This window comes from Butyricicoccus sp. OF27-2pH9A (assembly GCF_027693185.1).
In the GTDB taxonomy this organism is placed as follows: Bacteria; Bacillota; Clostridia; order Oscillospirales; family Butyricicoccaceae; genus Agathobaculum; species Agathobaculum butyriciproducens.
Genome location: NZ_JAQEXK010000004.1, coordinates 245 through 57,573, shown reverse-complemented (window position 1 = coordinate 57,573; position 57,329 = coordinate 245). Strand labels below are relative to the sequence as shown.

Here is a 57,329-nt window from a genome sequence, read left to right as displayed (position 1 = left end):
AAAAGTATTGAATGTTTTGTAAAAAACTTCGGATTTTTCTAATTTTTTTGCAGTCAGCCTTACCGTGTCCTTCCAGATCATCCCTGCGAATGGTACGGTAAACGGGATTTCCGGCCGCTCGACCGCGGTTTCCGCCTTGGGAATGATGCGCAGAACGTCATATTCACGTCTTGCGAAACAGCCGTTCGGCAAATCGGTTTCCGCAGACGGAGACGCGGTTTCCAGCAGATGCTCGAGCGCTGAAATATGCTTTGCGGTTACGTCTTTGAGCGGCATATCCGCGTTTTCGAGCAGCAGACGCAATGCTCGGCTGCGAACCGCCGATGCGGCCTCCCGCAGAGGCTGAATCTTCCATGCGCCGTTCCCGACTGCACAAAGTTGTACACAGGTCTGTGCATAACTCTGCAGGCAAGTCTCGTCCTGCCGAAGCTGACGCGAAAGCCGTGCTGCCGCCTGCACCGCCTGCGGATTCAATTCCCGCAGAATGGGAACGACCTCTTGACGGAGGCGGTTGCGCGTATAAGCCGTGTCCGCATTGGTGCCGTCCGTGACGAAATCCTGTCCGCGCTCGCGCAGAAAGGCTTCGATCTCCCGCCGTTCAACCTCGATGAGAGGCCGAATGATGCGTCCGCGCACCGGCGGAATGCCCGTGAGACCTTTCGCACCTGTGCCGCGCACCAAATGGAACAGCATGGTCTCCAGATTGTCGTCCGCATTGTGCGCCACCGCGATTTTGGCTCCGTGCGCGGCATGCTCCAGCCGTGCATAGCGAATACGCCGCGCGGTCTCCTCCACCGCGGAATCGCCTGCGGCTGCGGCTATGTCCACGCGCTCGACCGTCAGTTCCACGCCGAGCTCCTCACACAGCCTGCGGCAGAAGGCTTCGTCCCGGTCGGACTCTGCACCGCGCAGACAGTGGTTGAGGTGAAATGCCCGCACCGGATACCCCAGCTCGCGCAGACTCAGCAGAAGCGCTGTGGAATCCGCACCGCCAGACAGGGCAACCAGCACATTTTCGCCGGTTTCAAGCATCATATAGTCAGAAATCGTCCGTTTTACCGTATCCAGCATGGCTTACTCCTCGTGAATGCGGTCCGGATTGGAGAACGTGGTATACTGACCGACCCACTGCAGCTCAATGGTGCCGGTCGCACCGTGACGGTTTTTCGCAATGATAATTTCTGCGATATTTTTATTTTCGCTTTCATCATCGTAGTAATCGTCGCGGTAGATAAACATAACGATGTCGGCGTCCTGCTCGATCGCGCCGGACTCTCGCAGGTCGGACAGCATCGGGCGCTTATCCGAGCGCTGCTCGGACGCACGCGACAGCTGCGACAGACACACGACCGGAACATTGAGTTCCTTCGCCATAATTTTCAGCGAACGTGAAATCTCTGCGACCTCCTGCACACGATTATCCATGTGACGGCCGCCGACGTGCATCAGCTGCAGATAGTCGATGACGATCAGACCGAGTTCGTCACCCAGTCTGCGGCATTTCGCCTTGATCTCCGCAACCGTGATGGCCGGATTGTCGTCCACATAGATATTCAGTCCTGCCAGTACGCCGGACGCACGCGCGATCTTTACCCAGTCGTCACCGTCCAGATTGCCGGTTTTCAGCTTCTGCGACTCAATGAGCGCCTCACTTGACAGGAAACGGCTGGCCAGCTGTTCCTTGCCCATCTCAAGCTGGAACACGCACACGCCGGTGCCCTTTTTGTCACCGCGCTCCTTATTCTTGACACTTGCCTTAGCCGCATTGAGCGCCACGTTGAGCGCAAATGCGGTCTTGCCCATGCCGGGTCGTGCCGCAATGAGAATCAGGTCGGATTTATTGAGACCGGTCAGCGCCGTGTCCAGCGCGTGGAAGCCGGTGGACATGCCGGGAATTTCACTGTCCGACCGGGCACGCTCGTCCAGTTCGGTATACAGATCCGCGATAACCTCAGAAAGCCGTGACAGGCCCTTAATTTCACGTCCCTGTCGGATGCTGTAAATGCGCTGCTCCGCCAGCTCGGCAATGCCGGAGGCTTCGCCGTGGGCTTCGAGGGCGTTCTGCTGAATCTCGCTGCCCGCGTCCGCCAACTGGCGCAGCAGGCTCTTGTCACGCACGATGCGGACGTATTCGTTGACGTTCCGCGCACCCGGCGTGACCTCCATCAGCTGAAAGAGATACGCGCGGCCGCCGGCCTCGTCGTAGTAACCCATGCGCGTGAGCATATCCAGAACGGTTACCGGGTCAATGCGCTGTGCGCCGTTGAACATCGAGTAGATGGTCTCGAAGATGCGCTTGTTTTCTTCCGCGTAAAAATCATCGGCGCGCACCTGCTCGATGACCTCGGGAATGCAGTTCGGATCGACCAGCATCGCGCCTAAAAGCGACTGCTCCGCAGTCAGATCCTGCGGTACCTGCCGCATTAAAAGTTCGTCGGGCACTTACTTACCTCCCTCCGCTAAAAATAAAAATGGAGAATTGAGAATGAAGAACGAAAAATGACAACGCAGGCATAGCCTGCGTCAATCAAATCCCGCTTTGCTTGCAAAGCGCAACCACATGACAGGTTTTCCAAACGGAAAACCGAGTCATTGACCCGCCGCAGCGACCGTGCGTTTCACGCACGGCATGAAATAGGACACGGCAATACCGTGTCCGTAAAAAGTCAGGACATGCGCCTGACTTTTTACACCCCGACCCAGCGCCCTTGGAGCGCGTCCGGGGGTATCGCCGGTCGGTTTCTCCGGAACCGACCGGCGTATATAGGGGGTATTGGATACCCCCTATAGATGCAGGTTAGGCCTCGACTACCTGCACCAGAATCTCGCCTGCGATATCCTGATACAGCTTTGCCTTTACACGGTGTACACCGAAGGTCTTGATCGGCTCCTCGAGCACGATCTTCTGCTTCGGTACGTTCAGACCGTACTGCTTGTTCAGCTCCTCAGCGATTTCCTTGGAGGTAACAGCGCCGAACAGGCGGCCGCCCGTGCCGCCCTTGGCCGGAACCTTTACCGGGCTCTCCTTGAGTTTCTCGGCTGCCTCGCGGGCCGCCTGCTGCTCAAGTGCGATCTTGCGTGCGTGTGCCTCATCCTGCGCCTTCTTGACGTTCAGGTTATCCGCGGTTGCCGGCTCTGCCAGACCGCGCGGCATCAGGAAGTTGCGGCCGTAGCCCTCGCTGACCTCGATCAGCTCGCCCTTTTTGCCCTTGCCCTTAACGTCGGCCTTGAGAATTACTTTCATGGTGATTACTCCTTTTGTGTTTGCTATATCGAATGCGGCGAACAGCTTCGCCTGCTTTTCGGTTTTATTTATTATCGTCCTGCTTTTCGGTCCGCTGATCGTCGAAGTAGCCGCGAATGGCATCCGTGATCAGCTTGTCGGCCTCCTCCGGCGTGGTATTCTTCAGCTGTGCACCGGCCGCCGAATGGTTGCCACCGCCGCCGAGTCTCTCCATCAGCAGCTGCACATTGACGTGGCCTGCCGCACGAGCGGAAACCGCCATATCATTGCCGCTGCGGAACGCAACAACGCTTGCATGTGTGCCGATGATGGACAGCAGCTCGTCTGCTGCCTGTGCGGCCGCAATACGGTCTACCTCCTCGCCGGTGATAGCGAAGATAACGCCCTGACCGCAGTTGCGCGCGGACGAGATCAGCTTCTGACGCTCCATATACTGGTCAAAGCTGGACTGGAACAGGCGCTTGACATCGCTCGACTCCGCACCTGCGCGGCGCAGATACGCTGCCGCCTCAAATGTGCGGACACCGGTGCGCGTTGCAAAGCCCTTGGTATCCAGATAAATACCTGCCAGCATGGCTTCCGCCTCGCAGGTGAGGATGCCGCTGGTCGGCACAAGATACTGCAGCAACTCGCTGACCAGCTCAGATGCGGACGACGCATACGGCTCGTGCAGGGATACGACTGCATTCTCGATATAATCCGCCGCACGGCGGTGATGGTCAATGACTGCGATCTTGTTGATGGATTCGAGCAGCGCCGCGCTCTCCACATAGCCGGGACGGTTTACGTCCACCACGATAAGCAGCGTGTTGAAATCGCACGCGATCATCGCATCCTCGGCGCTGATGAACACGCCCTTGTACTCAGACTGGGTTTCCAGCCGTTCGATCAGGTCATTTGCCATGGTGTGCTGACGGTCCACAACAATGTGCACCGGTCTGCCCTTGACACGCGCGGCACAGACCATACCGGCAGCAGCGCCGATGGCGTCCATATCGCTGTTCTTGTGGCCCATGACCAGCACCTGAGACGAGTCGCGGATCAGCTGGCTGAGTGCGTTTGCAACCACGCGGCTCTTGACCTTGGTGCGCTTCTCGACTTCCTCGCTCAATCCGCCGAAGAAGGCAAAGTTAAATTTATTCTTGATAACCGCCTGGTCGCCGCCGCGGGACAGCGCCATGTCGACAGCGAGTCCGGCAAACTGATAGCTTTCCGCAAGCGTTTCGCCGTCGCGTCCGATACCGATGGACAGGGTAGCTACAACGCCCTCGTGGTTCTCAATTTCGCGCACCTCCTGCAGAACGGAGAACTTGCGCGCGACCAGCTTGTCCAGCTCGGCGTTTTCGATCACGAAGATATACTTGTCGCGGTCGTACTTGCGCAGTACAGCGCTCGAGTCCTTCACCCAGGCAAACAGACGTTTATCAATGCCCGCCAGAATGTTGGATTTTTCCGAGTCGGTGGTGTTCTTGACCAGCTCCTCGTAGTTGTCGATCGCGATAACCGCGATAGCCGGACGGGTAGTCTCAGCCGCATCCCGCAGACGGACAAACTCGGTGCAGTCGATGAAATGCAGCATCATCAGCTGTCCCGCACCGCTCTGCACCATACTGCCGAATACATGGTACTGCCGCTTGCCGATGCCAAGCTCTCCCGGGAACGCGGTCTGCCCCTTGATGAGCCAGCCGGTCTCAAACGTCGGTGCGATCTCGCCCATGCGAACGCCGCTTACCGCAGTCCCCCGACCGCTGATTTCCGCAAATGCGTCATTCGCCCATACGATCTCGCCCGTGGTAGCCAGCGCAACAGCTGTCGGCAGCGGCGAGCGTGTCACCGCCGGACGGATCTCTCCGCCATCTACCTCGATGTTGTTCATCAGCTCCTGCACCTGCCGCCGCCGTGCCGCATTCATGCGCAGCGAAACAATCCGCAGGATGATACACACCACAATACCCGCCGCACCGTACACGCGAGAGAAATAAAGTCCCACGACCGCAAACAGGAAAAACAGCACATAAAACATTACGCTGTTGGGAGCCAGCATCTTCTGTAATCTCTTTTTCAAACCCCTGCCTCCTTTTTGGGACGCAAATATTCAACCTAATTATAGCAAGCCATCGCCAGAATTTCAACACTAAATGCAAACCGGTTTTGTATCTTTTCGCCGTCCGCTTGCAATTTTCACAGCTTCATGGTACAGTAACCGTAGATTCGCAATCAGGAGGATATCATTATGCAATTTTCGTTTGCACACAACAACTTCAACGTCCGCGATCTGGACCGTTCGCTTTCTTTTTATAAGGAGTCTCTCGGTCTGACCGAATCCAGCCGCATCAACGCACCGGACGGCAGCTTCATTATTGTATACCTGACCGATGGCGTAACGCCGCATCTGCTCGAGCTGACGTGGCTGCGCGACTGGGACAAGCCGTACAACCTCGGTGACAACGAGTTCCACCTGGCCTTCCGCGTGGATGATTTCGATGCCGCACACGCAAAGCACAAGGAAATGGACTGCATCTGCTTCGAAAATCCGGCAATGGGCATCTATTTTATCTCCGACCCGGACGGCTACTGGCTGGAAGTCATTCCCGCAAAGTAAACAGAAAACGCTTGGAGCTGCTGCTTTGAGCGTTTTTTTCATTCTCTGAACAGGATTATTCTGTTCATTTTTCGACAACGGGTGTATACTATTGAAGTTATCTCCTGACGAAAGGACTGTATCATTTGAATCCTTACCTTGATCTATACCTCACATGTGCACGGATTGGCGTATGCACGTTCGGCGGCGGCTATGCCATGCTGCCGATTCTGCAGCGCGAGGTCGTTGAAAACCGCCACTGGGCGACTGAGGACGAGCTGATGGACTACTACGCCATCGGTCAGTGCACCCCGGGCGTTATCGCGGTGAACACCGCCACGTTCATCGGCTACAAAACGCACGGCATTCTCGGCGGCATTGCCGCCACGGCGGGCATGATCACGCCATCGCTGATTATTATCACGATTATCGCCGCATTTATCCAGCAGTTTGCGCATCTCGCTGTCGTGCAGCACGCGTTTGCCGGAATCCGCATCGCGGTCTGCGCGCTCGTGCTGCAGTCCGTGTGGAAAATGGCGAAAAAGGGCGTTGTTGACGTGCCGACCAGCGTTATCCTGCTCGTTACGTTCGCGGCTGTCGCCTTCTTCGGCGTATCGCCGGTTGTGATGGTCATTGTGGCCGCCATTGCCGGTATCGCTATCGGCATGATCAGGAGGAGACGCGCATGATCTTCCTTCAGCTGTTTTACGAATTTTTCAAGGCGGGTCTGTTCGCCATCGGCGGCGGACTGGCGACCCTGCCCTTCCTCAAGCAGATTTCGCTGCGGTATCCGTGGTTCACGCCGAACGATCTGATGGACATGATCGCAGTCTCCGAATCCACACCCGGTCCGATGGGTGTCAACTCGGCAACGTACGCCGGCTTCCACGCGGCCGGCATTCCCGGTGCCCTCATGGCGACCTGCTCGCTTGTGCTGCCGTCGGTCATCATCATCATTCTGGTGTCGCGTGCGCTTGATAAGTTTCGTGACTCTCCACTGGTCCAGAACGGCTTTTACGGCCTGCGTCCGGCGTCCGCGGGTCTGATCTTCGGCGCAATGCTCGAGGTGTTTGTCGCAGCGCTGCTGCATACGGAAAACTGGTCAGGCATCGCAAGTCTCGGCTCGGTCATCAATGTTCCGGCGATCATTATTTTTCTCGTGCTGTCGCTCGGTATCTGGAAGCTCAAAAAGCTGCACCCGATCTTTTTTATTTTGATTGGCGCGGTGTGCGGTGTGGTGTTTAACCTGTAAGTTTTGATTTGTTATCGTGCAGATTCTCTGTGGAACGGCGGGATGGGGCATCCCGCCGCTGCCCTCCGAATTGCACAAAAAAATCCCTTTCTCAGTCGAGAAAGGGATTCAGCTTGTCGAAAAAGCAATATTCGATTTTTATGCTTCGTGCGGCAGCACGCATTCAATCGAATTTGCTTTACAAATTCATAAATTCCGGGAGCATGTATCTCGGAATTTATACAAGGGAAGAAAAAATGTGTCCGCAGGACGCGGTTTTTCTTCGAGATTCGCTCGAAAGCGTGGTTTCGAGCGAGAGGCTGTTCGGAAAACGAAGTTTTTCGACAGCCTCAATCCCTTTCTCAGTCGAGAAAGGGATTTTCTTTTTATTTCGTGAGGTATTCCTCAATCAGCTCACACGCATCCTCAATGCAGCCCGGACAGGAGCGCCGTACATTGCCGTCGGCTACGCCCTTGAGGTCGCGGCACAGATACGCGCCGTTCTTCTGCTCAAACTTCTCCTTGAGCATTTTCGTGACCTTATAGGTCTGACCCTTGGTCGTGCCCGGCTGATCCGCTCCTGCGCTGTTCTTCATGCCCGCGAGCATGAACGCACCGCTCAGCGCGCCGCACATCTCCATGCAGCCCATGCCGAAGCCGAAGCCTTCCGACATTTTATAGGCGGTCTCCTTATCCAGACCAACCAGATCGCAGTACGCGCAGACCACCGCCTGTGCGCAGTTGTAGCCCTGATCGTGAAAATCCTGTGCCAGTTTTGCCCGTTCTGTCATAACAAATATCTCCTTTTTCAAAGCAAACCGCGCCGTAAACGACGCGGTCAACTTATTTAATACTGTACCTGCGTGAAATAATACAGGATCGCATTGCGCTGTGCACGCGCCTGCTTCTGCCAGTCCTCCTCACTGTCGATGAACTTCTGGTCCTCCTCGTTATCAATGAAGCAGAATTCACTCGTCAGCGCCGGAATATTCAGCGCCGCCGCTGCACGGTTGGTGTAATAATAATCGCCGTGGCTGCCCTCGCGGAACACGATCTGGCGAATCGGAACCCCCAGCTTTTCGTACTCGTCGAGCAGCGCCTGCGCCAGAATTTTGGTCGGGCCGCCGTTCTTGTCCGCAATCTGCGCCAGAATTTCCGCTCCGCGTGCAGTGGTGTTGGCTGCATTGTGGTGGATACTAAAGAACAGGTCCGCCGAGGACGCATACTGTTTCATAACAGCGCCGCGCAGCGTCAGCTCGCTGCCTTCCTCAAGGGTATCGCGCACCATGATAACCTTTGCACCGGCTGCCTCAAGATACTGCTTGAGGTACTGCGCCACATACAGGTTGACATGCTTCTCATCGAGCGAACCGCCGTTGTTCCCGCCGACATCGCTGCCGCCGTGACCTGGGTCGATAATGACCGTCATCACGCCATCAATGTGCGAGGTGCGCGGCGGCTGTATCGGATCGTTATCCTCGTCGCCGCTGACGTAGTCGCGCACGCGCGTCAGGTAAGCCGCACTGCAGTAGCGGCCGCTGCCCGAAGCGTTATCCATAATATGTGCCCAGCCGTTGCTGATGCTGTCAACCGCGATTTCCGCGCCGTTTTTCAGCACGCCGACCAGCGTGCCGGAGGTGCTCGGGATCGAGCGAACAGACAGCTCGGAGTCCACGGTTACACGGTACACGCCGCTTGTGAACGTCTCGGCGGGCGTATCCGGCGTTGTCGGCTCAGTCGGCGTCGTCGGCTCGTCAGGAGTCGCCGGTGTACTCGGCGTCGAAGGTGCGCTCGGCTTGGAGATAGTCGGCTCGGTCTGCTTATCGACCGCCGCATTGTAATCCCTTACGCGCACCAGATAGTCCGCGCTGCAGTAACGGCCGCTGCCGCCTGCGCTGTCCAGCAGATGTGCCCAGCCGTTCGACAGCTTGTCCACGATAACCAGCGCATCCTTGGCGTACTCACCGACTTCGGAATAGGTTTTGCCCGGACCGCTGCGCACGGTCAGCGCCGAATGGACGTTAACGCGGTACACACCGGTCGTGAACGAAGCCGGAATCGGTGCAGGTGTCGGTGTTTTAAGCGAAACCGTGCGGCTGGGTACGTCGTAATCCGCCGTAAAACCGAGTGCAGCCGCCATATCGGCAATCTTGTAGTAGTTGTTTCCGTTGATGATGTAACCGTCAAACGAAACCTTTTTGCCGTTCACCTTGACGATAGCCGTGGTGGGTTTGCCTGCCGCACTGGACAGTGCTGCCGTATTCAGCTCTCCGCCGACCGCGGTGTAATTTTTGCCGGTCGTCAGGGTGATGACGTTGGTGGATTTCTCCCAGCCCACCTCAAACTCTGCGGTGCTGTTGCGCAGCAGATAGGCTACATCGCGCAGCTTGAAATAATTATACTTGTTAATTAAGTACGCCTGCGGATTGGTCACCGCCTTGCCGTTGAGCTGAAACGCGTGCGTGGTCTTTGCCGCGCTGACGACCGCTCTCGCCTGCGGCAGATCCTGTGTCAGATCCCGCTCGGCGGCAGTCTCGGTCGTGACGGCTGTGGTTTCTGCCTCCACAGCATCCTGCGGCAATTCTGCGGCCGCCGCACCCGCTGTCATATATATCGCCGCACTCAGAAATACCGCGATCATTCGTTTGAAACGCATTCTTGAACCTCCATGCTGTTTCGCCGGTGGGTTGCTTTCCTGCATGCCCGCCGTGGGCATTCTTGATGGTATTTTACCACAAAACATGGCACATTTCAACGAAATATGACGAAACCGGGGCATTTGTAATATTACAAATGCCCCGATTATTCCATATAAGTACAATATTTCGTTAAGGCAATACCGCATAATTGAACAAGAGTGATTTGCGAGTAAATTTTGCGTACTGACGAGGCACAGTTTTGCGGTAATACTTGATGTATTACCGTGAAACTGCAACAAAGTCAGGACACAAAATTTCCGCAAAGCACCGCCGCTTTAATTGTGCGGTGTTGCCTTAAATCTCTTCCATCTGCCTGTTGATGGAATCCTCGCAGGAACACATGGCATCCAGCGTTTGCTGCCACAGCTCCTCGAGCGTCAGTCCGCACAGCTCTGCGCCGCGCTCGATGACCTCACGCGAGCAGCCTGCCGCGAACTTTTTATCCTTGTATTTTTTCTTCAGGCTCTTGAGCTCCATGCCCTGCACGCTTTGGGACGGGCGCATGAGCGCCGCCGCACCGATCAAGCCGGTCAGCTCATCGGCTGCATACAGCAGCTTTTCCATCTCGTGCTCCGGCTTGATGTCCACGCAAATCGCCCATCCGTGGCTGCATACCGCATGAATAATGCTCTCGTCTGCACCGCCTTCGCGCAGCAGCTCAGATGCCTTGACACAGTGCTGCTCCGGCCACTGCTCGAAATCAATGTCATGCAGCAGACCGACAATGCCCCAGAATTCCGGGTCATAACCGCGCTGCTCCGCAAAACAGCGCATGACGCCCTCAACCGTCAGCGCATGCCGTAAATGGAACGGCTCCGCGTTGTACCTGCGAAGAAGCTCCCATGCTTGTTGTCTGGTCATTTTGTAAAATCCCTTCTGTCATTTTCAATGTATGCGCAGGGCGGGATGCCCATATCAGTTTTGCAGCCAGCTTGGCTTTTCTCGCATTCTGACGCCTGCAGCGATGCCGAGCGCGGCGAACATGGTAACGATCGACGTACCGCCGTAGGAGAAGAACGGCAGCGTCAGGCCCATGACAGGCAGCAGACCGACATTCATAAAGATATTCATAAAGGTCTGGAACAGCAGCATGCCGCCTACACCGACCGCAATCAGCGCCGAAAACGGCGTGGAGGCGCGGTACGCCACATAAAACAGGCGGATGATCAGCGCCATCAGCAGGATGATGATGAGCAGACAGCCGAGGAAGCCCAGTTCCTCGCCGGCTACCGAGAAAATATAGTCGGTCTGGTTCTCCGGCACATACTGCATCTGGGTCATCGTGCCGTTGGTCCAGCCTTGACCGGTAAACTGCCCCGAGCCGATGGCGATCTTGCCGTAGGTCGCCTGTCGGGACTGTTCCACGTCAATGGACGGGTCAAACAGCACGAGGATTCGCGTTTTCTGGTAATCCTTGAGCACATAATTCCACAGGATCGGCACGCTTGCGATACCGACTCCGGCAGCAATGCCCAGCCACTTGAGCGGCAGACCGGCCGAGAACAGCATGATAACCGCGATCATCAGGTACTGGATCGCCATGCCGGTGTCGCCCGACGAGAGCACGACCGCCCCCATCATTACCAACGTATGCAGACCGACCGAAACCAGTCCGCGCCATTCGGTGATATGATCCTGTATTTCGGTCATGTGCGCGGCAATCGTGAAGATGAAGATCAGCTTGCCAAGCTCACCCGGCTGCAGGCTTGTCACGCCCAGATTGAGCCATGCACGCTGGCCGTTGACCTCGGTGCCGAGCGGCGTAAACAGCAGAAACTGCAGCAGAATATTGCCGATCACGAATATTTTCCATAGGTCGCCCAGATTTTCCAAGTCGATCAGACTGAGCGCGACAAACGCCGCCAGACCGAGAATGATCGCAGCACCCTGTACATACAGGTTTTTCGTCGAGCCGTCCAGCGCCGTCACCGGGTTGAGTGTTGCCGAGTAAATGAGAAGCATGCCGTAGATCGAGCAGACCAGTCCCAGCAGCATCAGATACAGGTCCGTGTTTTTGATATAATGCGTAACAGAGTGTACAATGGAACGAGCAGTGTCCATCAAACCCCTCCCTTTCAAAATGGAAATTGAGAATTGAGAATCGGAAATCAAGGTATCGCCGCAAAGCGGCGGAATTAAATTGCAGTGCTTTGCACTGCCACATTCATTTTCATTATTCATTTTCCATTCTCAATTACATTTCTATATGATACCACAACACACCCCTCTTTGCGAGTAACAATTTCGGCAAATTTTTCGCGTGCTTGTATGGAAAACCGGACGAAGTATTGATATAATGAATATATTATGTTACCCGCTGCAAAATAGAGGAGGAATTTCATGTTATCCGATATTGAAATCGCACAGGGCTGTCAGATGCGCCCGATCACCGAGGTTGCCGCTGCTGCCGGTCTGGATGCCGATGATCTGGAACTGTACGGCAAGTACAAGGCAAAGCTGTCCGCAGACGTGTGGACCAAGGTGAAGGAAAAGGAAAACGGCAAGCTGGTCCTCGTTACCGCCATCAACCCGACGCCTGCCGGCGAGGGCAAGACCACGACCTCGGTCGGTCTGGGGCAGGCACTGTGCAAACAGGGCAAAAACGCGATTATCGCACTGCGTGAGCCGTCTCTCGGTCCGGTATTCGGCATCAAGGGCGGCGCGGCAGGCGGCGGCTACGCGCAGGTTGTGCCGATGGAGGACATCAACCTGCACTTTACCGGCGATATGCACGCCATCACGGCAGCAAACAACCTGCTGTGCGCCATGCTGGACAATCACATGCAGCAGGGCAATCTGCTGAACATTGACCCGCGCCGTATTGTGTTCACCCGCGTAATGGACATGAACGACCGTGCTCTCCGCAACATCACCATCGGTCTGGGCGGCAAGGTGAACGGTGTGCCGCGCGAGGATCACTTCATGATCACCGTAGCGTCCGAGGTTATGGCTATCCTGTGTCTGGCCGCTGATCTGGACGACCTGAAAAAGCGTTTCGGTGATATTCTGGTGGCATACAGCTACGCCGGCAAGCCGATCTACGCCCGCGACCTGCATGCAGAGGGCGCCATGACGGCACTGATGAAGGATGCCATCAAGCCCAACCTGATTCAGACGCTCGAGGGCACGCCCTGTCTGATGCACGGCGGTCCGTTCGCCAATATCGCACACGGCTGCAACAGCGTGCAGGCAACCAAGCTGGCACTCAAGCTGGGTGATATTGCCATCACAGAGGCAGGCTTCGGCGCTGACCTCGGCGCAGAGAAATTCATGGACATCAAGTGCCGCAAGGCCGGTCTGGCTCCGGACTGCATCGTACTGGTTGCAACCGTCCGCGCGCTCAAGTACAACGGCGGTGTAGCCAAGGCTGATCTCAATCAGCCGAACATGGATGCGCTGAAGCACGGTATCTGCAATCTGGATGCACATCTGGATAACATGAAGAAGTTCGGCGTACCGGTCGTTGTTGCCGTCAACGCATTCCCGACCGACACTGACGAGGAGATGGATTTCATCCGCGAGCACTGTGCCGAGCGCGGTGTGCGCGTAGCACTCTCCGAGGTATTTGCCAAGGGCGGCGAAGGCGGTCAGGCGCTGGCCAACGAGGTTCTGGCTGTGCTTGATGAGGGCAAGGCCGACTTCCACATGCTGTACGAGGATTCGCTCCCGCTCGAGGACAAAATCCGCAAGATCGCCAAGGAGATTTACGGTGCACTCGGCGTGACCATCGCGCCTGCCGCAAAGAAGGAGCTGGCAAACATCACCGAGATGGGCTACGGCAACCTGCCGGTCTGCGTTGCAAAGACGCAGTATTCGCTCTCCGATGACGCATCGCTGCTCGGCCGCCCGACCGAGTTTGTTGTCAACGTGCGCACCGCTCGTCTGGCTGCCGGTGCAGGCTTTGTTGTTGTAGAGACCGGCTCGATCATGACCATGCCCGGTCTGCCCAAGGTTCCGGCTGCAGAGAAGATCGACGTAGACAGCAACGGTAAGATCACCGGTCTGTTCTAAATACAATTCAAATGAAGAGTGGAGAGAACACCGGCTGCGGTATGCTCTCCACTTTTCCCTCTTCTTTTTTGCTGTGAAAGTGATATTATGCAAATCAGTCTTATTTTAGCGCAGCAGATTGCCGAGCTGTTTCTCATTCTTCTGATCGGCTGCGTGCTCGTCAAGGTCCGGCTGCTCAAAAGTGCGGACAGCCGCGTGCTGTCGGTCGTGATGGTGTATGCGGTCATGCCGTGCGTCATCATCAACGCCTTTCAGGTGGATTACTCTCCTGCCGTTGTTACCGGATTGCTGTACGCCTTTGCGCTGGCGATTGCGCTGCACGCGCTGCTTCTTCTACTGGCGCGGCTGCTGCGCCGTCCGCTGCGGCTGGATGTGATTGAGCGCACCTGCATCATCTACACGAATGCGGGCATTCTGGTCATTCCGCTGGTGCGGGCACTGCTTGGCGGGGATTATGTGATCTATTCCTGTGCGTTCCTCGTCGTACAGCAGGTTCTCCTGTGGACGCACTGCCGCAGTCTGCTCTGCGGTACGCGCGGCTTTGCGTGGAAAAAGATCATCGGCAATGTCAATATCATCGCCATTTTGATCGGCGGTGCACTGTTCATCCTGCGGCTGCCGCTGCCCGGTCTGGTGAACGATTTGTTTGCTCAGCTCGGCGCGATGGTCGGCCCAATCGGCATGCTGCTGGCCGGTATCGTCATTGCGGACACGCCGCTCCGCCAGCTGTTTATGCGCCGTCGGCATTATGTTCCTGTGCTGCTGCGGCTGATTATCTGCCCGATTATCACGGTACTGCTGCTTCGCGTCATCGGTGCGGCAAGCTGGATTCCGGATGGACACAGCATTCTGCTGACCGTGTATCTCGCGTGCATCACGCCTGCGTGCGCTACCGTTACTTCGATGGCGCAGCTTTACGACCGCGATGCTGAGTATTCCAGTGCACTATATGTGCTCACAACGCTGTTCTCCATTCTCACCATGCCGCTGATGGTATGGGTGTTTGAGGTGCTCATTTAACAAAAAACCGTGTATTTCGAATGAAATACACGGTTTTCTTTTTGTCAGAAGCCCAGTTTTTCGCCGATGAGCACGACCTCACAGCTTTCAAATCCGCTCGGCACGCCCATATGGATGACCATGGCGCGGCAGATACGCTCCGGGCTTTTACAGTTGTGACATCTGCCGTCAACCGCACACGGTGTTTTTTTATTCAGCCGCTTGGCATTGAGCGGAGCGGCAATATTTCTTGCCCGCTCGATGGCGCTCTGCAGGTCGGGACGCAGCTTGTTCACGCCGCACACGAAAATGCAGCGCTTCGGTCCGAACAGCGTGGCCGCCACGCGGTTGCACTTGCCGTCGATGTTGACGATCTCGCCAGTCTCGCTCAGTCCGTTCGCTGAAGACAGGTAAACGTCCGGCGTCTGGCAGTACACGCCCTTGTCGATCCAATGCCAGTGCGCGTCCGTGCTGTCCGCAAAGTTCTCCGGAAAACCAAGCTGCTTCATCGTCATTGAGCCGCCCATCGACACGGATTTGCCTGCACAGGTGTCTCTCAGGTAGGAAACCGCCTCGTCTTTCGTTTCAAAGTAGTGGAAACCGAAGCCGTAGCCGGTCAGAGCCTTCTCCGCCTTGCTCACATCGGGCACGCCGTACGCGAACAGCGGCAGCAGATCGCTCGGCTCATATGCAAGCGCGTCCGCACCGGATGCACGCAGTTCCTCCGCCGAGCGAAATCCCCAGGCAACACCGATGGCGGTCAGTCCTGCGTTTACTGCGGTCTGCATATCGGTCGCGCTGTCGCCGATGTAGAGGGTCGTTTCCTTGTCGCCGCCCAGCTCGTCCAGCAGCTGCAGCACGCTTGTCGGATCCGGCTTGCGCGGGATATTCGGGCGTTCGCCATAGGTAATGCACACCAGATCGCCGAAATAGTGCTCAATCAGCGCTTTCGCGGCGGAATCGTACTTGTTCGACAGCACACCGACCGTCACGCCGTTCTCCTTGAGCGTTTCGAGCACCGAAACAATGCCCTCATACGGATGCGTGCGGTTCATCATGTGCTCGCCGTAGAACGCGCGGAAATCCGCCAGACAGGTGTCGATCATCTCGTCCGTGCGGCTCTCCTCGGGAATGCTGCGCTCGACTAGCTTGCGTACGCCGTTGCCGATGCGGATGCGCGTCTGCTCCATGCTCACCGGCGGAAAGCCATGCTTCTCGACGGCATAGGTCACGCTGTCGCACAGATCACCGAGCGTGTTGAGCAGCGTACCGTCCAAATCAAAAATGGCCGTTGTAATTTTCATACATATTCGTCCTTTTCTTGTCCGTGAAAATAGAATACCGCACCACAGAATCCCGTGATGCGGTATCATTATAGCACATTTTCTTACCCGCGCATATACGTCTTGGTAATTTCACCGAGCATGGACGAAACCGTCGGGTTGAGCGCTTCCGCGCGCACGCGCCAGCGCCAGTTCTTGCCGCCGATAGTGGCAGGCGTATTCATGCGGGAATCCGCACCGAGCGAGAGCAGATCCTGCAGGGTCGTCATAGCGATGTTCGCCGAGGACGCCCATACGCACTTGATGGCACTCCAGCCCATGGCCTCGGCGTGCGAGGTACGCAGATAGCGGTATGCAAACTGCTTTTCCGGCTCGGAGCAGATGTCCATGATCTGCTCGCACACGGTCTGCGAGTCATGGGTCGAGGTGTAGACGATGCTGTTCGGCTTATAGTTGTGCGGCAGATGCTCGTTGTCGTAATCCGGCGTAAAGCCGAAAATCAGCACGCGCATGCCCGGGAAACCGCTTTCTTCGAGCAGCTTCTTGACCTCATCGGTCTGCACGCCGAGGTCCTCCGCGATGAGCGGCACCGGACCGAGTGCCTTCTCGATGGCGTTAAACAGTTCCATGCCCGGACCCTTGCGCCACTTTCCGTTGATGGCGGTCTCCTCGTCCGCGCCGACCTCCCAGTAAGCGGCAAAACCGCGGAAATGGTCGAGACGCACCACGTCGAACAGCGCCATGTTGCTCTTCATGCGCCAGATCCACCACGCGTAGTTTTCCGCCTTGTGCGCCGTCCAGTTGTACACAGGGTTGCCCCACAGCTGACCGGTTGCAGAATAGTAATCAGGCGGTACGCCTGCTACCAGCTTGGGGCTGCGGTCAGGCTTTAACTTGAACAGCTTGGGGTGCGTCCATACATCGGACGAGTCGGCGGAAACGTAAATCGGGATGTCACCGATGATCTGAATGCCCTTTTCGTTGGCATACTCGCGCAGTGCCGTCCACTGCTTGAAGAAGATATACTGCAGAAAAATCCGGAAATCCACCTCGTCACGCAGCTCTGCGGTCACTTTTTCGAGTGCTGCAGGCTTGCGGTCGCGCACATCCTTGTCCGGCCACATGTAGACCGGCATGTGATGGTATTTCTCCTCCTTGAGCGCCATAAACAGCGCGTAATCCGGCAGCCATTCACTGTTCTTCTCAGTGAAGACGGCAATTTTCTCACGCATTTCCGGTGTCACGCGACTGTATGCCTTGCGGAACAGCGGCCAGCGGGTATCGGCCAGCTGCTCGAAATCCGCGGTATCCGCCGAAGCGTTGAAGTCGCCCTGACGAACCTCATCCGCGGTGAGCAGACCGTCCTCAACGAGCAGATCCATGTCGATCAGATACGGATTGCCTGCCGCTGCCGAAAAGCACTGGTACGGCGAATCGCCAAAGCCGGTATGACCGAGCGGAAGCACCTGCCAGTAAGTTTGATGCGCCGCTGCCAGAAAATCTACAAAATCACGGGCGGTTTTGCCCATGGTGCCCACGCCGTGCGGCGAAGGCAGTGAAGTGACGTGCGCAAGCACGCCGCTGGAACGCTTAAACATATCCTTCTCTCCCTCTGTCAGTGGATCTGTTGTTATTATAGCACAAATGTAGTATTTAACCAAGAACTATCTGCAAATTTGCATATTTTTTGTGAAAATTGTGGTCTTTCTGTAAATTTAGCTGAGATAACGGTTGTGCCCGGCTATCTCTCTGTGGTATAATATTATGTCTATTATTGCAGAAGATGTGCCACAGACCGGAGTATTCTGCGGCAGCTTACTCTTTTTTCGTCCTGTTTGAGGACAGTTTTCCGTACTATAACACTGATGTAAGGGGTTTATCACGCATGAGAATGCGCAAAAAGAAAAACTTGGACGTTCGATTTGCCGCCTGTGCGGACGTTATGGCGTTCGAGCCGAAGGAAAAACGCGGCAAGTGGCGCGCCCTGTTCGGCAACGACAATCCGATCCATCTGGAGATCGGCTGCGGCAAGGGCCGTTTTGCCATCGGCATGGCTGAGCAGCACCCGGATGTAAACTTTATCGCGGTCGAGCGCGAGGAAGGCGCGCTCATTATGGCGGCCGAGCGCTGCCAGCAGCAGCCGCTGCCCAATCTGCGGTTCGTATCCTTTGACGCGGCCGAGCTGCGCGAGGTGTTCGCGCCCGGTGAGGTGGACCGCATTTACCTGAATTTCTCCGATCCATGGCCGCCCAACCGTCAGCGCAAGCGCCGGCTGACCTGGCGTGCGTACCTGGAAGTATACGATGAAATCCTCCGTCAGCAGGGTGATCTGTGCTTTAAGACGGATAATCAGCGCTTTTTCGAGTGGAGTCTGCAGGAGATCTGCCAGTTTGGCTGGCTGATTCAGAATATCTCGCTCGATCTGCATAACTCGGACTTTGAGGGCAATGTCATGACCGAGTATGAGGAGAAGTTCTCCGCGGAGGGCTACCGGATTTATCGTCTGGAGGCGCGCCGCCGTCTGCCGGAATTTCTGAAAAAATAAACGAAAGAGGAAGGTTTTTACCTTCCTCTTTTGCTTTTTCAAAGTTTCGGTTATCAGTATTGTTTGTTAGTCTCTGCCAGACGGTGGTTGAGCGCTTGCGAAGCGAACGAAATCTTGCCTGCCCGGCAGGGGCACAAGAGGGTAGACACCAAGGTTTCCACCCTCTTGTGAATCACCCCTTTCCTAAGATAGTCTGGCGCAGACCAGAGACCGGCGACCGCTTCGAAAATGGGGAACGGCAGAGGATTTTTTCTTCCGTAGGGGCGCACAGAGTGCGCCCATTTCTCTACCTATTCGCAGTGTCAGATTCCATACTGCTACACATACCATTTCATCTCTGCAAGCGCGACACAAGGTGAATTGCCCGAAGGGCGAGAGAAACCATCGCGTTCATTTTCCATTCTCAATTTTCAATTTTCCATTCTATACGCATAAAAAAGAGGAAAGCACACGCTTTCCTCTTGCCTGTTACAGCTTATTGTACCCTCTCGGGGTGACGATTGCATCCAGTGGAGTGCCTGCGGCACAGTCCGGGCAGGCTTTGCCGCGCACAAAGTTCTGGTAATGCGGAAAATCCGCGCCGGAGAACAGGCTGACAACCTTTTTGCCGCTCAGCTCGCTGATATTGGAGAACAGCGCCGCAAAGCCGGAGACGCGGCCGCCGTAATACTCGACGCACTCCTTCGCCTGCGAGAAGGTCTGACCGGTGGATGCGGAATTGACCAGCACAAGCACATTGCGGTGCTCGATCATATGGCGCAGGTTATCCGAGAACACAAACTGACCGTTGACATTGCTGTCCGGCTCAACAAGATAAATATCCTTGCCGCTGTTGACATTGCCCATGCCCACGCTCGACAGCTCACCGGCGAGATACGCGCCGATGTACTCCGTGCCTTCCATGCACAGCAGTGTATCAATGCTAGTGGACGAGAACTGGTATGCAATGCTGCGCGCGGCTTCTCTGGACATTGCCATGCGGTGTTTGATCTCGGACATATCAATATAGTAGTTGATGTGCGAATGATTCGTGGCAAAATGCCCCGGTATCGCGTCCGCGTAAAGCCGTTTGTTCACACGGGAGGTAATGCGGATCGACTGCTTCATACAAAAACCACCTTTCTTACAGCGCACCCCTATCGGGGAATATCTGAGAATCTATCTATATTATACCTCAGTCTGGTTCTCGTGGCAAGAAAAAAGGCGCGGCAGCAGCTTTTCAAATTGCACGCCATGCATAGGGTCGGTATGCTGCGCGGCGGTGTAGGCGATGCAGTCCTTGACAAACTCGCCGGCGAGCGCGCAGGCATCGGCAAGCGCCCTGCCGTTCAGCAGTGCGCCGAGCACGACCGCCGCAAACAGGTCTCCGGTGCCGGGATAATACTGCGCGATTCTCTCGTGCAGACTGATGATGCCGCCATCCGCAGACAGACAGCCGGAGCCGACCTTCCCAGGCTCGTAATCCAGGCCGGTCAGCACAACCTGTGCGCCGTAGCGGCTGTGAAGTGTATGCAGCCACTCCTGCGCTTCCGTTTCGTTCTGCGGTGCGGAGGCCGGGTCGCGGTCGAGCAGGATCGCCGCTTCGGTCGTATTCGGCGTGATGATGTCCGCAATTTCGCACAACTCGCGCATACGCGTGCACATTTCGGGTGTATAGGTGGCGTAGACCTCACCGTTATCGCCCATCACCGGGTCGATGAACGCCGTGCCGTTTTCGGATTTCAGCCGCAGTACAGCATCCCGCACGCAGTCGATCTGATCTGCCGAGCCGAGAAAGCCCGCGTACACCGACTCAAACCGTAACCCTAACCGGTCGTACTGGTCGATAACACGCGGCATAACGCCGGTCAGATCGACCGTTTCCCAGCCGGGAATGGCCATATGCGTGGAAAAATATGCGGTCGGCAGCGGCACGCACTGGTGTCCTGCCGCCGAAATCGCTGCAATGATCGGCACAAGCGACGAACGTCCAAAACCCGACAGATCGTGCAGCGCTAAAACCTTTTTCTGCATGGATTTGCTCTCCTTCTTACTCTATGGCAACACCGTACAATTAAAGCAGCGGCGTCTTGCGCAGGCTCCGGTCGCGCTGCCGCGGCTTCTTGCGCAGGCTCCGGTCGCGCTGCCGCGGCACTTTGCGAAAATTTTGTGTTCTGATTTTGGCTTCGGTTCCTTGCGCGAGTTCCGTCCGCGCTGCCGAGATTTCTTGCAATACGGCAAGTATTGCAAGAAACCGCGTCTTGTCAGTACGCAAAATTTACTCACAAATCGCTCTTGTTCAATTATTCGGTATTGCCCTGTCTGTATTTCAGCATACAATGAAAAACCTTTTCTGTCAACGCACCTGTCTGCCAGAATTCACATTATGTACTTAAATTTCCCGATCAGTTGTGGTATAATATAGGGTAACAAATTGGCGAAGTTGCTTTCACAAGCAGGGTATGCAATGGTTATGAAAGCAGCTTCCAGATAAAAGGAGCTTCTTCATGCTGAAAAAACGCATTCTATCCATCGTGCTGGTACTGACCATGCTGATGGTACCGGGCGCTTACGCCGCTCAGCCCGCAAAGGACAATATGCGCGGTGTCTGGGTCGCGTCCGTACATAATATTGATTTTCCCTCCGAGCAGGGCATGACCGCCGACCAGCTCAAGGCCGAGGCCGATACCGAGCTGGACAATATTGCCGCAATGGGCCTGAACACGGTATTCCTTCAGGTTCGGCCTTCCGCAGATGCGCTGTATCCGTCCGAGCTGTTCCCGTGGAGCCGCTACGTCAGCGGCACGGCCGGTCAGGCACCGAACGGCAGCTTTGACGTCCTCGGCTACTGGGTAACCGCAGCGCACGAGCGCGGTCTGCAGCTGCACGCGTGGATCAACCCATACCGCATTACGATTGACGGCGAGGACGAATGGAACGCAATCCCGGATTCCAGTCCGGCCAAGCAGCACCCGGAGTGGGTAGTCAAGTACAACGATAACTACTACTTCGATCCCGGTATTCCGGCGGTGCAGCAGCTTGTCGTAGACGGTGCGGCTGAGATCGTCAAGAATTACGACGTAGACGGCATTCATTTGGATGACTATTTCTATCCGGGTACGGATTTTGCCGATGAGGCGACTTACGAGCGCTACGGTCAGGATTTCAGCAAGATCGGCGACTGGAGACGCGACAACGTCAACACACTCATCGCTGCTCTGAATGAGACACTGCATACGCTGGATAAGAACCTCTCGTTCGGTGTCAGTCCCGCCGGTATCTGGGAAAACAAGAGCGCAAACTCCAAGGGCAGCAACACGCAGGGGCAGTCCTCGTTCAGCGAACTGTACTGCGATTCCCTGCAGTGGATCAACGCCGGCACAGTAGACTATATCTGTCCGCAGCTGTACTGGTCGATCGGCTTTGAGCCTGCTGACTTCCAGACGCTCGTCAAGTGGTGGCAGAAGGCGGTTTCCACCAGCGATGTGGCGCTGTACATCGGCATCGGCGCATACCGCTCGGCGGAAGCGCAGCCCGGTGATACCTGGTACGGCACGGATGAAATCGAGCGTCAGCTTACGCTGCTCGATGACAGCATAGATATTCAGGGCGAGGTATTTTTCAGCTATGCCTCCCTTGAGTCCATCGACGGCTGTCCGGCCTTCCTGACCGCGCACTACGCGGAGGATAAGCCGGTCACCAAGCCGGATGCCGACAATTCCGGCACCATCACCCAGGAGGAAGCACAGCGGCAGGCTACCCTGCTGGATATGCTTTCCCGCTTTATCGTTTCCCTGTTCCGCTAACCGCACATTTTTCGGAGGTGCATTCCCATGGTCGATCTACTCACCCGTGAATATGAGGTGAATTACAGCCACATTGACAACCGCGGCATTGCCAGGCCGTCCTTCCTGTGGAATATCATGCAGGACGCGGCGACCGTCCACGCAGAAGCGCTGCACATCGGTCCGCTCGATCTGCGGATCGTGTGGGTGCTCTCGCGCATGAAAGCGCGGCTGACACGTCCGCTGCTGCCGTATGAGCGGCTGCGGTGCGAAACGTGGTGTCCGGGCATCAAGGGTGCAAGCTGGTACCGCAGTTTCTCGTTCTTTGTGGATAACAAGCCGGTCGGCGACGCACAGTCCATGTGGGTAACGCTCGACCCGGAGACCCGCCGTATTGTGCGTCCGGGCGCATTTCCCGAAGCCGAGCAGTACCTGCACACCTCCCGCGGAGAGCTGTTCGCGCCGCTGCCCAAGCTGTCGTGCGACAATGTACGCCTGCATCATGTTCACGAGGTCCGTTATTCGGATCTGGATGTCAACAATCATGTCAACAACGTGCGTGCGGTCGAGCTGATCTCGGATGCGCTCGACCTGTACAAGCAGCCGGGTTTTGTCTCCGAGCTGCAGGTCAACTACACCGCCGAAACCGCCTGCGGCGAATCGCTTTCGCTGCTGACCGGCACGGCGGACAGCGCACGTTACATTCGCGGTGAAGCCGATGGCAGAACCCGCTTTGAGGCGCTTGCCACGCTTTCGCCGCTGCCCGACCCGAAGGAGGGATTGGTATGACGCAAGCGATCGAGCAGGCTGTATGCGACATTTTGGGCGCGTGCCAGCCGGTCAAAATCATCCTGTATGCGGAAAAGCGTACGATGGCAACCGACAAGCTCAAGGCGTTCAGCCTTTGCGTTATCGTGCCGGAAAGCGCCAACTGCCGCACACTGCGCACACACCTGCACCTGGCGATTACGGTTTCCGTACCCGTCAGTCTGAGCGTTTACACCACCGAGGAATGGGCGGAGCTTTGCACGGACAGTACCTCGTATGCCGCATGGATCGCCCGGAAAGGCAAGGTGATTTATGACCAGGCGACGTAAAGGTGCATCCGACAGCTGTTTTTACTACAAATGGCTGGACAAGGCGCTGTGCGACCTGCAGGCCGCACGTCTGCTGCTGACCTACGGCGGCGACCATTACAACATCGCGTTCCACTGCCAGCAGGCGATTGAAAAGGCACTGAAAGGCTATCTGCTGTTCCGCACCGGACGGCATTTTGACGGACACAACCTGACGTACCTGTGCCGTCAGGCGATCCAGCTGGACTCGAAGGTGTTCTCCGAATATCTGGACGAGAGTGCGGCGCTCAACGATTTATATATTGAGACGCGGTATCCAACCGACCTGCCGTTTGAGATTGATGAGCTGGAGGTCCGCCGGTATCTGGATATGGCAGAGCGGATGTTTGCCGCGATTCGGCAACAGCTGTATGAGGGCGGGAGACCGCATGAGATTGTGCAGCACAGATAATTTTTATTTGCGCTGTTTGCCTAACGAATTAGGAATAGGTGCTAACCCTTAGCTGGGGTTCCAAAAGGATAGACACCAAGGTTTTTATCCTCTTGGGACTCCAGTTTCCTTTTGTTTGTTAGTCTGGCGCATACCAGAGACCGGCGACCGCTTCGAAAAGGGGAACGGCAGTCGGGTTACTCTTGCGTTTGTTTCGTAAAATATTCGCAGTTCACAGATACCTTACTGCTACACATATCGGCTACTCTCCGCAGGCGCGACACAGGGTGAATTGCCCGAAGGGCAAGAGAAGATCCCCTTGGTGATACCCGTGTCGCGCAACTCGTTTGTCGGGTGCTCATTGTGCATCTCGTCGAATTTTACGTTCATTTTCCATTCTCCAGTCTCAATTTTCAATTTGGTACTCTTCACTCTCAACTCTCCACTCTTCACTCTCTACGAAACTCCTACCTCCTCACTCCTAACTCCTACCTTGCATAATCTCTCCCATCTTGACACTTGCATACTCCGTCAACTTTTGCTATCATATAAGGATGTAAGGAGTGACTAACCATGAACGCTGCGGAACGACGCACTAAAATCACCCACCTGCTTGCACAGGCGAACGGGCCGTTATCGGCGACCGCGCTGGCCGCGCAATGCGGTGTCAGCCGCCAGATTATTGTAGGCGATGTTGCGCTGCTACGTGCAGGCGGATTGGCCGTGCTCGCTACGCCGCGCGGATATATTCTGGAGAACACCTCGGCGCCGGCCTGTGCGGAGCGACACATTGTCAGCCACCACGACAACAGCCGCATGCTTGAGGAGCTATACACGGTCGTCGATCTCGGCGGAGCCGTGATTGATGTGACGGTCGAGCACGCTGTATACGGTCAGATCTGTGCACCGCTGCATATTTTCTCGCGGTATGACGCCGACGCGTTTAACGAGAAGATTCAGCAGTCCGGCTCCCGGCCGCTGTCCAACCTGACCGGCGGCATCCACCTGCACACCATCCGCGCTACGGATGAGAAAACGCTCGAACGCGTAATTCAGGGGCTCAAGGACAAAGGCTTTCTGCTGCTCGAGGATAACTAAAAACCACCCGAACGACAGGTTTCGTTCGGGTGGTTTTCTTTTACTCGTTATCCGCCTGCTGTTCCTTATACATGGCGATCTGCTCCGCGTCCCAGACCTCCAGATCACGCACACCGGCTCGTCCTTCAACGTGGTGGCGGAATTCATGCCGCAGGACTTTTCGCATTTCTTCGGTCAGCTCGTCCTCATCCAAATGGCGGTACGCCCGCTTGAACGAGCCGTAGTACATTACAATATACTTGCCCATCGCCGGATCAATGCGGTACTGCCCCATCACATACAGCGTGCCGCTGCGGTCCTCCGGGTGCAGAAGATACCCGGGTTCCACGACGATACCACCATTCAGTTCCTCGTAAAACGACTGCGGAATCTCCTCCGCAAGATCGGATAAAATTTCTTCAAATCGGTCAATCGAGATCATGCCTGTCTTCCTTTCTGACCTTGCTGCTTATCTGCCCTTACTATAGCATAACCTGTTTTTACAGGCAACCAAACTTTTTGTGAACAAGGTGTCTTGACAGGTGTTGTTTTATGTTGTATACTTCTATCTGTTCACAACTCAAATATTGGAAAGGACCTGTTCCCATGGTTAAGAGTAAAAGTTTGTATCATTTGGCGCTGGCCGGCGTACTGTGTGCGATCGGCATCATCATCCCGATTTTTTCTCCTGTAAAGATTCGACTCGACCCGATGAGCTTCACGCTGGCAAGCCACGTTGCTATTTTTCTGGCGATGTTCATTTCTCCGGCTGTCGGCGTGGCCGTTTCAGTCGGCACGACGCTTGGCTTTCTGGTCGGCGGCTTCACCATGCCGGTCGTCCTGCGTGCGCTGACCCACGTTGTCTGGGTTGCGCTCGGTGCATACTATCTGCAGAAGCACCCGGAGCTGATTGACTTCCGTCAGCAGGTTGAAAACCGCAACGCAAAGCTGTTTGGTCTTGGTGCGGTACTCAGCATCATCCACGCGGCACTGGAAACCCTAGTCTGCGTACCGGTTTACTTCGGTCAGGGCCTGTCCGGCGTGGAAACCGTTCGCATTCTGCTCGGTCTGGTGCTGCTCGGCTCGTTCATTCATTCGATGATCGACTATGCGCTGTCTCTGCTGATCTGGCGTCCGGCCAGCGGCACGATGCGCACTAGCAGAGTTTCGTAAACTGCAAAAACACCCGTCAATGACGGGTGTTTTTCTTTTCTTATTTCACCTCGCAGCCGCCCCATTCCACAACGGTGAAGCCGTCTCTCGCAAACGACGTGAATGTCTGCGGCTCAATGCTCTGTGCCCTGTGCAGCGGCTTCCACGCCATGAATACGCGGAGAACGCTGTCCGGTGTCGGGTCAATGTCCAGCTTGGCGGCATCTGTGTACGCCTCGGACTGGAACGAAATAAGGTTGTACGGGTTATCCTGCATTTTCGGCAGCCAGTACACGATGAACTCGTTGTACTCGCGCGGGGTAAGTCCGATCTCGGCCAGTTTTTCGCGGAAAAAGTCCGCTGTGTCCGCTCCTGCTACGCAGAAGCCGGTGGAGAAGTCGTAGTCGGTCTTGTCCTCGCCCTCCCAGAACAGGTAGGAGTATTCATTTCCGGCCTCGTCATACAGCGTGCCGTCCGGTTCGGCGGTTACGTGCCAGCCGTTCTCATACGCCGGATAGGTTGCGGTCAGCGTGCCCGCGTAGTCCAACGATACGGAAACCGCTGTCTTCTGTTCGGGATATAGGTAGATGACCGGCTTTTCAGCACATTCCTCCTGCTGTCCGCAGCCGATCAGACCAAGCGCCAGAGCCGCCGTAAGTGTTCCTGAAAGCAATCTCTTCATAGCAATTCCTCCTTTGTCCGGTTAGACGAAATCGGGGGCGATTGGGTTCCCTGTTCTGCGGAAATTTACGGTCGTACCCACTCACCGGTCAGCTCATTCTTCTGCAGAACCAGATGGAAGCCGTCGGCATCATTAAAATAAACCGCCTTATCCATATCCTCAATCGGCAGGACAACGGTATATCCCGCACTCATCGTGTTTGCACTGCCGAATGCGTTGTAAAACGTGAGATAATGTTCGCCGTTCTTCGGCTCGTCCTTATAATCCCGGATATCCTCAATCGGCGGAAAGACAGCTGCATGGAGTGTCAGCGTTTTCCCATCCTCGGAAACCGTATAATCGCGCAGTGTGACATTCTGCTGCTCGGTCAATCCCGATCCCACACGAAATAGCAGAAACGGTACAAAAACCGCTGCGAATACAGCAATAATTCTTCGTATTTTCATCGTTTTTCTCCTATCCTTTTATCTGTAAAAATGCGAAAGGCCGTCCGCAAGGGACGACCTTTCCGCACTCTCTCTTTTCTCTTTTCCCTATACAGCAGTTACTTCTTCAGGCGATTGATGTACTCCAGAATAATATCGGTGGAATATTCAACGCCCAGACGGCCTGCGTTAATGCAGAGGTCGTAATGGTCGCACTTGCCCCATACCTTGCCGGTATAGTAATTGTAATAGGTAGAACGCTGCTTATCCATCTTTTCGAGAGCAGCCTCGGGCGTCTTGCCCTCGATGACGTAATCACCGCAGGTCTGAACGCGCTTTACACGGTCCTCAATCGAGCCATGGATGAAGAAATCGAACTTATTCGGGAAGTCACGCAGTACATGGTCTGCACAGCGGCCAACGATAACACACGAGGAATCCTCTGCCATCTCGCGGATGATATTGGACTGAGCCAGATACAGCTGATCGGTCAGGCTCATGCCGTTCAGACCAACCGAACCGAACATCGTCAGCGAGTACAGGAAGCTGTTGGTGGCACGCTTGTCGAGCTGCTCAAACAGTTTTTCGTCAAATCCGGTCTTTTTAGCCGCACGGGTAATAAGTTCCCGGTCATAGAACGGAACGCCCAGACGGAGCGCCAGCTTCTGACCGATCTCACGACCACCGGTACCATATTCACGACCAATAGTAATAATCAAGTTGTTATTCATAACGCACCCTCCTTACCAACCGGAATTATACAAATTGTACAATTCTCTATATCTGTAGTATGAACCATTTATGCGTTTTTGTCAAGTAGGATTCAAAATTTTTTTCATTCTGTAAATCGGGTTGGAATTGCTGCCTGTAGGCGGCGGGAACGTCGCCGCACCCACGGCGGTGGGCACAAGGATGGACACCAAGGTTTCCACCCTTGTGAATCCCGTTTCCTTTATTTCTTAGCCTGACGCAGACCAGAGACCGGCAACCGCTCCGAAAAGGAGAACGACAGTCGGGTTACTCTTACGTTTGTTTCGTGAAATATTCGCAGTTCATAGACAGCTTACTGCTACACATATCGGTTACTCTCCGCAGGCGCGACACATCTGTGTCGCGCAACTCGTTTGCACATTGTTACGCATGGCACCTGCGAATTTCACCATCTATATTGTAGGGCGGGTTGCCTTCACCCCGTCGTCTATCTGATTTGCAACATTGCCAATGGACAAATGAAAAATAAAACCGTCACGTCAATTCTCCATTTTCCATTTTCAATTCTCAATTTGGCAAAAGAAAACCCGCTCGAAAGCGGGTTTTCTCGTTATCTCTTTACTTATTCTTGATCAGCATCGGTCCGACTTCATTGATATTGCCGGCGCCCATGGTGAGCACCAGATCATTCGGGCCTGCCTCCTTACGGAGATAATCCGCAATCTCGTCAAAGCTGTCAAACGATACCGCGCCCGGCACCTCCCTGGCGATATCCGAGGAATAAATGCCGATGGTATTCTTCTCGCGGGCGGCATAGATCGGAGCAAGAACCGCCTGATCGCACAGCTTGAGCGCGTCCACAAACTCGTGGAACAGCGCCTTGGTGCGGGTATAGGTGTGCGGCTGGAATGCGCACAGGATACGGTCGAAGTGCATTTCCTTCGCGGTGTTCAGCGTGGCCTTCATCTCGCTCGGATGATGCGCGTAATCGTCTACGACGGTTGCGCCGTTCGGCATTTTGCCGACCAGCTGGAAACGGCGGGACGAACCGGTGAACTTGTTCAGACCGCACTCGGCAGCGTCACCCGGCACACCGAGAAACTCGGCAGCGGCGCAGCACGCCAGAGCATTCAGCATGTTATGACGGCCCGGAACGGACAGCGCCACCTTAGCGTACTCCTTCCCCTCTACCATAACGGTAAAGCGGTAGTAGCCGTTCTCATCGCGCACGTCGGTCGGATAAACGTCCGAGGTTGCGCTCGTGCCGAAGGTACGGACCTTGCGGTTGATGCCTGCCACACTGCGCATTGCATGCGGGTCATCGCCGTTGACGACAACAAGGCCGTTCATCGGGGTCAGCTCGGCAAACTCGTGGAACGAGTGGATGATATCGTTGATATCCTTGAAGAAGTCGAGATGATCCTCCTCCACATTGAGGATAACCGCAACGGTCGGTGCAAAGCGCAGGAACGAATTGCAGTATTCGCAGCTTTCAGCCACAAAACAGCCCTTGCCGCCGATACGGAGCGTACCGCCGATGGCAGGCAGGTTGCTGCCGACCATAACGGTCGGGTCCATCTGCGCTTCCATGGTCATGAGCGTCATCATCGAGGTGGAAGTTGTCTTGCCGTGCGTGCCTGCCAGACAAACCACGTTGTCATAATCGCGCATGAGGTGTCCCCATGCCTCGGCACGCTCCATGACCGGAATGCCCAGCTCATGGGCGCGGACAATCTCCGGATTGTCATCATGCACAGCAGCGGTACGCACGATGAGCGACGCACCCTCGACGTTCTCCGGCTTGTGCTCGTAGGTAATCTTTGCACCCAGAGCCTCCAGCCGTGCGGTAACATCCGTACGCAGACGGTCAGAGCCGGAAATCGGCACACCGCGGCTGAGCAGCAGCTCGCCAAGTGAATTCATGGATACGCCGCCGATGCCGATCAGGTGGATGCGTTCCTTATTTTCAATGTAGGGCTTAATAGACAGAGCCATTTCCCTAAGCCTCCTGTATTTTTGTTTATCAGATTTATTATAGTACAAAATCGCCCGGAATAAAATAGCTAACCGAGAAAAACTCCTGCCGGACCTGAAAAAAAGGAATATATGATACCGGAAATACCGCTGCATATCGCTTATCCGCATACATTTAACTAAAGTGTAGTTTGATTTTTTCACATGTTTACGATAAAATATCTTTAGGCGTGCTGACCAGTCCGGTCAGCACAAACGCCGCAATATAAGGAGAGGCATTGTATGAGAGTACTGATTTTATCCGTCACCGCCGGATTCGGCCACCATGCCACCGCAAAGGCCATCGGCGACATGCTGGAATCCAAGGGCGCGGAAGTTCACACACTGGATGTTTACGCCTATATCAGCAACCTGATCAAAACCACCATCGACAAGGGCTATCTGTTCTCCTCCAAACACATGCAGACGCTGTATCGTCTGGTCTACCAACTGGCCGAGAACAACGGCGCAAGCTATTTTAACTCTGCGCCGAGCATTATCAATATCATCAACGCACTCGGTGCGTCCAAGTTTGCCAAGGTCATTGCAAACCATGTGCCCGATGTTATCATCTGTACGCACGTTTTTGCGGCGCAGATGGTCGATGAACTGAAAAAACGCAAAAAACTCGCCGATATTGAGACCATCGGCATTGTTACCGACTACACGCTCCACCCGTACTGGGAGGATGTGCCGCGCGTGCAGTACATCGTCACTGCGAGTGAACTGCTCACCTACCGCTGTGTGCAGCGCGGCATTCCGGAGGACCGCATCCTGCCGTTCGGCATTCCGGTGCACCCGAAATTCAACGAAAAGCTGTCCCGCGAGGACGCGGCGGCACAGCTCGGCATTGACCCGAATAAGAAAACCATCCTGCTGATGGGCGGCAGCATGGGCCACGCCGACCATGTGAAGAACATCGAAAGCCTGTCGCAGATCGGTACGCCGTTCCAGTTTCTTGTGGTATGCGGCAACAACAAAAAGATGCTCTACCATGTAGAGCAGTTTGCCTCACACTATCAGGGCAGCTGCAGGATCTATCCCTACGGCTTTGTACACAACGTAGAGGTGATGATGAGCGCGTCCGACTGTATTGTATCCAAGCCGGGCGGTCTTACCGTGTCCGAGGCTCTGGCGAAAAACCTGCCGATGCTGCTGTTCGATCCGATCCCCGGTCACGAGGAGCGCAATGTTGATTTTCTGGTCAACAACGGCATGGCGGCGCTCATTACCAAGCACTTCCCGATCGACGAGGCGGTGTACGAGCTGTTCCGCAATCCGGTGCGGCTGGAGACCGTGCGGAGAACCATGAGCGAGATTGCCCATCCGGATGCCACCGAACGGCTGGCTGAATTTGTCCTGCGTAAACGATAATACAGTGAAAGGGAGTACCCGCCTGCGGGTACTCCCTGAGGCTGTCGAAAAACTCCGTTTTTCGAGCAGCCTCTCGATTGAAACCACGCTTTCAATCGAATCTTGACGAAAAGCCGCGCCCTGCGGGCACAATTTTTCGTCCCTTGTATAATTCCCGAGGTACACGCCCCCGGGAATTATGAATTTGCTATGCAAATTCTATTTTATGCGTGCTGCCGCACGAAAAGTAAAAACGATAGATTGACTTTATCGACAGACTGAGGGAGTACCCGCCTGCGGGTACTCCCTTTCGTGCCGTTAAATTCCTACTGATTTACTCAGTTCTGCGCTGCATCTGACTGCGGCACCAGCGGTGTCAGCGGTGTCAGCAGCTTAGTGATCAGGCTGACCATCTCGGTCTTCGGGATGGGCTGCGACTCAGTGATCCACTTTTCGGTCATGCCGATGACACCGGTCGCAAGGAAGCGTGCAGCATACGCATCCTCGACACTGCGGTACGGCAGCAGCTCCATGCGGCATTCCTCGATAACGCCGATCATCTTTTTGCCGAAACCATCCGGTGCATTGACCTTGATGAGTGCGGTGACGATCTCACGATTCTCCTCCAGATAATCCATCAGACGGCTGAGCACCAGCTTGAGCGTTACCGTCTCACTCGGACGGATGGCTGCGATCATCCCGCGGAAATCCTCGATCATCCCTGTCTCGATCTTATCGCGCAGGTCATACACGTCCCGATAATGCGCATAAAATGTGCCGCGGTTGATATCCGCTTCGCGCACTACGTCGGTCACGGTGATGCTCTGGAAGTCCTTCTGCTGCATCAGCCGCGTCAGTGCCTGCCGCAGCAGCTTTTTCGTTCGTCGGATGCGCTTATCCTCCACTTCTGCCATGGTATCCCACTCCATTCATATTGTTTTTTCCGTTCCATTTCCGTAATTTGCATTTTAACGAACACATATAATATTTATGTGCATTATCATTCACTCTTATCATATTTGATTATTGCGTTCGTTATCCTTATGTACTATACTATAACACGAAAAGAAATCCTACACAATATCTATTTCTGAGAAAGATGGTGTTTTCTTTGTGAAACTTAAAGGACATAGCCCTGTTGACCTGATCATTAACAATCGAAAACTGATTGAAAAGATCTATATCGTACTGATCATCTTCAGTTTGATCTGTGTGCCGATGGTTGGGATCAACTACGATTTAACAAAATACCTGCCGGATTCGTCTCCGTCCGCACAGGCGCTGGACATCATGGAGGACGAATTTACCTATCCCGGCATGGGACGCGTCATGCTGGAGGATGTGACGCTGTACGAAGCCAAAAATATAAAGGACCGTATCGCGGACGTTGACGGCGTGGATATGGTCATATGGTGCGATATGGCCACCAATATCTACGGCTCGAGCGAATTCATCAACTACGACAATATCGACGACTACTACAAGGATAACACTGCCTATATGGATGTTATCTTCACCGACAAGGACTCGTCCAACCAGACCCACAAGGCGGTGCATGAGATTGAAAACATCGTCGGAGACAAAGGTCTGGTAGCAGGCTCCGCTGTATCGGATACCAACCTCGGCCCGACCATTAACAAAGAGGTCGCCCGTGTTATGGCACTGGCCGTCGTCATTATTTACATCATTCTAACAATCACGACCACCTCGTGGTTTGAGCCGGTGCTGTTCCTGTCCGTGCTCGGCATTGCAATCCTCATCAACATGGGCACGAACATCATCTTCGGCGAGATTTCATTCCTGTCCAACGCCGTTGGTGCGGTGCTGCAGCTGGCCTGCTCGATGGACTACTCCATCTTCCTGCTGCACGCCTTCACGCAGGAGCGCGCAACCGGTGCAGAACCCGAACAGGCGATGGCGAACGCCTGGCGAACCGCCTTTTCATCCATCGGTGCTTCCGGCATGACGACCATCGTCGGCTTTGCCGCCATGGCACTGATGAACTTCGGCATCGGCCCGGATATGGGCTTCGTATTGGCCAAGGGCATCGCGCTCAGTCTGCTGACCGTGCTGCTGCTCATGCCGGCGCTCATCCTGCGTTCGCAGAACATCATTGCCAAGACGCAGCACCGTCCGTTTATCCCCAAACAGGGCCGCGGCATCGGTGAATTTGCGTACAAAATCCGTCATATCGTATTTCTCGTGGTTCTTATCATCATCATTCCGTGCTACATTGCACAGGGTATGGCGAATTTCTCTTACGGCAACGAGGCCGTTGCAAACTCACCCGGTACACCGGTTTACGAGGCCGAGCAGCAGATGAATGCCAAGTTCGGCAAAAGCAACATGATGATCGCGCTTGTCCCGCCCGACAGCAACATCACCGAGAAAAAGATGACCGAGGAGATCAACGACCTGTCCTACGTCAAGTACGCGCTCAGCCTGTCGTCCGTTCTGCCGGAAGGCATTCCCGAGGATTTCCTGCCGGAGAACATCACCAGCCTGATGCACTCGAAAAACTGGGCACGCGTGATCATCAACGTGCGTTCCGCCGGTGAAAGTGACGATGCCTTCAAATTCTCGGACAACATCCGCGCGATCATTGACAAGTATTACCCGAACGAAACGACCTACCTTGTCGGCGTAACGCCGTCCACGCAGGATATTAAGGATATTATTGTACCGGACTACAACCGCGTCAACATCGTTTCCCTGCTGGGTGTAGCACTCGTTATCGCGATCACCTACAAGGCACTGATCCTGCCGATCGTCGTGCTCATCCCGATCGAGTGCGCGATCTTCATCAACACCGCTCTGCCGTACATTTACGGTCAGCGAACCATGTACCTTGGCTTTATCATCGTCGGCTGTATCCAGCTGGGTGCTACGGTTGACTATTCAATATTGATGACCGGCAACTATCTGGATGCCCGCTCACAAGGGGATAAAAAGGAAGCCGCAATACGGGCGGTATCGGTCAGCGCCGAATCGGTTATGACCTCCGGTCTGATCGTTATGACGGTTGCCTACGGCCTGTACTTCATGACCTCGGTCGAAGCGATTTCCGGTCTGGGTCAGCTGATCGGCCGCGGTGCACTGATTTCGGTTATTCTGGTCCTGTTCTTCCTGCCGATGTGCCTGATGCTGTTCGACCGCTGGATCGTCAAGTCGGATTACGCAGAAAAGAAGCACGCCAAGATGAACAAGATCCGCGCGACCAAGATCAAGCTGCCGATCCTGAGCGAGCTGCACCAGCAGCGCGTCAACCTGCAGAACCAGATCCGCGAAAACCGCAAGGCACGCAACAAGGAGCTGCGCCTCAAACTCAAGAACCTGATGAACGGCGATGGCTTCAAGCTGCCGCAGAACTACACGCCGCCGACGCAGGAGCCGTCCAAACAGCAGCAGACCGAAGAATCCGCACACAAGCGCATGATCGGCAAAAAGTTGCGTATGCGCATCCATAACCGCATTGAGATGCGTAAGGAGCAGCTTGAACAGCTGGCCCAGCGTCTCGGCAGCGACAAGAATAAGCCGAACGACAGCCAGAATGACAACCAGAACGATAATACGGAGGAGAACGACCATGAAAACAGATAAGCTGCGCCGACTGACCGCAGCCTCGCTTGTTCTTGCGTTCACGCTGCCGCAGGCGGCACAGGCCGCCGAGCCCACGGTAGAAACCGACGAATCGGTATATATCAACATGGATTACTACGGTGCGCCGACCAATACGCGCATCGTAAAGGGTGTCAGCCTGAACGGCCACACCGAGTTCACCGATTTCGGCAGCTACGCAGATGTGTACAACATGAGCACCTACGACGAGCCGGTCATCAAGGACAATTCGGTGTACTGGAAGCTGTCCGACACCAGCAAGCAGCGCTTCTACTACGAGTGCATCCCGACCGACAAGGTCAATATCCAGATGCCGTGGAACTTTGATGTTTCCTACAAGCTGAACGGTGTTTCGGTCAAGGCGGAGGACTGTGCAGGCGCAAACGGTCTGGTGGAGATCACCATTCACGCAGTACCGAACAGCTACGCAAGCGACTACTACAAAAACAATATGATGCTCGTCTGCGGCACCGGTATCGACATGAGCAAGGCGCTTTCCATTGATGCACCGGGTGCACAGGTTCAGTCTGTGGGAACCTACAAGCTGGTCGTATTCATGGGTATGCCGGGCGAGGAAAGCACGTTCACCGTGCGTATCGGCTCGAATAACTTCGAGAACATGGGTATGTTCATGTTTATGACGCCGGCTACTCTGTCCTCGCTGGATATCATCTCCGACCTGAAGGACGTCAAGGACCGCCTGAGCGATTCCGGCGACAGCCTGTACTCCGGCATGAGCAGCATGCTCGACACCATGCAGTCCATGCAGAACGGCATGGGTACGATGTCGAGCGGTATTTCGGGCATCAATGCCGTGCGCCAGCAGCTGATCAAGGACCGCGGCACGATTGATCCCAAAACGGATGCCGCGCTGACTGCTCTGGAAAAGCTGACCGGCGAAAGCGATTCGCTGATCCCGGAACTGAATAACACCAAGGACACGCTCGTTAAGCTGAACGCTACCACGAACAGCATTCTCGATACGCTCGAGGAGTCCGGTGCAGATATCACCGAGTACCAGACGCTGCTGCAGAATATCCGTACCTCGCTGAATAATTTGGAGAATCTCATGGATGATCTGGATGATAAGACCGGTTCGGAGTGGCTGTATATCAGTGAGCTGCAGAGTGATATTAAGAATCTGAAGGATGACCTGAGCGATATTCAAGGAGATATGAAAACCCTGAATGATCGTATCAAAGCCCTTGAAAACACGAATGACAGCATTGGTTCTGCACTGACTAACATCCTGCAATTACTGGTAAAGAAGCAAGTCATCGACGAAACAACCGCAGAAACCTTTGGTAAACTTATATCGGACATTTCTAAGAAGTGCAGTGACCTGACCACTTCGATGAGAAATCTGACTTCTACCATCTCCGGTACTGCAGATTCCCTTTCCGGATTTCTCACCACTTCGGACGGTATCCTCGACAATCTCGACGACGTCTGCGACGTACTCGACGATTACAAGGGTCTCGGTCAGGACTTCACCACCGAGGGCAAAAAGCTGACCGAACTCGCCAACACCACGCTCGGCCGCGTCAACCAGCAGCTGACCGAGATTCCGGCACTGACCGAGTCGCTCAACCAGCTGACCTCGATCACCTCGTCCTCCATCGACAAGGGCACCGAGCTGATCGGCACCACTACCAAAACGCTCACTGCGTCCTACCAGCTGCTCGACACGGTCAACAGCACGCTGCGCTCGGTTCGCAGCGACGCGGATGCCAGCACACAGACCACGCTCGACGGCCTGCTCGATGTGCTCGATAAGGCTTCCCGCTCGAACAGCTCGAATAAGCTGCAGAACGCGACCGATGATATTCATAATGCCATCGACGACGCTAAGACCGACCTTGAGGACGATACCAACATTCTCAATATCGACTCCTCAGCCGACCTGCAGTCTGTCACGAGCAGTATGAACCCGACACCGAGCAGTCTGCAGTTCATCCTGCGCACGCAGGAGATTTCGACCGACGATGACGATGATGCTATCACCTCGGATCAGGATGCTGCCGACGAAGGCGTTCTCGCGCGTATCGTGAATATCTTCAAGAAGCTCGCAAGCGCGATTTACGGCGTATTTGCTTCGGAAGAGTAACCGCATATAGACCAAAGGACAGGAAAATTTCCTGTCCTTTTCTTTATCCACAGGTTGGGGGTAATTGCGTAACCTTGAATTGCACCAATCAACGTCGATGATATAAATGGATTTGACAAACGGTTTCACACCTCAAGTAGGAACAGCGGGGTGAGGTCACCCCGCTGTTCCACAGAGAATCACACGATAACAAATCAAAATTCGCATAAAAAAACGGTTCCGTCTCCGGAACCGTTTTTCCTATCCATTTATCATGCGCGAATCTTCTCACCCATCTCCGCGCTTGCGTGACTGAGTACCGGAAGCAGCACCGCACCAACGATGATGCCCGCAATGCCCTGCACGATATTCATCGGCACGCCGAGAACAACCGCGGCTGCCGCAGCGCCCATGCTGCTGCCCATCACGACCTCCATGCCGACCTCGTACACAAAGTAGCCCAGAACCATGACGATCTCTGCCGGAATGCCGCACAGAACCACACGGGTAATCGTATTCATGCCCTTGCCTGCCATGCGGTGGTACAGCCAGCCGCCGAGCAGAGCGGTCAGCGCCTTGATGGCAAACGTGCCGGGCACCCATGCCATGTAGCCGCCGATAAGGTCCGCCATCATCGAGCCGATACCGGCTGCCAGTGCGCCCAGACCGGGACCGAGCAAAATGCCGCAGATCAGCACCATGCCGTCACCGAGGTGAATGTAACCCTGTGTTGGTGTCGGAATGCGGATGATCATCGTAGCAACTGCCGTCAGTGCCGCCAGCAGTGCTGCCAGCACAAGCTTTCTGATGTTTTTCCCTGTCATATCGCATACCTTCTTTTCCAGTAATTCTGTCTGTAAGACTATTGTATGCGATATCGTGGCTTTGGGAAAGTGTCAGTTTAAACAAGTTTCACAAGGTCAGTTTCAGGCATTCGCCTTGAAATTATTGATGTAGTAATCGCCGTTTTCGTCGTCCATCACAACGCAGACCATCTTGCCCTTAGCGACAACCTTGGCCTCATCCACGCCTACGCAGATCCACTTGCGCGGGTCAACTGTGGTCTTGAGTTTAGCCGCCGCGTCTGCCGCCTGCTTTTCATCCGCAAAGCGCAGAACAACGATGGAATGTGCCTGCGAAGTAATCATAGACTCGGAGGCCACGCCTACCTCAAACTTGATCTCATCCGTGCCAAGGTACCAGAACAGGCCGCGGCTCATGCCGTCCTCACCCATGCCGTTGTAGAGCGCCTCCTCAGCAACGCCCATGCCGCCGAACGGACGCGCACCGTAAATCTTGCTCACCAGTGCGGAAAGCTGCTCGTCCACCTTGACGGTCTCCGGCTGCTCCGGCTCGGTCACCTCCGGCTTTTTATAGCCCCAGACAGCCTCGCCGTACTTCTTCATGAACAGGTCGTAATTCTCGTTGTAGCGCTTCTTATACACGCTTTCGATCTGCGGGTCGAAGGTGTAAGCCGTGCCGTCGATGGTGATCTCGGTCCACGCGTGAACCGACTCACTGCCCTTGGGCGAAACGCCGGTGCCCGGAATCGCCTGTGCGTCAAAGCCGACCTGACGAGCGAGGTAAGTAAAGCCTGCCGCCCACGAGTAGCAGTTGCCCTTGTGGGTCTTAAGCATATCGGTCGCGGAGGTCAGCGCCCAGTCGCTCTTCGAAGTGTCAGCCGCGCCGATGCCGAGATAGCCGAACGTGTTCTTCGCGTAATCATACACCGCACGCAGCTTCTGCTGCTGGGTCATGCTGTCCTTGACAACGCTCTTTACTGCCGAAGCCAGCAGCGCGTCCAGTTCGGTCGAGCCGGTGATGTAGTAGCCATTGTGGTCAAGCTCGAGCGAGCCGATGAACTTGTCATGGTCAAACTGCTTGTCCTCGTTGACATGGAACAGCTTGCCGCCAATATTATGCCAGCCCGGCGTCAAATCGGTGGTCTCCTTATCGAATGAGGTCCACTGTTCGGAGCCGCTCGACTTGTTAAACTTATGGTCGGTAGTTGCCTCAAGCATATCCCAGTATGCCCAGTGCGTGTTCGGCACGTCCGGCATAATACGGATGCCCTCACTCGTATTGATCGTAAACTTGTCCGCCTGACGGCCGAGCACACGGTTGAGGATGGTTACCGTCTCCGCACGGGTGATCGGCGCATTCGGACGGAAATTTGTGCCTGCCGAAATCCAGCCCTGAGCCAGAGCAGTCTGCACCGCGTTGTACGCCCAGCTGGTCTTGGGTACATCGGCGAACGACTTGTCCGTGCCGATATCGGTGTGCGGGAAGCGCGACAGAATCGCTACAAACTCCGCACGGGTAATCTTAGCGTTCGGCTTAAACGTGCCGTCCGTGTAGCCGTTCACCAGACCGAAACCGGTCATTTGACGAACAGCATCCGCATACCACACGGAAACCGAAACGTCATTAAACAAATGGTCCTCATTCTTGACCTTGTTCACCAGCAGAGAGGCCAGCAGCTTGCTCGCCTCTGCACGGGTAATGGATGCATCCGGACGGAAGGTGCCGTCCGTGTAACCGTTCATATACTGCATGTGCTCTACGGTATTCAGCTGCGGCTGCGGTGCCGAATTCTGAGCCGCGCACGCGGAAATCGGCAGAGCTGCCGCCATCAAAGCCGCAAGCGCACCTGCGGTCATTCGTTTTTTCATCATACTTCCATACTCTCCTTCAGATCGTTTTCGGGGATAGTATTGAATTAGACGGAATCACTCGTCATTTGGTTCCCTGTTTCGCTCATCTTTTTTACTTTTTTCTTTTTCGGGATCGAGCACAACCGGAATGAGCGCTGCTGCCAGCTTGCCCTTGCCGCGGTGCTTGACGTAGAAGAAGCCGATGATGGAAAACGCGATCGCACCGATGCAGTTGACCTGCAGGTCCTTCATCGTGTCGATCAGGCCAATATCCAGATAGCCGCCAAGCTGCTCCGTCCAGTCCTCACCGTTAACGCTGACCGACTCAATCTGCACATGCACCGGCACATTCAGGCCGTCCGGGTTGAGCGACACCGAGTTGACCTCGTGCACGACATAGTCCTTCTGCATGTCCGTGTGCATCACCTGATCGGCGGTGAACTCGAAAAATTCCCACAGCACGCCGACCGTCATGGAGAAGCAAAACGCCACGATAGCCAGGAACAGCGGCGACAGCTTGAAGGTAAACCGTTCGCTTCGGTTAAACAGGTCAACCAGACAGAAGCCGACCGCCGCGACCAGAAATCCGTTTATCGTGTGCAGCATGGTGTCCCATCCGGGAATGATGGTGTAGAACGAATTGATCTCACCCAGGATCTCGGCGGCATAGATGAAGCAGTAGATGATAGCTTCCATCATCGGCGGGATGTCGATGGCAAGCTGTTTTTCAATCAGCGTCGGCATCGCCAGCAGCACAAGCGACAGCACGCATACGAACATATTCTCATACCGCTGCATGAACGCACAGCGGATGAATGTCAGCACGACCAGAAGCGACAGTACGCCGCGAATGGTCAGTCTGCGGCGTACGCGGCGGCGCTGCTCCGTGACGCGCTGCTGTAATTGTTTTTTATCCATATTTGTTAACTCCTTAAAGTAATTGCGAAAAGAGTAAAAGAGAGAACAACGCGCTTCGTTGTTCTCTCCGTAGTGGTTTCTTTCTTACAGAACGTAAACCTGCGTGGTCTCGTACACCTCGTAAACCTTCTTGAGAGAGGCCATCTCGGTGCCGGCCAGACGGGCACATGCACGGCCCATCGCAACAGCGTAGCGTGCCACCTCGTCAAACTTCATACCCGCGTGCATAGCGTTTGCAATCGCGCCGACCATTGCATCACCGGTACCGACCGCACCTTCGTCATAGATTTTCGGGTTGGTGGTAACGTACAGCGACTCCGGCTCGTCCTTTGCGGTGAGCAGAGCGCCCTCCTGACCCATGGAAACACAAACAGCCTTTGCGCCCATATCCAGCATCTTGCGTGCGGAATGTACAACGACCTCGGGATCGGCGGACGGCTTGTCGCCTACAGCCTCAGCCAGCTCGAAGATGTTCGGCTTTACAAAGTCCGGCTCGCACCTCAGTGCCTCCTGCAGCAGCTCGCCCTGTGCGTCGATGATCAGCTTGCAGCCGTGCTTCTTGATGGTCTTGCACAGCTTACGGTAGTTCTTCAGCGGGAACTCCGGCGGCGTAGAACCCGACAGAACGAAGATATTGCCCTCGTCCAGATAGTTCTCCATGCGGTCGAGCAAACGCAGGAAATCCGAATCATCCAGCTTGTTGCCCGGCTCATTTACCTCGGTATGGCCGCCCTGCGCATCAATGATCTGCGTATTGACACGGAGCTGTCCCGCAATATCAACAAAATCGTGGTGAATGTCCGCTGCTGTCAGCATGTCCTTCATAATGCGGCCGTTCGTGCCCGCACTGAAGCCAAGCGCAATACTGCTGCCGCCCAACGCCTTGATCGCGCGCGACACGTTGATGCCCTTGCCGCCCGGTTCCAGATGACTGGACACCGCGCGATTAAGCTTGCCCACCTGCAGCGGGTGCTCGATACGCTGCGTACGGTCCAGTGCAGCGTTAAGCGTTATCGTGATAATCATGGGACGCCCCTCCTGAAATATAATTTCCCTCATCGCGGCTCCGCATTTGTCCCGTGCGAATAACCGCGTTCTCATCTATATTACATTTTACAAAATCTTATGAATAAAGTAAATGGTTTTTCTTGATGTTAGCCACATTTAACCGGGTTGTTTTTATACCCAAACTTTATTTGAGCCAGCCGGAGTCACCGCACCACGGACACTCCCACTGTTTGCCCGTGACTTTTGCTTCCGCGCCGCACATCGGACAGCGCATTTTGCCGGTCTTTGGCTGCGGCCTCGGCTTTGGCGGCTCTTTCGGCGGTTCCTGCTGCCGACGGTACAGCCGCACAAAAAAGACTACGCCGAGCAGCAGCACCACGGCGATCGCCGCGAGCTGTTCTTTTGTCATGCTGTCCCTCTTCTCACTTGTGGTACTTGCCGCCCGCTGCGATATTGAGCGCGCGGTAAATCTGCTCGAGCACCATCACTCTTGCCAAATGATGCGGAAACGTCATCGATGACATGGACAGCCGCAGCGCCGCCTTCTTTTTCACCCGCTCGGACAGGCCGCACGAGCCGCCGATGAGTACGCAGATCTTGCTTGTCCCCGATACGGTCAGCTTGCCGAAATAGTCCGCCAGCTGCTCAGAGGACATCGGCTTGCCTTCCACGCACATCGCAATCACAGACGCGCCGGGCAGCAGCTTACTCTCGATGAGCGCGGCTTCCTTTTCGAGCGCCTGCGCGACCTCGCCCTCAGAGGGCGTCTGCGGCAAGCGCTGCTCGGGCAGCTCGATGATCTCTAATTTACAATATGCGCCGAGGCGCTTGGTATATTCCTTTACGGCGTCTGCCCAGAATTTTTCTCCGAGCTTTCCGACGCAGATCAGCCGGACAGAGAGCATAGCCTTTCCTCCCCAAATGATACCGGATGCTCCATGTGCTCCTTCGGCGCAACGAGCACCTCGCACGCGGGCAGTCCGCGCAGCGCCGACAGCGTTTGCTGCCGCGCCAGCTCCGGCATGTTGTTTTTCTCACTCAGATGCGCCAGCACAAGCGTTCGCGTGCCGCTTTTCACCAGATCCGCTGCAAACACGGCGCAGTCCGGATTGGACAGGTGCCCGCTCGGTCCGGCAACGCGCATCTTGAGTGAATACGGGTACGGACCGGCCTGCAGCATATACGGATCGTGGTTGCTCTCCAGCACGACCATTTCGCAGCCGCGCATAAGCTCGGCCGCATCGCGCGGCACAAAGCCGAGGTCGGTGGCAAAGCCGAACCGGCTGCCGCCATGCTCGAATATGTAGCCCGTGCTCTCCGCCGCGTCATGCGGCGTCGGAAACGGCACAACGTCCACATCCCTGACCCAGAAGCGCTCGCCGCTGTCGAATACGTTCAGACGGTCGGCGTACTCCGGATTCTTTTCCTCGAAAGCCTCGGCTGTGCCGCGAGTGGCGAACACCGGCGCCTTCGCTTTTTTAAGAAACATCGGCAGTCCCTTCACATGATCGATGTGCTCATGCGTCAGCACCACCGCCGAAATATCCTCCAGCGTGAGCGACAGTGCCTTCAGCGCAGTCGTAATCCTGCGCAGCGACACACCGAGATCGATCAGGATCGCGGTGCCGTCCGCCATATATAAGCCGCAGTTGCCGCTCGAACCGCTGGCGATACTGTAATAATAATGCTCTGCCATGGTACTCCTTCAGCAGTTGTTTTCATCCTTTTGTGTGCTGCAGAAAGGCAGTTCGCGTTAGAATCATCGGTGTGACGTTTCCGCAGTAGAATGCAAACGGGTCCCCGGCAATCTCTGCGCCGAATCCGGTAAGAATGTTCACCGTTGCGTCTCTCGCTTCGAGGAAAATGTTATCCACATCCTGTGCAAAAACATCTTCCATCACACATTTCAGCAGAAAGGTTCCCTTGTGCTGTCCGCGCAGTCTGCGCGCGACCGTGATACGGCCCATGTGCCACTGCCCGCCCTCGCGGTAGATGGCCGCTGTGCCGACGAGTTCGCCGTCCTGCTCCATGCACCACCACTGCGGCTGCTTATCCGCCGGAATGAAGTTCAGCTCCTTCGGAATGTCCTGCTCGTCCGCGAAAATCTGCGCGGCAAAAGCGAGAACCGCATCCATGTCCGCATCAGACGCACGCCGAACCATACATTCTGCTTGCATTCTGCTCATCTGCCTTATATTCTGCAAAAAAGGCGAAAGGATGCTCCCTCCGCCTTTTTTCCTCATTACAATTAGAAATTACTTGTTCTCGGCGCTTTCCGGAATCTCGGAGCGATACATATCCGCACCCAGAGCAACAAACTTCTCTACGAGCGTCTCATAGCCGCGCTCGATGTTCTGCACCTGCTCGACCTCGGTAACACCCTTGGCTGCCAGACCGGCGATAACCATCGCCGCGCCTGCGCGCAGGTCGTGTGCACGGACCGGAGCACCATTCAGCTCCTGGACGCCCTCAACAACCGCGATCGCGCCGTCCACATGAATGTTTGCGCCCATGCGGGTCAGCTCCTCGGTATAGCGGTAGCGGCTGCCCCAGATCCCCTCGGTGATGATGCTGGTGCCCTCTGCCAGACACAGCGCCGTTGTCATCTGCGGCTGCATGTCGGTCGGGAAGCCCGGGTACGGCAGGGTCTTGATGTTGGTCTTGGTCAGCTTGCCCTCGCGGCGAACGAGCACCGCGTCGTCAAACTCGGTGACCTCAACGCTCATCTCGCGCAGCTTTGCGGTGATGCACTCCAGATGGCGCGGAATAACATTCTTCACCAGAACCGAACCGCCGCAGGCTGCAACGGCTGCCATGAAGGTGCCCGCCTCGATCTGATCCGGAATGATGGAGTAATTGCCGCCATGCAGGCTCTCTACACCGCGAATCTTGATCACATCAGTACCGGCGCCCTTAACATCCGCGCCCATTGCATTCAGGAAGTTCGCCAGATCGACAATGTGCGGCTCCTTCGCGCAGTTCTCCATAATCGTCTGACCCTTGGCCAGAACAGCTGCGAGCATGATGTTCATAGTCGCGCCGACCGTAACAACGTCAAAATAAATATGTGCGCCGTGCAGACCGTCCTCGGGTGCCTCGACCCGGATGTAACCGCCCTTGGGCAGCGTTACCTTTGCGCCCAGAGCTTCAAAGCCCTTGATGTGCTGGTCGATCGGACGGACGCCGCCGAAGTTGCAGCCGCCGGGCATTGCTACCTCGGCAAAGCCGTACTTGCCGAGCAGCACGCCGAGCAGATAGTAGGATGCGCGCAGCTTGCGCTCCAGCTCGTGCGGCTTGAGGCTCGGGTTCTGCGCATTCTGGATTTCCACCGTAGTGGCGTTGATCTGGCGGATCTGCGCACCCAACTCGCGCATGATCTCCATCTGCAGCGTTACATCAATGATCTTGGGCACGTTTTCAAGACGAACCGGGCCATCTGCCAGCAGAGCCGCCGGAACGATTGCGACCGCTGCATTCTTTGCGCCGGAGATGGTCACCTCACCATTCAGCGTCTTGCCGCCGTTGATTACATACTTTGTCAATCTACCTACTCCTCACTAAGCCTTGGCGCGGAAATCTCCGCGTTTTTCTCCGAATACTGTATCTTATGTCAGCGAATGACTGTCCGTGCCGACCCTCTTTGCGGGCAGCTCCGACAGCGGCTAAACCCATTCGCGTAAAATCTCACTAATACATTTTACCACAATTTCAGATAAAGAAAAGCAGTTTTTCAGTTTTCTTCACCGATGATCGTCTTTTTGTCACAATCCACCAAATATTCGCCTGTTTCGGTGTCAATCTTCCAAGTAGGTGTAAGACGAATACGGCGGCTGCTGTCGGTTTGCATACGATAACCGGCCGTCATCGACTCGATCGTGCCGGTTTCACCGCTTTCTGCGGCAAACTGCAGCAGCGCATCTGCTGCGCTGCAGGTAATGCTGATGCCGTTCGCAGTGGTATACGGCGTACCAAGGCTCCACAGTCCGACGAGCGACACTGTGCCGTCTCCGGCGGAAAAGTCCAGTGTCAGCCGCCGGTTGTGCACCGGCAGTCCGGCGACCGAGCCGGTCAGCGTAACTGCCATGTCCTCCGCCGTCCAGTTGGCCTGCTCGGCCTGAAAGCCCCACCGGCTGCACAGTCGGCGCGCCTGCTCGAGCGCTTCCGATGCGGAAGTCGGCGCAGATTCAGTCAGCGTATAGTCCGCCTGCACATTGCCGTCCGCCTGCCACTCGAGCGTGCCCTTGTCGCTCTCAAAGCGCACCGTGCCGTCCTCCTGCTCGGTGCGTTCAGCGTGTTCGCCCAGCATGGCGGCTGCGATCTTTTCCTCATCTGCGCGGCTACGGTCGAGCGACAGCTCGGGCAGCGTGATGTCCTCCGGAAGCGAGAACGCCGTATCCAGCTGCATCCCTCTGGCGCTCACCAGCGTGCGCAGATTGGCCTCAAGCTCACTCGTTCTCCGGTGACTTTGCCAACCGCGTACCGCCAGATTGCCCAGCAGAAACAGGTTGATCGTAAGCAGTATTGCGATCAGTATATTTTTGACTTTATCCCATTGCAAGCGCTCTCATCTCCCTTCTGCGGTCACTCTGCCGTATTTTTCAGATAGAACCGGCTCGGTACATACTGTCCGTCCTGTGACCGGTAGGCTGCCATCAGACCGCGTTCCGCGCCGGAGGCTCCGGCTGCCGCCTGTTTTGCGGGCATGACCGTGCGTTTGCCGCCGGTCGGCTGAAATTTCTGCAGCCGAATCGTTGCCGTGCGCAGCGCACTGCCGTTGAATACGAAGGTAGCAAAGTCCGCGTCACCGAGCACCGGCACGCCGCTGTACATCTGCAGAAAAATCAGCATGGTTTGCTCTTCGCTGCGCTCCACCGCGTACAGCGACGCATGCGTATCCGTATCGCCCGCTCGCTGCGCCGCATCAAGAATCAGTCGGGCGCAGTCCAGCTGTGCATCCAGCGCCGCCGCATCCGTGATATCGCTTTCGTCATAGGCGCTCACCGTTGCCGAGCCATCCGTGGACGCGTACTGCACCAGACCGGACGCACTCAGCCGCAGCGTGCTCGTATCATCGAGGAACACGCGGACGGTTCCGTCCTGCTCGTTGTAAAAATCCGTGTAGGCCGTGTAGCCGAATGCACCGAGCAAATCCTCCAGTCCGGTGCCGCTCTGTCCGGCAAACAGATTCATCTGCGCCGGCTTCAGCACCGGAAGCGACAGCGCCTCGCTGTCGAACAGCAGCGTTTCCGGATAGACCGCATACGCATCTCCCGCAAAGCTGCACGACAGACCACGGAAGTTCTTCTGCGCCTCCTCGAGCGCATTCTGCGAGACCGCTGCATCCGCGGCATACAGACTGCCGTCTGCCATGCGGACAAACAGCCGCTGCACACCGGCGGCATACACCAGTGTTTCGACCTGCAGGCGGTCGTTATCCTTCCACGAGCCGCCCAGCCAGCCCGCAATAGACTGCATCGGGATCGCACCGTGGTAGCGCAGCAGCGCACAGCTGCCCGACCGCAGAGCCGTGCACAGCTCACTCTCATCAGCCGGCCGCAGTCCCTCACCTGTGAGCGCCTGCGACCACAGCGAACGCGTTGCCGTGATGCCGGCGTCGATATCGGTCAGATTGTACTGCACGCCGTACAGCTTGCCGGCAACAGTCAGCGCCATCTGCGCCGGATCCGCCGCCGAAACACCGGAGGACCGTATCTCATAGCCCACCGCACCGCCTACAAAGCGGTCGTGCAGACGGCGAAGTGCGCTGTCTGCGGGCATTTGCGCAATGTTCAGACCCATCAGCCAGTTGACCTCGCACAGCACGCCCATCAGTCCGCACAGCACCAAAAGTGAGATATTCTTTGCGGTGTTCTTCGCTGAGCGTTTCGCGCCTCTCATACCTTATCCTCCCTGCCGTGCGGCTTGAGGTCAGTCGGAAGCGTGATCGTCACGGTCGTGCCCTTGCCGTATTCACTGGTCAGAGCGATCTTGCCCTCGTGCTGCTCAACGATCTCCTTGGCGATCGCCAGACCCAGTCCGGTGCCGCCTGCGGCACGCGAGCGTGCCTTGTCCACGCGGTAGAATCGCTCAAACAGGCGCGGCACATCGTCCGCCGGAATGCCGACACCGTTGTCCTCAACTGTGATGCGCACATGGTTTGCGCCTGCGCGCTGTGCCGCCAGACGGATCCGTCCGCCCGAAGGCGTGTACTTGACCGCGTTGGACAGAATATTGACCACAACCTGCTCGATGCGTTCCCTGTCGCCGACCATCGGCGGCAGGTCCGGCTCGGTCTCAATGAGGATCATGTGACCGCTGTCCTCGGCGGTCAGCTTCATGGCATTCGTCACCTTTTTCAGCAGATCGGACACCGAGAACCGCGTCATACGCAGCTCCATCCGTCCGTAATCCAGCTTGGAAAGCGTCAGCAGATCGGTGACAATACGCGCCATGCGCTCGCTCTCGCTCGAAATAACGCCCAGAAACTGCTTTTCCATGTCAAGCGGTAGCTCTCCGGCGGCATCGAGAAGCGTTTCGGTGTACGAGCGGATGTTCGTCAGCGGCGTGCGCAGCTCGTGCGACACATTTGCCACAAACTCGCGGCGTGCGTCATCCAGACGGCGCTGCTCGGTGACATCGTGAATGACCGCGATGACACCGCCCTCGCCATCCAGTGCGCCGTAAGGCGCCAGCGTGACGGACAGCACGCGCCCAAATCGCGTAATCTCGTTCGTAAGGAAGCTGCGCGAGACGGTTTCGTCCGTGTCCGGCATGTCCAGATCAGCGAACATCTCATCAAAGCTCAGCTTCTGCTCCACACGCACGCCCAGCAGATTTTCGGTTGCCGGATTCATGTGGATGAGCGTGCCGTCGGTCATAAAGGCGGCTACGCCGTCGGTCATGTGCAGGAACAGCGTGTTGAGCTTGTCGCGCTCTCCCTGTACCTCGCCGACCGTGTTTTTCAAACGGTGCGCCATGTAATTGAACGAACGGGTCAGCTCGCCAATCTCATCCGACGACTGCACGCCGAGGTCCTGATCGAAGTTGCCTTCCGCGATTGACCGCGCACCCTCGGTGATGCGCTCGATCGGCGTGGTGATGGTCTTGCTGAGCAGGAAGGACAGCAGGATCGCCGCCAGCAGGCCGAACATCATCGCCTGCATGACAATCTGGAAGAACCGCCACGACAGGTCGGAAATCTCCCGCTTGTTGTCTGCAATATACACGATGTAGTCCACCGCACCGTCGCCGTTCTTGTCCAGCGGCACCGCAATGTCCATAATGCTGTCGGATACCGCCGAGCGCGTTCCGGTCTCTCCTGCCATTGCGGCAATGACGTTGCTCGTGCGGGTAACGGATACATTCGGGTTGGAGCCGTCAAGGAAGCCGCCCTCACTGTCGAGAATGGCATAGTTGCGGTAATCGTCAATGCCGAGTCGGCTCTTGTGTGCATCTATGATAGTTTTCAGACCATCCGTGCCGGGTTCGGCAGCCGCCTCCTGCATGGAGCGGATGGTGTCGGTCGTGAACACCGCCTGCATCTGCTCATAAAAGCTGTTCAGATAGAAGGTGTTGATACTGTTGATCAAAAACGTGCCGACCACCGCCATAACGGATACGATCAGCAGCACCAGAATCAGCACCAGTTTTCTGTGTAGTGAACGGAACATAGCTTACTCCCCGTCAGCAAAGTAATATCCCATGCCTCTTTTTGTGATGATGTATCTGGGACTTGCCGGTTCATCCTCAATCTTCTCGCGCAGACGGCGGATCGCCACGTCCACCGCACGCAGGTCGCCGTAGTAGTCATAGCCCCAGACCTGCTCCATCAGCTCCTCACGGGAGAAAACCCGTCCCGGAGCAGCGGACAGGAAGCACAAAATGTCAAATTCCCGCGCGGAAAGCTCGAGCGGATGGCCGTTTTTGTACACCATGCCGTTGTCCTTGGAGACACGCAGACCGCCGCCGGACGGCGCTTCTGCCTTTTCCCTGTCCTCTCCTGCGTAGGTGCGGCGCATGTTCGCCTTGACGCGCGCCATCAGCTCACGCATAGAGAACGGCTTGGTGATATAATCGTCTGCACCCAGCTCGAGACCCATGACCTTGTCGGTCTCTTCCTCACGGGCGGTCAGCATGATGATCGGTGTGTCCTTTTCCGCGCGCACCCGCCTGCAGACCTCAAAGCCGTCCATCTCGGGCAGCATGACATCCAGCAGAATCAGGTCGGGTGCTTCCTCAAGCGCGCAGCGCAGACCTTCTGCGCCGTCATACGCCGCAAGTGTGTCGTAGCCCTCGCGCTGTAAATTGAATACCAGAATGTCTGAAATGGCCTTTTCGTCCTCAACCACAAGGATTTTTTTCTTATCCAAACCCTTTCCTCCTCTGCACTCTCCAATCTCCACTCTTATCTTAGTAAAGATTCTTCAGCTTTGCTCTATACATAGCCGCCACCGTTTTTGCATCGCGGATCTCATCCCGCTCGATCATTTTTTCTACCTCTGCGATCGGCAGGCGCACGACCTCGACAAATTCGTCCTCATCCGGCTGCATTTCTCCTTCGGTCAGGTCAAGCGCGGCAAACAGGTAGGTCACCTCGGTCAGAAAGCCGGGCGACGGATAAATCGCGCCGAGCGGCACGATGCGTCCGGCGGTACAGCCGGTCTCCTCCTTCAGCTCGCGGATGCCGCATTCCTCAGCGTCCTCCGGACCGTGATCCATCTTGCCGGCGGGCATTTCGAGCAGCTCGGTATCGAACGCATAGCGGAACTGCCGCACAAGAATAACGTTGCCGTCCTTGTCGATCGGCAGCACGCCGACACCGCCAACATGCTCACAAACCTCGCGCGGCGCGGTTTTGCCGTTCGGCAGCGATACCTCGTCCACACGAGCGGTCATGATCCTGCCTCTGAACTTATATTCGCTGGAAAGCTGTTTTTCTGTCATATCCATAGAAAAAAATCCTCCTTAATCGGCTGCATTTACACAGCGCAGGATATAGGCGGTCTCCGGCGGGACGGATACGATCAGACCGTCCGGGTCGGCGTACGCGAAGCCCTCGCCGCTGAGCAGGTCGAGCGCATACAGCGCATCAATTTTTGTTTCCGCATACTGGTGTCCGCGGTTGACCACGATCACCAGACGCGAGTCTCCGCTCGTGCGCTCGTATCGCAGCAGTGCACCGGCTGTCGTATCGCTGAACTGCAGGTCGCCGTCCGCGAGCGTCTGCTCCTCGGCACGGATTTCGCACAGCTTACGATAGAACGCAAGCAGCTCCTGGTTTTCGTGTCCCCACGGGTAGGTCCGGCGGTTGAACGGGTCCTCGAAGCCCTGCTGACCGGCCTCATCACCGTAGTAAATGGTCGGCGAACCCGGCATGGTGAACTGGATGACCGCCGCCATCCGCAGACGGCGCAAGGCGATTTCCAGACGGTCCGGCGGCAGCTGATAGTGTGCGCGGCCGTTTCTGTCCATCTTCCACTCGTTCTCGGTTACGCCGAGAAGGGTGAGCGCACGCGCGGTGTCATGCGTACCTACAACGTTCATCAGGTTGTAGAACACGTCCCGCGGGTAGTTTTCGCGGATGCACTCCATGCTCTCCGCGAAATGCTCGGCAGTGCCGCCGTTCAAAAAGCCGAAGATGGCGTCTCGCAGCGGGTAGTTCATGACGGAATCCAGTTCGCCGCCCTGGAAATAACGCCGACGCTCGGAGTACGCAATTTTGTTGGACGCATCCTCCCACACCTCACCGATGATGAGCGCATCGGATTTCTCCCTGCGGGCGGCAGCGTTCAGCTTCTGGATGAAGCTGTCCGGCAGCTCGTCGGCAACATCCAGCCGCCAGCCGGACGCGCCCAGCCGCAGCCAGCGGCGGACCACGCTGTCCTCGTCCTCGATGATGTAATCCTGATAGCTGCCGTCGGTCTCATTGACCTGCGGGAGCGTGTAGATGCCCCACCACGAGCCGTACTCGTTCGGCCAGTTGTGAAAGTCAAACCAGCTGAAATACGGCGATTCCTTGGACTGGAACGCGCCTACGCTGTCATAATGGCCGCGTGCGTTGAAATAGCGGCTGTCGTAGCCGGTGTGATTGAACACGCCGTCCAGTACAACGCGCATGCCGCGTCTGGCGGCTTCGCTGCACAGCGCACGGAAGTCCTCCTCACAGCCGAGCAGCGGGTCGATGCGCTTGTAATCGCCGGTATCGTAGCGGTGATTGGAATACGCCTGAAAGATCGGATTGAAATAAATGGTGGTAACGTGCAGGCTCTCCAGATAATCCAGCTTGGCGTATACGCCGCGCAGCGTGCCGCCGAAAAAGTCGTTGTTGAGGATTTCGCCGTGCTCATCCGGCAGATAGACCGGAATATCGTCCCAGTTCTGGTGCAGCACACGCGGGATCACGCCTTCGCCCTCCGGCTGCTCAGGCGCCTTGTCGCGGCAGAAGCGGTCCGGAAAAATGTTGTAGGTGATGCCCTCGCCGAACCAGCGCGGCGTGTGGTAATCGCCGTCGTATACGGTCAGCTGGTACTTATCGCCGACCGACTCGAGCAACTCCGCCTGACCGCCGTAGCCGCGTGCACAGTAGTGCAGACCATCCGCCAGCTCCACCGAGAAATAATACCAGTACAGACCGGGGTGCGGCGGCGTATAGGTTACCGTATACCGGTCGTGTGAGCCTTGATAGCCGCACCAGTGCAGCGGATGGGATTCGGCCTGACAGCCGTCTTCCTCAATCCAAAGGGTAACCTGCAGCGCGCCCTGTGCCCGCTGCGGATAAACAGAAAACTCGACCGCCTGCCCTGCCGGTATCGCGCCATACGGCTTCTTGCATGCAGTGCTGCGGGAGTGAAACATACTATCAGAAATGCGATTCACGCAAGCTCCTCCAAACATATATCCTCTTGCCAAATCATACCTTACCATTATATCAGCAATATTGGCGGTAGTATTTTTAGTATAGCACAAAACCGCAAAACGGTAAACAAAAGCTGTCGCACGAAAGAAAAGAAAACCGGCTCAATACAAACTTTTTAGGTGTAAAAGCAAAGAGCCGACTCCGATGGAGTCAGCTCTTTTGATCCGGTTTTGATTTTAGCCGAGCAGGTTCAGGATTTCTTCCTTCGGCATAGCGCCGACAGCCTTATTGGCAACCTCGCCGTTCTTCATCACGATCAGGGTCGGGATGGAGACAATGCGGAACTGCATGGACAGCTCACCCTGCTCGTCTACATTGATCTTACCGACCTTGATATCGTCACGCTCGTTTGCGATCTCGTCCACAATCGGCGAAACCATGCGGCAGGGACCGCACCACGTTGCCCAGAAGTCCAGCAGGACCGGCTTGTCCGACTTCAGCACTTCGTTCTCGAAATTTTCCTTCGTAATGGTTACTACTGCCATATTAAACACTCCTTAACCTTTCAGTGATAATTCATAGTAAAATGCATACTGCTGCATGACACCCGCAAAGCCTTTATATCGTTTCAGCGGAAACCCTTTCGGATAGTGTGTGTCCAGCATTTGCCGGATATGCGTATCGACCGGAAATGCGTCGATGTGATGCAGCGCAAACAGACAGATACACTCCGCAACCTTGATGCCGACACCGGTCAGGCGCAACAGCTCGGCTTTGGCGCGGGCGTAATCCATATGCCGGATAGCTTCCAGATCAACCTCACCGGACGCGACCTGCCGGGCCGCAGCGCAAATGTATTTGGCGCGGTAACCGAGCCGCACCGGCGCAAGTTCCTCGGGCGTGCACGCCGCCAGACGCTCTGCCGTGGGAATGCTATTGTATACCTGTTCACTCTTATTATAACAGATTTCCCCGAAAAGGGAACACAAATTTTCGACACACTTGGTAATCCGCGCGATATTGTTCTGCTGCGAGATGATAAAGCATAGAATAGTTTCCCACAGATCCTGCCGCAGAATACGCAGTCCGCCGCCGTATGCAACGGCGTTCTGCAAATAGATATCACGTTTGGCAACTGCGGCTTTGCAGCGGCCGTAGTCCGCATCCAGATCGAAATACGGCCGCCAGATGGCGTTAAACTCGTCTTCATCGCAGTCGAACCGTACGGTCCGGCCGTTCTGCTGAATATTCAGCAGGTGTGTGCCCGCAATCAAATCGTACGACTTATCCCCAACCCTGTGGAAGCGGAAGCACTGACCGGAGCTTGCGATCTGGTCAATGTCGAAATCGTTCAGTACGCGCTCGATCATTGGTGCATAGCCTCATGCTCGCGCACCAGCTCGGTAAACAGGTCGCTCAGCGTCCAGCCGATGTTGTGCTCGGTGACCATGGCCTTGTACGGCACGGAAACACCATGCGCCTTCATTTCACGGAGCAGAATGTCCAGTCTCTTTTCGGTAAAGCCGTCCAGCACCATCATCGGTGCGGAAGGCGCATCTGCAGTCGCGTCAGTCGGCTCAAAGCCCTTGCGGTTCAGCAGAAAACCGACAGTCTGACCGGCAGAGACCGCTTCGACGTTCTTAATCCGCACGCCCATGCGAACGAGCACGGTCTTAAGTGCCGCAGTCTGTTCGCTCGGCTGCGGCTCGAAATATAACACTTTTTCACGGGATGCCGCCATAGTGGAACCCTCCTGTTTTATTCTCATAATATTGTATACTAATATTATATCATTTCTGTCAAGTCCCCTATTGACAGAAAGTGTGTTCGGTGCTATGCTCATAGTTAGCAATAACTAACCAATTAAAAAGAGAGGTGCGTATGATACAGCAGACATTGCTTTGGGCGGCCGCAGGCACAGGCTTCACCTTCCTGATGACCACGATCGGCGCCGCCATGGTATTCTTTATGAAACGGCAGTCCAGCGCTCTGATGCAGCAGATTTTCCTCGGATTCGCGTCCGGTGTGATGATCGCCGCGTCCATCTGGAGTCTGCTCATTCCCGCGATTGACGAGGCCGCGCAGAACGGCCAGCCGGGCTGGATACCCGCTGCAGGCGGCTTTATCCTCGGTCTGGTGCTTATGCTTGCGCTGGACGGATTCATGCCACACCTGCACAGCGGCGCAGAGCAGGCCGAAGGTCTGCCATCCTCCTTTCGGCGAACCACGCTGCTTGTTCTTGCAGTGACGCTGCACAACATTCCGGAAGGCATGGCTGTCGGTCTGTCATTCGCTCGCGCCGCGCAGCACACCGGCAACGCGGGATTGTTTGCAGCGGCAGGCGCGCTTGCCATCGGCATCGGCATTCAAAATTTCCCGGAGGGAGCCGCAGTCGCGCTTCCCCTCCATCAGGAGGGGCTGAGCCGCGCACGCTCATTCGTTTACGGTTCGCTGTCCGGCATCGTTGAGCCGATTTTCGGCGTGCTTGTCGTGCTGTGCGCGTCCGCGCTGACACCATTCATGCCGTGGCTGCTGTCCGCCGCCGCAGGCGCGATGCTGTACGTCGTGGTCGAGGAGCTGATTCCCGAGGCACATCTCGGTGAGCATTCACATCCGGGCACGCTTGGTGTGATGGCGGGTTTTCTGGTGATGATGGTGCTGGATACAGCTTTGGGATAATTGAAAATGGAGAATTGAGAATGGAAAATGAAGTTTTCTTTCTCCTTCCACAAAAACGAAAAGCGTCCCAATGGGACGCTTTTCGTTTTTCAGATAATCTGTGTTTTAACTTTGCCTAATACAGATTATCCTCAATATCTATTATGAATCTGTTTGCGGTAATCAAAATAGACTTGCCGCAATTCCTTCAGATTTTTCTTGCGAATGAGCACCACATCGTCGTTTGTAAGGATAAAGTCCTTATCCACAGCTTTGACGTAGTTCATATTCACAAGGAAGCTCTGGTGGCACCGCAGAAAACACGGAGCCGTCAGTTCCTGCTCAATCTCGCTGAGTTTTTTATATATTGTGTATGTCTTTTCGCCCGCCTGATGCAGAATGCACTGTGAGTTATGGCTTTCCACATACATAATCTCTTCGCGCGGAATGTGTAGCACCTGCAAACGATTCTTGATCGCGTATGTATTCTCGACGATATCGGACAGTACACGGTGCATGGTTCGCTCGAACGTCTTCGGGGTATATGGCTTGAGCAGATAACCGGATGCACCGACTTCAAAGCTGTCCGGTGCAAAATCCAGCGCAGCGGTACAAAATACGATCGTGCCCTTGTAGCCAATCTCACGCAGACGGCGTGCTACGTCAATGCCGAGCGGCGGGTCCATCAGAATATCCAGCAGAATAATATCAAACCATCCGCCGTCCCCAAGCTCATAATAAAGCGGTTCACCGCTGTCGTACATTTTGTAGGAATAGTCAATCGCATGTGAATTGCAGTAATGACTGAGAAAATCCGCAAGGATATCTCGTTCTAACGCCGAATCATCACAAATTGCGACCCGCAACATGGTTATTGACAGTCCTTTCTCGTCAGTTTTTGTCGAATTTCTTAGCGGTTTCTTAACACATTCTGCCGATTTCACAAGATTCTGTTCCAATTTCACAGAATAGCAAAAACCGCGTGATCCTTCTGATAAAATAAACATGTTCCCAAATGAAGTGGGAACATCAGCAAATATCGACGGAGGAAGCATCATGTTTGTCTACAAAGTAATCAAAAAAAATCACTATTCGCCTGAGACCGGAGCTTATATATCTTTCGGTATCAGTGCTCACGATCCACAGCACGGACAAACCTGCTTCGTCCCCGATGTGTTCATCGGTGAGCCGGAAGCACGCGCCTTTACAGAACGCCTGAATACGCTTCAGGTGTCGCCCATCCATTTGATTGATGTGATTGAGGACACATTAGGCGTTTAACACGCAGATTACATAAAAATGCCCAGTTCAGAGGCCAGAGAGCGAATTGCCTGCACAATGCCGATGTATTCGGCCGTGACTTCGTATCGCAGTTCCGTGATTTCCTCATCCCGATTGCCGCGCAGCGCTTGCAACAGTGCTGCGCTCTTCTTTTCCAGCCGTATAAAGCCAAAGCTGCGTGCCTGTCCGGTCAGCGTGTGTACCGCTTTGATTGCCGCATCGCGATCGTGCCGACCCAAGGCATCGTTCAATTCCGCGCAGCAGGGCTCGTCCAAAAATCGGATCAGGAATTTCTGCAGCATATTCTCGTTGTAAAAGCGACGGCAGGCTGCTTCAAAATCTCCATCTATCGCTCGATAAAATTTATACAGAGACATATCGACATCTCCCTACAGATATTTTATCATTTCAAAAATCGACTGGCAAGAGATGAAAATAGTTTTCTATCGTCATTTCTCGACAAAGATCGCGTTTTGCAGTAAAAGAAAAACGCCTGATCAAATGATCAGGCGTTTATATGGAGCTGCTAACCAGATTTGAACTGGTGACCTCATCCTTACCAAGGATGCACTCTACCGACTGAGCTATAGCAGCGAAAGAAAAAACGGCACGATTACGGTACCGTTTTTTGGCGACCCGGATGGGACTTGAACCCACGGCCTCTAGCGTGACAGGCTAGCGCTCTAACCAACTGAGCTACCGGGCCATATTAACTTAATTTGGTGGGCCTTCGGGGACTTGAACCCGGGACCGACCGGTTATGAGCCGGTTGCTCTAACCAACTGAGCTAAAGGCCCATATAGGGAATCGACTTTACCCTGCCGTCACGATAAAGTGACGGCAAAGCATTGTCTGGATGGCTCCTCAAGTTGGACTCGAACCAACGACCCTGCGGTTAACAGCCGCATGCTCTACCAACTGAGCTATTGAGGAATATCGAGCGGATCTGCGATCCGCAGGTGTAGGCGTTGAGTT

56 protein-coding genes and 4 tRNA genes (1 of these 60 cut by a window edge) are annotated in these 57,329 nt (G+C 55.4%); 17 read left to right on the top strand and 43 right to left on the bottom strand.

What is annotated here, in order from left to right:
- The 4 genes from tilS to PG722_RS05140 form a co-directional block, all read right to left on the bottom strand.
- Positions 1–1,071: the 5' portion of a tRNA lysidine(34) synthetase TilS gene (tilS, locus tag PG722_RS05155; protein ID WP_270579862.1), read on the bottom strand. It extends 282 nt beyond the left edge of the window; the window shows 1,071 of its 1,353 coding nt (coding positions 1–1,071); its start codon is at positions 1,069–1,071; its stop codon lies beyond the left edge, outside the window.
- Between the two features lie 3 nt (positions 1,072–1,074).
- Positions 1,075–2,442 carry a replicative DNA helicase gene (dnaB, locus tag PG722_RS05150; RefSeq protein WP_188886039.1) on the bottom strand — a complete coding sequence of 456 codons (1,368 nt, stop codon included), beginning with the start codon at positions 2,440–2,442 and terminating at the stop codon, positions 1,075–1,077.
- Between the two features lie 355 nt (positions 2,443–2,797).
- Entirely contained in the window at positions 2,798–3,244 is a 447-nt protein-coding gene (gene rplI / locus PG722_RS05145; RefSeq protein ID WP_110436125.1) for a 50S ribosomal protein L9, read from the bottom strand.
- Between the two features lie 64 nt (positions 3,245–3,308).
- Entirely contained in the window at positions 3,309–5,309 is a 2,001-nt protein-coding gene (locus PG722_RS05140; protein WP_118360686.1) for a DHH family phosphoesterase, read from the bottom strand.
- Positions 5,310–5,477: 168 nt separating this feature from the next.
- Between PG722_RS05140 and PG722_RS05135 the strand changes: the two genes are divergently transcribed.
- The 3 genes from PG722_RS05135 (at position 5,478) to PG722_RS05125 (ending at position 7,077) form a co-directional block, all read left to right on the top strand.
- Positions 5,478–5,846, top strand: coding sequence for a VOC family protein (locus tag PG722_RS05135; protein ID WP_270579861.1), 369 nt, complete (start codon positions 5,478–5,480; stop codon positions 5,844–5,846).
- A gap of 125 nt (positions 5,847–5,971) precedes the next feature.
- Positions 5,972–6,514, top strand: coding sequence for a chromate transporter (locus tag PG722_RS05130; protein WP_270579860.1), 543 nt, complete (start codon positions 5,972–5,974; stop codon positions 6,512–6,514).
- Positions 6,511–7,077, top strand: a complete 567-nt coding sequence (locus tag PG722_RS05125) for a chromate transporter (protein WP_118729113.1) — start codon at positions 6,511–6,513, stop codon at positions 7,075–7,077. Before PG722_RS05130 ends, PG722_RS05125 begins: the two co-directional genes overlap by 4 nt.
- A 365-nt stretch (positions 7,078–7,442) precedes the next feature.
- Here PG722_RS05125 and PG722_RS05120 read toward each other — a convergent pair whose 3' ends face one another.
- The 4 genes from PG722_RS05120 to PG722_RS05105 all read right to left on the bottom strand — a co-directional run bounded on the left by PG722_RS05120 (position 7,443) and on the right by PG722_RS05105 (position 11,816).
- Positions 7,443–7,847, bottom strand: coding sequence for a C-GCAxxG-C-C family protein (locus PG722_RS05120; RefSeq protein WP_118729114.1), 405 nt, complete (start codon positions 7,845–7,847; stop codon positions 7,443–7,445).
- A gap of 56 nt (positions 7,848–7,903) precedes the next feature.
- Positions 7,904–9,712 (bottom strand): N-acetylmuramoyl-L-alanine amidase, encoded by a 1,809-nt coding sequence (locus tag PG722_RS05115; RefSeq protein WP_270579858.1) that lies wholly within the window; start codon positions 9,710–9,712, stop codon positions 7,904–7,906.
- Positions 9,713–10,049: 337 nt separating this feature from the next.
- Positions 10,050–10,616 (bottom strand): hydrolase, encoded by a 567-nt coding sequence (locus PG722_RS05110; protein ID WP_270579857.1) that lies wholly within the window; start codon positions 10,614–10,616, stop codon positions 10,050–10,052.
- Positions 10,617–10,670: 54 nt separating this feature from the next.
- Positions 10,671–11,816: an FtsW/RodA/SpoVE family cell cycle protein gene (locus tag PG722_RS05105; protein WP_116705157.1), complete on the bottom strand. Its 1,146-nt coding sequence runs from the start codon at positions 11,814–11,816 to the stop codon at positions 10,671–10,673.
- Positions 11,817–12,095: 279 nt separating this feature from the next.
- On the opposite strand from PG722_RS05105, the gene PG722_RS05100 reads away from it, so the two are divergent.
- Both PG722_RS05100 and PG722_RS05095 read left to right on the top strand, forming a co-directional pair.
- Entirely contained in the window at positions 12,096–13,766 is a 1,671-nt protein-coding gene (locus PG722_RS05100) for a formate--tetrahydrofolate ligase (RefSeq protein WP_270579856.1), read from the top strand.
- A gap of 87 nt (positions 13,767–13,853) precedes the next feature.
- Positions 13,854–14,786, top strand: a complete 933-nt coding sequence (locus PG722_RS05095; protein WP_270579855.1) for an AEC family transporter — start codon at positions 13,854–13,856, stop codon at positions 14,784–14,786.
- A gap of 44 nt (positions 14,787–14,830) precedes the next feature.
- On the opposite strand, the gene PG722_RS05090 is transcribed toward PG722_RS05095, so the two are convergent.
- Both PG722_RS05090 and malQ read right to left on the bottom strand, forming a co-directional pair.
- Entirely contained in the window at positions 14,831–16,069 is a 1,239-nt protein-coding gene (locus PG722_RS05090; RefSeq protein ID WP_270579853.1) for an HAD-IA family hydrolase, read from the bottom strand.
- An 83-nt stretch (positions 16,070–16,152) separates the two neighbouring features.
- Positions 16,153–17,709, bottom strand: a complete 1,557-nt coding sequence (malQ, locus tag PG722_RS05085; RefSeq protein ID WP_270579852.1) for a 4-alpha-glucanotransferase — start codon at positions 17,707–17,709, stop codon at positions 16,153–16,155.
- A gap of 248 nt (positions 17,710–17,957) precedes the next feature.
- Here malQ and trmB point away from each other — a divergent pair, with 248 nt between their 5' ends.
- The gene (trmB, locus tag PG722_RS05080; RefSeq protein ID WP_243283069.1) at positions 17,958–18,593 is read left to right on the top strand and encodes a tRNA (guanosine(46)-N7)-methyltransferase TrmB; all 636 of its coding nucleotides are present in this window, start codon (positions 17,958–17,960) and stop codon (positions 18,591–18,593) included.
- A 468-nt stretch (positions 18,594–19,061) separates the two neighbouring features.
- On the opposite strand, the gene PG722_RS05075 is transcribed toward trmB, so the two are convergent.
- Genes PG722_RS05075 through PG722_RS05065 form a run of 3 tightly spaced genes read right to left on the bottom strand, consistent with a single transcriptional unit; the run spans position 19,062 to position 20,847 of the window.
- Complete coding sequence (locus PG722_RS05075; RefSeq protein ID WP_116705155.1) at positions 19,062–19,700, bottom strand: phosphoribosyltransferase; 639 nt, start codon at positions 19,698–19,700, stop codon at positions 19,062–19,064.
- A 60-nt stretch (positions 19,701–19,760) separates the two neighbouring features.
- Positions 19,761–20,606: a PfkB family carbohydrate kinase gene (locus PG722_RS05070; protein ID WP_270579851.1), complete on the bottom strand. Its 846-nt coding sequence runs from the start codon at positions 20,604–20,606 to the stop codon at positions 19,761–19,763.
- A 40-nt stretch (positions 20,607–20,646) separates the two neighbouring features.
- On the bottom strand, positions 20,647–20,847 hold the full coding sequence (locus PG722_RS05065) for a hypothetical protein (RefSeq protein WP_270579850.1): 201 nt from the start codon (positions 20,845–20,847) through the stop codon (positions 20,647–20,649).
- Positions 20,848–21,079: 232 nt separating this feature from the next.
- Here PG722_RS05065 and PG722_RS05060 point away from each other — a divergent pair, with 232 nt between their 5' ends.
- The 5 genes from PG722_RS05060 to PG722_RS05040 all read left to right on the top strand — a co-directional run bounded on the left by PG722_RS05060 (position 21,080) and on the right by PG722_RS05040 (position 24,961).
- A complete protein-coding gene (locus tag PG722_RS05060) occupies positions 21,080–22,378 on the top strand; it encodes a glycoside hydrolase family 10 protein (protein WP_270579849.1) in 1,299 nt (432 codons plus the stop codon).
- Between the two features lie 27 nt (positions 22,379–22,405).
- Positions 22,406–23,146, top strand: a complete 741-nt coding sequence (locus PG722_RS05055; RefSeq protein ID WP_270579848.1) for an acyl-[acyl-carrier-protein] thioesterase — start codon at positions 22,406–22,408, stop codon at positions 23,144–23,146.
- A complete protein-coding gene (locus PG722_RS05050; protein WP_117489954.1) occupies positions 23,143–23,454 on the top strand; it encodes a hypothetical protein in 312 nt (103 codons plus the stop codon). The genes PG722_RS05055 and PG722_RS05050 overlap by 4 nt, the downstream gene beginning before the upstream one ends.
- A complete protein-coding gene (locus PG722_RS05045) occupies positions 23,438–23,884 on the top strand; it encodes a HEPN domain-containing protein (RefSeq protein ID WP_270579847.1) in 447 nt (148 codons plus the stop codon). The genes PG722_RS05050 and PG722_RS05045 overlap by 17 nt, the downstream gene beginning before the upstream one ends.
- A 552-nt stretch (positions 23,885–24,436) precedes the next feature.
- Positions 24,437–24,961 (top strand): transcription repressor NadR, encoded by a 525-nt coding sequence (locus PG722_RS05040; protein ID WP_110436105.1) that lies wholly within the window; start codon positions 24,437–24,439, stop codon positions 24,959–24,961.
- Positions 24,962–25,001: 40 nt separating this feature from the next.
- On the opposite strand, the gene PG722_RS05035 is transcribed toward PG722_RS05040, so the two are convergent.
- A complete protein-coding gene (locus tag PG722_RS05035; protein ID WP_117489962.1) occupies positions 25,002–25,382 on the bottom strand; it encodes a metallopeptidase family protein in 381 nt (126 codons plus the stop codon).
- Between the two features lie 164 nt (positions 25,383–25,546).
- Here PG722_RS05035 and PG722_RS05030 point away from each other — a divergent pair, with 164 nt between their 5' ends.
- The gene (locus PG722_RS05030) at positions 25,547–26,113 is read left to right on the top strand and encodes a hypothetical protein (protein WP_270579846.1); all 567 of its coding nucleotides are present in this window, start codon (positions 25,547–25,549) and stop codon (positions 26,111–26,113) included.
- Positions 26,114–26,153: 40 nt separating this feature from the next.
- Here PG722_RS05030 and PG722_RS05025 read toward each other — a convergent pair whose 3' ends face one another.
- The 4 genes from PG722_RS05025 to murC form a co-directional block, all read right to left on the bottom strand.
- Positions 26,154–26,774: a hypothetical protein gene (locus PG722_RS05025; protein WP_270579845.1), complete on the bottom strand. Its 621-nt coding sequence runs from the start codon at positions 26,772–26,774 to the stop codon at positions 26,154–26,156.
- Between the two features lie 65 nt (positions 26,775–26,839).
- The gene (locus tag PG722_RS05020; protein ID WP_270579844.1) at positions 26,840–27,220 is read right to left on the bottom strand and encodes a hypothetical protein; all 381 of its coding nucleotides are present in this window, start codon (positions 27,218–27,220) and stop codon (positions 26,840–26,842) included.
- 98 nt (positions 27,221–27,318) lie between these two features.
- The gene (locus PG722_RS05015; protein WP_110436100.1) at positions 27,319–27,930 is read right to left on the bottom strand and encodes a cytidylate kinase-like family protein; all 612 of its coding nucleotides are present in this window, start codon (positions 27,928–27,930) and stop codon (positions 27,319–27,321) included.
- A gap of 598 nt (positions 27,931–28,528) precedes the next feature.
- Entirely contained in the window at positions 28,529–29,905 is a 1,377-nt protein-coding gene (gene murC, locus PG722_RS05010) for a UDP-N-acetylmuramate--L-alanine ligase (RefSeq protein WP_270579843.1), read from the bottom strand.
- Between the two features lie 261 nt (positions 29,906–30,166).
- Here murC and PG722_RS05005 point away from each other — a divergent pair, with 261 nt between their 5' ends.
- A complete protein-coding gene (locus PG722_RS05005) occupies positions 30,167–31,297 on the top strand; it encodes an MGDG synthase family glycosyltransferase (protein WP_270579842.1) in 1,131 nt (376 codons plus the stop codon).
- Positions 31,298–31,614: 317 nt separating this feature from the next.
- On the opposite strand, the gene PG722_RS05000 is transcribed toward PG722_RS05005, so the two are convergent.
- Entirely contained in the window at positions 31,615–32,190 is a 576-nt protein-coding gene (locus PG722_RS05000; RefSeq protein ID WP_181967672.1) for a TetR/AcrR family transcriptional regulator, read from the bottom strand.
- Between the two features lie 199 nt (positions 32,191–32,389).
- Between PG722_RS05000 and PG722_RS04995 the strand changes: the two genes are divergently transcribed.
- Entirely contained in the window at positions 32,390–34,876 is a 2,487-nt protein-coding gene (locus PG722_RS04995) for an efflux RND transporter permease subunit (protein WP_270579841.1), read from the top strand.
- A complete protein-coding gene (locus tag PG722_RS04990) occupies positions 34,863–37,001 on the top strand; it encodes a hypothetical protein (RefSeq protein WP_270579840.1) in 2,139 nt (712 codons plus the stop codon). The genes PG722_RS04995 and PG722_RS04990 overlap by 14 nt, the downstream gene beginning before the upstream one ends.
- 251 nt (positions 37,002–37,252) lie before the next feature.
- Here the strand turns inward: PG722_RS04990 and PG722_RS04985 are convergent, their stop codons facing one another.
- The 18 genes from PG722_RS04985 to PG722_RS04900 form a co-directional block, all read right to left on the bottom strand.
- A complete protein-coding gene (locus PG722_RS04985) occupies positions 37,253–37,804 on the bottom strand; it encodes an ECF transporter S component (protein WP_118360663.1) in 552 nt (183 codons plus the stop codon).
- Positions 37,805–37,906: 102 nt separating this feature from the next.
- Positions 37,907–39,655 (bottom strand): S-layer homology domain-containing protein, encoded by a 1,749-nt coding sequence (locus PG722_RS04980; RefSeq protein ID WP_270579839.1) that lies wholly within the window; start codon positions 39,653–39,655, stop codon positions 37,907–37,909.
- 54 nt (positions 39,656–39,709) lie between these two features.
- Complete coding sequence (locus PG722_RS04975; RefSeq protein WP_118646382.1) at positions 39,710–40,552, bottom strand: hypothetical protein; 843 nt, start codon at positions 40,550–40,552, stop codon at positions 39,710–39,712.
- An 84-nt stretch (positions 40,553–40,636) separates the two neighbouring features.
- Positions 40,637–41,578, bottom strand: coding sequence for a 1-phosphofructokinase family hexose kinase (locus PG722_RS04970; protein ID WP_158580252.1), 942 nt, complete (start codon positions 41,576–41,578; stop codon positions 40,637–40,639).
- Between the two features lie 166 nt (positions 41,579–41,744).
- Positions 41,745–41,969, bottom strand: coding sequence for a hypothetical protein (locus tag PG722_RS04965; protein ID WP_270579838.1), 225 nt, complete (start codon positions 41,967–41,969; stop codon positions 41,745–41,747).
- A gap of 13 nt (positions 41,970–41,982) precedes the next feature.
- Positions 41,983–42,465 carry a 23S rRNA (pseudouridine(1915)-N(3))-methyltransferase RlmH gene (gene rlmH, locus PG722_RS04960; RefSeq protein WP_270579837.1) on the bottom strand — a complete coding sequence of 161 codons (483 nt, stop codon included), beginning with the start codon at positions 42,463–42,465 and terminating at the stop codon, positions 41,983–41,985.
- Positions 42,447–43,256, bottom strand: coding sequence for an MBL fold metallo-hydrolase (locus PG722_RS04955; RefSeq protein WP_270579836.1), 810 nt, complete (start codon positions 43,254–43,256; stop codon positions 42,447–42,449). The genes rlmH and PG722_RS04955 overlap by 19 nt, the downstream gene beginning before the upstream one ends.
- A gap of 22 nt (positions 43,257–43,278) precedes the next feature.
- A complete protein-coding gene (locus PG722_RS04950) occupies positions 43,279–43,737 on the bottom strand; it encodes a GNAT family N-acetyltransferase (RefSeq protein ID WP_270579835.1) in 459 nt (152 codons plus the stop codon).
- Between the two features lie 78 nt (positions 43,738–43,815).
- The gene (locus PG722_RS04945; protein WP_270383483.1) at positions 43,816–45,102 is read right to left on the bottom strand and encodes a UDP-N-acetylglucosamine 1-carboxyvinyltransferase; all 1,287 of its coding nucleotides are present in this window, start codon (positions 45,100–45,102) and stop codon (positions 43,816–43,818) included.
- Between the two features lie 188 nt (positions 45,103–45,290).
- Positions 45,291–46,118, bottom strand: coding sequence for a hypothetical protein (locus PG722_RS04940; RefSeq protein WP_270579834.1), 828 nt, complete (start codon positions 46,116–46,118; stop codon positions 45,291–45,293).
- A gap of 23 nt (positions 46,119–46,141) precedes the next feature.
- On the bottom strand, positions 46,142–47,458 hold the full coding sequence (locus PG722_RS04935) for a hypothetical protein (RefSeq protein WP_270579833.1): 1,317 nt from the start codon (positions 47,456–47,458) through the stop codon (positions 46,142–46,144).
- Positions 47,455–49,230, bottom strand: a complete 1,776-nt coding sequence (locus tag PG722_RS04930; RefSeq protein WP_270579832.1) for an ATP-binding protein — start codon at positions 49,228–49,230, stop codon at positions 47,455–47,457. The genes PG722_RS04935 and PG722_RS04930 overlap by 4 nt, the downstream gene beginning before the upstream one ends.
- Before the next feature lie 3 nt (positions 49,231–49,233).
- The gene (locus PG722_RS04925; protein WP_110436083.1) at positions 49,234–49,929 is read right to left on the bottom strand and encodes a response regulator; all 696 of its coding nucleotides are present in this window, start codon (positions 49,927–49,929) and stop codon (positions 49,234–49,236) included.
- A 40-nt stretch (positions 49,930–49,969) separates the two neighbouring features.
- Positions 49,970–50,509 carry an NUDIX hydrolase gene (locus PG722_RS04920; protein ID WP_118285006.1) on the bottom strand — a complete coding sequence of 180 codons (540 nt, stop codon included), beginning with the start codon at positions 50,507–50,509 and terminating at the stop codon, positions 49,970–49,972.
- A gap of 15 nt (positions 50,510–50,524) precedes the next feature.
- Positions 50,525–52,435 (bottom strand): glycoside hydrolase family 13 protein, encoded by a 1,911-nt coding sequence (locus PG722_RS04915; RefSeq protein WP_270579831.1) that lies wholly within the window; start codon positions 52,433–52,435, stop codon positions 50,525–50,527.
- 216 nt (positions 52,436–52,651) lie between these two features.
- A complete protein-coding gene (gene trxA / locus PG722_RS04910) occupies positions 52,652–52,960 on the bottom strand; it encodes a thioredoxin (protein WP_116705145.1) in 309 nt (102 codons plus the stop codon).
- 12 nt (positions 52,961–52,972) lie between these two features.
- Positions 52,973–53,785 (bottom strand): DNA-3-methyladenine glycosylase family protein, encoded by an 813-nt coding sequence (locus PG722_RS04905; protein WP_270383493.1) that lies wholly within the window; start codon positions 53,783–53,785, stop codon positions 52,973–52,975.
- Complete coding sequence (locus PG722_RS04900) at positions 53,782–54,156, bottom strand: DUF3783 domain-containing protein (protein WP_158574665.1); 375 nt, start codon at positions 54,154–54,156, stop codon at positions 53,782–53,784. Before PG722_RS04900 ends, PG722_RS04905 begins: the two co-directional genes overlap by 4 nt.
- Positions 54,157–54,296: 140 nt before the next feature.
- Between PG722_RS04900 and PG722_RS04895 the strand changes: the two genes are divergently transcribed.
- Positions 54,297–55,094 carry a ZIP family metal transporter gene (locus PG722_RS04895; protein WP_270383495.1) on the top strand — a complete coding sequence of 266 codons (798 nt, stop codon included), beginning with the start codon at positions 54,297–54,299 and terminating at the stop codon, positions 55,092–55,094.
- Positions 55,095–55,225: 131 nt separating this feature from the next.
- Here the strand turns inward: PG722_RS04895 and PG722_RS04890 are convergent, their stop codons facing one another.
- Positions 55,226–55,942, bottom strand: coding sequence for a LytR/AlgR family response regulator transcription factor (locus tag PG722_RS04890; RefSeq protein WP_270383497.1), 717 nt, complete (start codon positions 55,940–55,942; stop codon positions 55,226–55,228).
- A gap of 136 nt (positions 55,943–56,078) precedes the next feature.
- Between PG722_RS04890 and PG722_RS04885 the strand changes: the two genes are divergently transcribed.
- Positions 56,079–56,354 carry a DUF6514 family protein gene (locus PG722_RS04885; RefSeq protein WP_188886059.1) on the top strand — a complete coding sequence of 92 codons (276 nt, stop codon included), beginning with the start codon at positions 56,079–56,081 and terminating at the stop codon, positions 56,352–56,354.
- 8 nt (positions 56,355–56,362) lie between these two features.
- Here PG722_RS04885 and PG722_RS04880 read toward each other — a convergent pair whose 3' ends face one another.
- From PG722_RS04880 to PG722_RS04860, 5 genes are all read right to left on the bottom strand, one after another.
- Positions 56,363–56,656, bottom strand: coding sequence for an Hpt domain-containing protein (locus tag PG722_RS04880; RefSeq protein ID WP_270579830.1), 294 nt, complete (start codon positions 56,654–56,656; stop codon positions 56,363–56,365).
- A gap of 216 nt (positions 56,657–56,872) precedes the next feature.
- Positions 56,873–56,948 (bottom strand) — tRNA-Thr (locus PG722_RS04875).
- Between the two features lie 35 nt (positions 56,949–56,983).
- Positions 56,984–57,060 (bottom strand) — tRNA-Asp (locus PG722_RS04870).
- A 14-nt stretch (positions 57,061–57,074) separates the two neighbouring features.
- Positions 57,075–57,151: transfer RNA gene (locus PG722_RS04865), tRNA-Ile, on the bottom strand.
- Positions 57,152–57,211: 60 nt separating this feature from the next.
- Positions 57,212–57,287 (bottom strand) — tRNA-Asn (locus PG722_RS04860).
- Positions 57,288–57,329: the final 42 nt, after the last annotated feature.

What these genes read in the sequence shown, in the direction of transcription:
- PG722_RS05075 (WP_116705155.1), bottom strand. Translation starts at nt 19,700, where the DNA reads ATGAAGCAGTCGATCCGCATTACCTCCCGTGTGAACAAACGGCTTTAC.
- PG722_RS04880 (WP_270579830.1), bottom strand. Translation starts at nt 56,656, where the DNA reads ATGCTGCAGAAATTCCTGATCCGATTTTTGGACGAGCCCTGCTGCGCG.
- PG722_RS05100 (WP_270579856.1), top strand. Translation starts at nt 12,096, where the DNA reads ATGTTATCCGATATTGAAATCGCACAGGGCTGTCAGATGCGCCCGATC.
- PG722_RS04930 (WP_270579832.1), bottom strand. Translation starts at nt 49,230, where the DNA reads ATGTTCCGTTCACTACACAGAAAACTGGTGCTGATTCTGGTGCTGCTG.
- PG722_RS04935 (WP_270579833.1), bottom strand. Translation starts at nt 47,458, where the DNA reads ATGAGAGGCGCGAAACGCTCAGCGAAGAACACCGCAAAGAATATCTCA.
- PG722_RS05090 (WP_270579853.1), bottom strand. Translation starts at nt 16,069, where the DNA reads ATGAAAATTACAACGGCCATTTTTGATTTGGACGGTACGCTGCTCAAC.
- rplI (WP_110436125.1), bottom strand. Translation starts at nt 3,244, where the DNA reads ATGAAAGTAATTCTCAAGGCCGACGTTAAGGGCAAGGGCAAAAAGGGC.
- PG722_RS05040 (WP_110436105.1), top strand. Translation starts at nt 24,437, where the DNA reads ATGAACGCTGCGGAACGACGCACTAAAATCACCCACCTGCTTGCACAG.
- PG722_RS05115 (WP_270579858.1), bottom strand. Translation starts at nt 9,712, where the DNA reads ATGCGTTTCAAACGAATGATCGCGGTATTTCTGAGTGCGGCGATATAT.
- PG722_RS05020 (WP_270579844.1), bottom strand. Translation starts at nt 27,220, where the DNA reads ATGAAAATACGAAGAATTATTGCTGTATTCGCAGCGGTTTTTGTACCG.
- PG722_RS04900 (WP_158574665.1), bottom strand. Translation starts at nt 54,156, where the DNA reads ATGGCGGCATCCCGTGAAAAAGTGTTATATTTCGAGCCGCAGCCGAGC.
- PG722_RS05015 (WP_110436100.1), bottom strand. Translation starts at nt 27,930, where the DNA reads ATGAATAACAACTTGATTATTACTATTGGTCGTGAATATGGTACCGGT.
- PG722_RS05135 (WP_270579861.1), top strand. Translation starts at nt 5,478, where the DNA reads ATGCAATTTTCGTTTGCACACAACAACTTCAACGTCCGCGATCTGGAC.
- PG722_RS04965 (WP_270579838.1), bottom strand. Translation starts at nt 41,969, where the DNA reads ATGACAAAAGAACAGCTCGCGGCGATCGCCGTGGTGCTGCTGCTCGGC.
- PG722_RS04975 (WP_118646382.1), bottom strand. Translation starts at nt 40,552, where the DNA reads ATGGATAAAAAACAATTACAGCAGCGCGTCACGGAGCAGCGCCGCCGC.
- PG722_RS04985 (WP_118360663.1), bottom strand. Translation starts at nt 37,804, where the DNA reads ATGACAGGGAAAAACATCAGAAAGCTTGTGCTGGCAGCACTGCTGGCG.
- PG722_RS05095 (WP_270579855.1), top strand. Translation starts at nt 13,854, where the DNA reads ATGCAAATCAGTCTTATTTTAGCGCAGCAGATTGCCGAGCTGTTTCTC.
- PG722_RS05125 (WP_118729113.1), top strand. Translation starts at nt 6,511, where the DNA reads ATGATCTTCCTTCAGCTGTTTTACGAATTTTTCAAGGCGGGTCTGTTC.
- PG722_RS04970 (WP_158580252.1), bottom strand. Translation starts at nt 41,578, where the DNA reads ATGATTATCACGATAACGCTTAACGCTGCACTGGACCGTACGCAGCGT.
- PG722_RS05060 (WP_270579849.1), top strand. Translation starts at nt 21,080, where the DNA reads ATGCTGAAAAAACGCATTCTATCCATCGTGCTGGTACTGACCATGCTG.
- PG722_RS04890 (WP_270383497.1), bottom strand. Translation starts at nt 55,942, where the DNA reads ATGTTGCGGGTCGCAATTTGTGATGATTCGGCGTTAGAACGAGATATC.
- PG722_RS05050 (WP_117489954.1), top strand. Translation starts at nt 23,143, where the DNA reads ATGACGCAAGCGATCGAGCAGGCTGTATGCGACATTTTGGGCGCGTGC.
- PG722_RS04990 (WP_270579840.1), top strand. Translation starts at nt 34,863, where the DNA reads ATGAAAACAGATAAGCTGCGCCGACTGACCGCAGCCTCGCTTGTTCTT.
- PG722_RS04885 (WP_188886059.1), top strand. Translation starts at nt 56,079, where the DNA reads ATGTTCCCAAATGAAGTGGGAACATCAGCAAATATCGACGGAGGAAGC.
- PG722_RS05030 (WP_270579846.1), top strand. Translation starts at nt 25,547, where the DNA reads ATGGTTAAGAGTAAAAGTTTGTATCATTTGGCGCTGGCCGGCGTACTG.
- PG722_RS05025 (WP_270579845.1), bottom strand. Translation starts at nt 26,774, where the DNA reads ATGAAGAGATTGCTTTCAGGAACACTTACGGCGGCTCTGGCGCTTGGT.
- PG722_RS05005 (WP_270579842.1), top strand. Translation starts at nt 30,167, where the DNA reads ATGAGAGTACTGATTTTATCCGTCACCGCCGGATTCGGCCACCATGCC.
- PG722_RS04950 (WP_270579835.1), bottom strand. Translation starts at nt 43,737, where the DNA reads ATGCAAGCAGAATGTATGGTTCGGCGTGCGTCTGATGCGGACATGGAT.
- PG722_RS05110 (WP_270579857.1), bottom strand. Translation starts at nt 10,616, where the DNA reads ATGACCAGACAACAAGCATGGGAGCTTCTTCGCAGGTACAACGCGGAG.
- rlmH (WP_270579837.1), bottom strand. Translation starts at nt 42,465, where the DNA reads ATGCTCTCTGTCCGGCTGATCTGCGTCGGAAAGCTCGGAGAAAAATTC.
- PG722_RS04920 (WP_118285006.1), bottom strand. Translation starts at nt 50,509, where the DNA reads ATGGATATGACAGAAAAACAGCTTTCCAGCGAATATAAGTTCAGAGGC.
- PG722_RS05120 (WP_118729114.1), bottom strand. Translation starts at nt 7,847, where the DNA reads ATGACAGAACGGGCAAAACTGGCACAGGATTTTCACGATCAGGGCTAC.
- PG722_RS05055 (WP_270579848.1), top strand. Translation starts at nt 22,406, where the DNA reads ATGGTCGATCTACTCACCCGTGAATATGAGGTGAATTACAGCCACATT.
- PG722_RS05045 (WP_270579847.1), top strand. Translation starts at nt 23,438, where the DNA reads ATGACCAGGCGACGTAAAGGTGCATCCGACAGCTGTTTTTACTACAAA.
- PG722_RS04980 (WP_270579839.1), bottom strand. Translation starts at nt 39,655, where the DNA reads ATGATGAAAAAACGAATGACCGCAGGTGCGCTTGCGGCTTTGATGGCG.
- murC (WP_270579843.1), bottom strand. Translation starts at nt 29,905, where the DNA reads ATGGCTCTGTCTATTAAGCCCTACATTGAAAATAAGGAACGCATCCAC.
- trxA (WP_116705145.1), bottom strand. Translation starts at nt 52,960, where the DNA reads ATGGCAGTAGTAACCATTACGAAGGAAAATTTCGAGAACGAAGTGCTG.
- PG722_RS05070 (WP_270579851.1), bottom strand. Translation starts at nt 20,606, where the DNA reads ATGCAGAAAAAGGTTTTAGCGCTGCACGATCTGTCGGGTTTTGGACGT.
- PG722_RS04895 (WP_270383495.1), top strand. Translation starts at nt 54,297, where the DNA reads ATGATACAGCAGACATTGCTTTGGGCGGCCGCAGGCACAGGCTTCACC.
- PG722_RS04905 (WP_270383493.1), bottom strand. Translation starts at nt 53,785, where the DNA reads ATGATCGAGCGCGTACTGAACGATTTCGACATTGACCAGATCGCAAGC.
- PG722_RS05035 (WP_117489962.1), bottom strand. Translation starts at nt 25,382, where the DNA reads ATGATCTCGATTGACCGATTTGAAGAAATTTTATCCGATCTTGCGGAG.
- PG722_RS05000 (WP_181967672.1), bottom strand. Translation starts at nt 32,190, where the DNA reads ATGGCAGAAGTGGAGGATAAGCGCATCCGACGAACGAAAAAGCTGCTG.
- PG722_RS05105 (WP_116705157.1), bottom strand. Translation starts at nt 11,816, where the DNA reads ATGGACACTGCTCGTTCCATTGTACACTCTGTTACGCATTATATCAAA.
- PG722_RS04955 (WP_270579836.1), bottom strand. Translation starts at nt 43,256, where the DNA reads ATGGCAGAGCATTATTATTACAGTATCGCCAGCGGTTCGAGCGGCAAC.